We start from the raw sequence: 57,671 nt of genomic DNA on the forward strand, positions 1-57,671 counted from the left end.
AACGGGCGCTTCTTTTTTATCATGAGCTTTTTTATGACTCTCATAATCTTGTTTTGTAAATAGCCTCGTCTCCTCCTCATGTTTTCGTCCTGGTAATGGAATATCAAATTTCACAATCATCCATCTAAATATGACAAAATACAATGCTGTAAATAGACATCCAATCATTGCTTGGATCAGATAAACCCCTCCATGATTTGAAGAGAGCGGAATCCAGTTCAATGCAGCTATTTCAATCAGCCCGGAACCCATCATTCCGACAACACCAAACATATTCATGATTGTCACCATGGTCGCTCCAAGAAGTGCATGTATCACAAATAAATAAGGTGCGAGAAATAGAAATGTAAATTCAAGTGGTTCTGTAATTCCGGCAAATATTGCTGTTAATGTGGCGGGTAACACCAATGCCAAAACCTTTTTTCTATTTTCATTCGGGGTAGAAAAATACATCGCTAGAGCTATCCCTAAACAGCCGAACATCTTAATATTTCCATGCAGTAAAAATCCGTATGGATAAAGATTTTTCAAATCGGAAGTTGAGGTCGCAAATTCATTTAAGTGAGCAATCCAATATGGTTTTAACCCCCCATTTACAGCCGCTGGACCAAACTCAAAAGGTGTATAAATAAAATGGTGAAGTCCTGTTGGAATTAACACCCTTTCCAAGAAATGAAACAGCCAGACACCAATATATCCAGACTGTGACATGAACCCTTGGAGAGATTGAATCCCTTGCTGAACATAAGGCCATACAAAAGCAACGATAAAAGCAATAGGAATCATCACAAAGAATCCGATGATGACAACAAATACAAGCCCCTGGAAAATCCCGAGCATTTCAGGCAGCTTTTGATCATAAAAACGATTATGGATCCAAATCACGATTCCAGATATCATAACCGCACCAATGATACTTGTATCGAGCGTAGGTATACCCGCAATTTCTTTTACACCCGCTACATTCTCGACACCTTGCGATAAATCAACACCAAAAGTGGACGGCCAAAGTGTCAAAATAGCATGAATATAATTGTTAAACACAAGATAAATCATCAAAGCTGCGAGCGTAGCACGTGCTTGCGTTTTTTTTGCAAGAGAGATGGGCAAGCCAATCACAAATGCCAGCTCCATATGATTGAAAATCGTCCATCCCCCGCTTTCAATCAGTGCCCAAACCTTATACCACATCGTATCTTCTGCAGCCATTTCCCCCATAATCGCTGGATTCTTACATAAAGTCGCAAGGCCTACAACAATACCAAAAAACGCGAATAAAAGTACAGGAACTACCATAGCACTACCAAATCGCTTGATTGCATTCATAAGCATAACCCCTTTGTTTGATCCATAAGACCACTGTAAAGGGAGCGCTTTCAAAAACCAATAGGTTTGACGTATTTAGAAATCAAGTTGTAACATTAGATTATATTTTCACAGGAAGAAAATATTTTCATGTTGGAGGGCACATCGCATGATATTGGACAAGTTGGTAAATGAATACTTCGAAGATTTAAATAAGAATGATCTGCACATTATTAAAACGATTCACGATCACCTTGAAGAAATGAAGACAATGAAAATTCAGGATCTTGCTCATTATGCTCATACTTCCATCTCATCCATCCATCGGCTTGCCAAGAAAATAGGCTTCGACGGCTACAGTGACTTAAAGTCTTATGTGAAATTGAATAATCATACTGAAGAAACAACACAAGATTTAATGAAGCTGCTCGATCAAGATATCCAGCAGACAAGGAAATATATGGAACAGTTGGACTTTCATCAATTAAATCAACTGATTGATCGCGCACCGTATATTTATATTTATGGTACAGGAACAGCTCAGCTCGATTTGGCCAATGATGTACAACGACAGTTATGGTCACTGCATAAGAAATCTCAAGTTTTACGAAGTAAGCGAGACTTAACAGATGGAATCGTTGAATTTGGTGAGGATGACCTTTTATTTATCATTTCTTTATCAGGCGAATCGAAGAATTTAGATCAAATCATTCAATTGGTGAAAACGAGACATATCAAATTTATCAGCATGACCACATTGAGGAATAACCTCCTTGCGCAAAATGCCATGTTTAACATCTATGTAAGCAGCACCCCGTTTCCTTTGTATAACAAAGTGGACAACTCCAGCTTTCTGCCATTTTACATTGTGGTAGATATTATCGTCAGAAAATTTAGTGAGTGGAAAAGGAACCAATTGAATAATAGGACTTAAAAATAACAGGTACAGTTTTGGGGTGAAGTGGTGAAATAATTCATTTTGCTTCATAAAAAAGAGAGACACTTTTGTCTCTCTCAAAAAACACCAAAATATTTTTCTGAAATAAGTGATGACTGCTCAATGTTATTCAGCAGTATAATGCCCAGCAAGCAATTCATCAAACGAATCCGCTAATTTGAAATCCGTCTCATATTCTAGATCAAAGTAATGAATTGGCGGATGCTCCTTTGTTACTCTGTAATCCAATGCAATCCACGTATGACCATCCCCACAAAGCAGCACAAGTCCCTCAGGCAATTCCCATTCTTCTATTAAATAATCACTATCCATAATGCCTTCATTTTTAGCAATTCCTCTTAAATGATCAAATGACACATGATCCTCTGCCCATCCATTCGGCTGGTCCGTTGGAAAAGCATTATGCAAGGTATAACCGCCATTTTGTTCAAGAATAAGTTTCTTATATGTATCAGGCAGGATGACGCCTAGCTTCTTTTCCGCTTTTGCAATTCCTTTCTCATTGATTTTCTTAAATGTCTCTTCACTTTCTCTGTCTTTATCCCAAAATGATTTCAAATAAAATACCTCCAATTGTTATTTCTATCTTATCTTACCATTTGAGACGACTAGTTTAATAGTCCTATTCATAGAAAAAAGAGAAGGGCTTCTCCTCCTCTTTTCAATCGTTATTGTTCTTTATTTCTCGCTTCAAATTCATCCAGCATTGCACGCACTTCATCTGTTGATGATGTGTTCATTAATTGATTTCTTAGGAAACTCGCTCCTCTGAATCCTTTCACATAAATCTTAAAGAAACGGTGCAGTGCCTTGAATGGACGCAAGCCTAGTGATGAATATTGATCATGTAGATCAAGATGCAACCTTAAAAGGCCTAGCAGCTCATCACTCGTATGCTCCTTCTGTTCTTTTTCAAAGGCAAATGGATTATGGAAAATCCCGCGCCCAATCATCACTCCGTCCACTCCATACTGCTCAGCGAGCTTTAAGCCCGTTTGACGATCAGGAATATCACCATTGATGGTCAAAAGAGTATCAGGTGCTACTTCATCACGCAGTTTTATAATCTCAGGAATAAGCTCCCAATGCGCATCCACCTGGCTCATTTCCTTTCTAGTACGAAGATGGATCGATAAGTTCACAATGTCTTGCTCCAAAATGTGTCTAAGCCAATCGCGCCATTCATCGATTTCTGTAAAACCAAGTCTTGTTTTCACACTGACAGGCAGTCCCCCAGCTTTTGCCGCTTGAATCAGCTCTGCCGCAACATCTGGGCGTAGAATCAATCCACTGCCCTTCCCATTTTGAGTGACATTCGGGACAGGACAGCCCATATTAATATCAAGCCCCTGAAATCCTAACTCCGCCATTCCAATGCTCATTTGTCTAAAGTTCTCAGGCTTGTCTCCCCAAATATGAGCAACAATCGGCTGTTCATCCTCTGTAAAGGTTAAACGCCCCTTCACACTTTGAATACCATCCGGATGGCAATAGCTCTCGCTGTTCGTGAACTCTGTAAAAAACACATCAGGTCTCGCCGCCTCACTCACAACATGACGAAACACAACATCTGTCACTTCTTCCATTGGTGCTAATATAAAAAATGGCCGTGGTAAATCACGCCAGAAATTTTTACTCATCTTTCATCCAATTCCTCTCATGACATAGCGCCTTAAAGGGCATGTTTCTTCTATAAAATCTTTCAGCAATTTTTATCATTATATACTTTAGTAAGGATTCAATGCAAAAGGAGCATAAAATGAACATTAACAAAATGCTATCAGCACTTTATAAAATATCAAAAATTTGAGAAGACGTAAACGCCGTTCAAAAAGGTACTACTGGAAAACGTGTCATGCGACGGGCAGCAGGTAATGCATCTGGCAAACTAATAAAAAAGATATTCAAATAAAAAAAGCCCTATGCAGGGGCTTTTTAAATTGTAATTGCCTTTTCTGTTACATGATAAGTATTAGAAGTAATGATTTTATCAAGCGACCAACCGGCAGCGAATAACACAGAAAAAATTGTTAAACTGATACTTAACTTTTTCAACTTTAGATATTCTCTATTCAAAATATATCACGTTATATAAAATACAGTACTAAGATACAATTCATTCTTAATATGGTTTTTGTTACAATTTTTGTGTATTGCATAATAAGAGTGATTTTCTTAAAAGACCTATACGAATTTTAGAAATATTTCACTGGTTTTTCTTAAAAGTTGCTGCTTAGATCAGAAAGAATTCTGCCAAATCGCAAAAGTAATGGATAAAGGGGAAAAGTGGACAGAAAAACAGTTCACTAATGCTTAAATAGGCTCTCCTAGAGATGTTACTAAAACTTTGGCAAAATTCATTATTAATCTTGTTTAAATAAACAATAAGTGCTATTAGTTTCTAATAGCGCTTTTTTATGGAGGTATTCATGTCTTTTTCTTACGTGATTTCATTGACTTTTTTAATACTCCTTTTAGTGTCTATCATACTCTATACTTTTTTAAGAAAGAAAAACGTTGTAGATGAAGCCCCTGGCGCTATTGCTGCCGTTCTTCTTATTTTACTAATATTTTTTTCCCTAAGTTTCATTATTGCCCTTCCAACTGTTATGCTTTATCTAGTCTCATTGGGAGTGAATTTTCTTTTCGGTGAATACATCACTTATGATTCATTTTTCTCTTTGATTACCTTTTCATTGTTAGTCAGCATCATCGTGATTTTTTGGTCATTTATAGTTTTATTTATAGGGAAAGGAATCATTTTTTTGTTGAAGGTCCCAATATGGATAACTTATATTTTAGAATTTTTTGCTTCGTGGGCTCTTATTTACTTCACGATTAAATATGTACTAAATTTGGAGAAAATTGAAGTTTCTATATGGGGAAATGGTGTATTGATTTTATCTTTCTTTGTTAGCTTTTTATACATCGGACTTGATATTATATCCTCTGCGCTTGATCAAAAAAATCAGAAAAACATAGAAGAATAGCCCCCCATCCAATAAAGGACAGGGGGCTATTTACTCTTAGATATTATTTTATACCGCTTTTCTAACACTGCTGCTTTAATCTTTGGACCATAGATGCTATCAGCAGAAAGCCTATGCATCATCCTGATATCGATGTTTTTCTCGAAATCGGGATGTCTCTCAATACATTATTGATTAAGCATAAGACTTGCCACACATTCCACATGACTCGTATGCGGGAACATATCCACAGGGTGCACTTCCTCTGTCACATACCCGCCATCTTCAAGAATACGCAAATCACGAGCAAGCGTCCCGGGGTTACAGGAAACATACACAACTCGGTTTGGTTTCATCTTTAAAATGGTGTCAAGCAGTGCTTCGTCACAGCCTTTTCTTGGCGGATCGACGACGAGGGTGTCTGCTTTGATGCCTTCTTTATACCAATTTGGGATGACGGTTTCTGCTTCACCGACTGCGAATTCGACGTTGTTGATTCCGTTTAAGGCAGCGTTGCGTTTTGCATCTTCAATCGCTTCTGGCACAATTTCTACGCCATATACTCTGCCTGCTTTTTGGGCGAGAAATAAGGAAATCGTACCGATTCCGCAATACGCATCAATCACGGTTTCTTCACCTTGCAGCTCTGCATATTCAAGCGCTTTGTCGTAAAGCACTTTTGTTTGAGCTGGGTTCACTTGATAAAACGAGCGGGCTGAAATGGCAAATTTGATGTCGCCAATCGTGTCATAAATGTATTCTTCGCCCCATAAAACGGTCGTTTCATCTCCGAAAATGACATTTGTTTTCTTTGAATTCACGTTTTGCACAATTGACCGAATGTGTGGGAAGCGTGCTATAATCTGCTCAATCACTTGCTGCTTTTGCGGAAAATCAGCCGTTCTAGTAACAAACACAACCATCATTTCACCTGTTGCAATGCCGTAGCGAACCATCACATGACGCAGCCAGCCTTTGTGCCGCTCTTCGTTATATGCTTTGATGCCAAACGCATTGCATATGTCTTTTACTGCCTGTACCACTTCGTCGTTTTCTGACTGTTGAATCAAACATTTTTTCATATCGATGATTTCATGGGTACGCTGCTGATAAAATCCTGCAACAAGTCCGCCTTCCCGTTCGCCAACTGGAACTTGTGCTTTGTTTCGGTAATTCCAAGGGTCTTCCATGCCTAGTACAGGATGAACTTTTACACGTCTCATATCAAGCTTGCCAACCCGCTCTAAAACGTCCTTTACTTGTTTCTGTTTAAATAGCAGCTGGCCTTCATAGCTCATATGCTGAATTTGACAGCCTCCGCACTGCTTGTAGATAGGACATGGCGCATCTTGCCTGTGCTGACTTTCCTTTGTCAGCTCCATGAGTCGTCCAAAAGCAAATCCTTTTTTGACACGTGTGACTTTGATTTTCCCTTGTTCGTCAGGAAGGGCATTCGGTACAAAGACAGGGAACCCTTCAATTTTCGCTACACCTGCACCTTCGTGCGTTAAGTCTTCGAAGGTTACATTGTAGTATTCATTCTTTTCAACAGGCGGTTTCATTTTCACCAATTTTATCACCTCATTTGCAAAGAAAAACTTGGCGCCATAAGGAACCAAGTTCAATCTCTACCCTATTTTTTCAGCTGTTGCTTTTGGCACTATAAATTCTATATGACGATACAGGTTTTCAAATTCACCTGGCAGCATGCCGCCGAATTCGCCATCTAAATTTAATTGCATTTTATCTTTTACATCTACCTTCACGCGATTCGCTTTTGCGTAGATGACATTGTTATCATGAATATGCTCGCCTCGTAGTGCAAGGCTGACTACTCGAATGGCTTCTGCTAAATTGACCTTCTTTAAAATAATCAGGTCAAACATTCCATCATCTAAAATGGAATCTGGCGCTAGCTTTTCAAAGCCGCCTACTGAATTTGTGAGTGAAACAAGAAACAGCATGATTTCTCCATGAAACAATTTGCCGTCATATTCAATTTCGACTTCTGTCGGGCGGATAGAAGGAAGCATCTCCATGCCTTTTAAATAATAAGCAAGCTGTCCAAGCATTGTCTTCAGCTTACTAGGCACTTCATAAGTGAGCTCTGTTAACCGGCCGCCGCCTGCAATATTAATAAAATAATGGCCGTTGACTTTACCGATATCAAGCGGCTTCGCTACACCATCAATAATGGCATCTGTCGCTTTTAAAACACCTTCTCGTGGAATGCCAAGTGCTCTTGCGAAGTCATTTGTTGTTCCAACAGGAATGATTCCTAGTTTTGGTCTTTTTTCAAGCGGTGCTAGTCCGTTGACGACTTCATTGATCGTGCCGTCTCCACCTGCTGCTACAATTAAATCAAAATCTCTCTGTGCAGCTTTTTCAGCTGCTTGTGTCGCATCTCCTGCACATGTGGTTGCATGACAAGATGTTTCATAGCCAGCTTGTTCAAATTTTTGCAAAACCTGCGGCAAATTCTTCTTGAAGAGTTCACGCCCAGATGTCGGATTGTATATAATTCGAGCACGTTTCATTCATCATCATCCTATATTCATTATGCAATCTATTTTCACCACTAACAACCTTTAATTATACTATGAGATTTGAAAATGGCAACAGAACAACCAGCTAATATGAGAAATCTCCTGCCACATTTTCCTCAGCAAGAAAGCATTCTGATAATATAAAAGAAAACGCTGTAAAGGATGGTTTGCGATGAAAAAGCCTGTCTATTTTAATCATGATGGCGGTGTTGATGACCTCGTCTCGTTATTTCTTCTCCTTCAAATGGAACATCTGAAAGTGATCGGGACGTCTGTGATTCCTGCTGATTGTTATTTAGAGCCTGCTCTCAGTGCGTCTCAAAAAATCATTGATCGATTTAGCCCCTATGAAATTGAAATCGCTGCTTCAAATTCTAGAGGCGTCAATCCTTTTCCGAAAGAGTGGCGCATGCATGCTTTTTATGTAGATGCCTTACCTATTCTAAACGAGAAAGGCATTGTAGATACAAAAGTGTCCAAGCTTCCAGCACACCTTCATTTAATCGAAACCGTTAAAAAGGCAGCAGAACCTGTCACGCTGCTCTTTACAGGTCCGCTCACAGACCTTGCTCGCGCCTTAGAAGAAGATCCTTCAATCTCTAATAAAATTGAAAAATTGGTGTGGATGGGCGGTACGTTTCTTGAAAAAGGCAATGTTGAGGAACCCGAGCATGATGGGACAGCAGAATGGAATGCATTTTGGGATCCTTATGCTGTCAGCACTGTCTTCAAGGAACGCTTTCCTATTGAAATGGTCGCACTTGAAAGCACGAATCAAGTTCCGCTTACACTTGATGTGCGTCAGCGCTGGGCTTCCCTTCGTTCTCACATTGGAATTGATTTTATTGGTCAGTGCTACGCCTTTTGTCCACCGCTCATTCATCATGAAACGAATTCGACCTATTACCTATGGGACGTGCTGACAACGATGACACTTGCTTCTTCATCATTTACCCGTTCAAAGGAAGTGGGCGCGATCGTTTATACCGAGACGCCAAAGCAAGGACGTACAGAAGAACATCCAGATGGAAAGTCAATACAAGTGATTGACCATGTCGATCGTGATGCCTTTTTCCAAGCATTTGAAGAGCTCATGAGAAAAGCTGTTTGTCAGATTTCAACATAAAAAATCCCCGCTAATGAGCGGGGATTCCAGATTATTGACAAAGGGCTAAAATGATCTTTATTTTAGTCCTTTGTCTTTTTTCAGCGTGATAGAAAACCTTTGAAGTCTAGGAAGGACGAGCACCGGAGCGGAGCGAATTGAACATTCGTGAGCACCGGAGCACAGGACTGACAAGGAATGAGGGTTTGTCTAGACGCTGAAAGCCCCGCCAATGAGCGGGGCTCCCTCTTATTCTTCTTCAGCGTACTTTTTCTTACGTCTGAACTTGCTTAAAATTTCATACACGATTGGGACGATGACCAATGTGAGAAGTGTAGAACTTGTTAAACCGCCGATCACGGTCACGCCAAGTCCTTTTGATACGATCTGGCTTCCGCCTTCAAATCCTAATGCGAGTGGCAGCAGTGCACCGATCGTCGCAAGTGCAGTCATTAAGATTGGACGTAATCTTATTGTACCTGCTTCAAGTAAAGCTTCTCTTGTTGAAAGACCTTCTTTTTCTTTATGAATGACGCGGTCAATCAGCACAATGGCATTTGTCACAACGATCCCGATCAGCATGAGCAATCCAATCATAGCATTTAAGCTGATGGTTTCTTTTGCTAAAAACAATCCAACGAGTGCGCCAATAATCGTAAATGGAAGTGAGAAGAGAATTGCAAATGGTGCAAGACCTCCGCCAAATGTGATGACGAGAACGAGGTACACAATGGCAATCGCTGCAAGCATTGCAAGTCCAAGCTGTGTAAAGGATTCCTCAATATCCGCACTTACGCCGCCTGTGTCAATCGTTACGCCAGACTTCACATCAAGCTTGTCGACTTTCTTCTGAACATCCTGTGTCACACTTGAGACGTTGTCTGTTGTCATGTCACCAGACACTTCTGCGTAGATTTTTCCATCACGTTTTGTCACCGTATTTGCTGTCGTACCATCTTTTACTTTTACGACATCACCAATCCGGACTTCTTGTCCTGTTGGTGTTGTGATCTTTTTATTTTCTAAATCTTTTTTGCTCTTATATTCGTCTTTTTCGGTTTGAAGCTTCACATCAAGTTCTTTGCCGTCCTCTGTGACTTTCGTCAGTGTTGTTTCACTATTTTGAGGAGCAATCGCTTGAGCGATTTGTGAAGCAGTTAGACCCAGCTTCGCCAGTTTTTCTTGATCTGCATTAAACGTATATTCATCATATTTCTCAGATAAGCTTGTGCTGACATTTTTTAAGTTTTTCTCATCTTTTAAGATGTTCTCGACATCTTTTACTGTGCCTTCAATATCGCTTACTTTGTCACCGTAGACATAGTACGTTACTGTATTGCTTGCGCCAGCAGATGAGAAGTCTTGTGATTTCCATTCCCCTTTAGACGTTTTGTCTTGCAGGGCTTTGACCACTTTATCTTTTTCTTTATCAAAGTTTGGCGTGTCTTCATCATATTGTACGAAGAATAACGCACCGTTCGAGTTGCCGCCTACACTTGCTGTAAGCGCATTTGAAGAACCTAGTGAATATTGAACAGTATTGACATGGTCACGTTTGATCAAGTATTCTTCTGCTTTTTTCGTTTCATCGATTGCTTGTTCTCTCGTTTGTCCAGGTTCAGGTGTATATGTTACCATCGCCGTCTTATCTGCTTGCTGTGGTAAGAAGCTGACACCGACAAGTGGTGCTAAGAATAAGCTTCCGACGAGCATAAGAATGGCAATTCCTGATGTGATCCATTTATGGTTCAGTGTCCAATTGAGTACACGTCTATAACCGCCAGCAAGCTTGCTTGGTTTATGCTCTTTTACCTTTTTCGCTGTGCCGTACAGGTTCTTTTTAAATAGACTGTGTGCCATCATTGGAACAATCGTAATGGCGACAAGCAGTGAAGCAAGTAAAGCAAACACAATCGTTAGGGCAAATGGGATGAATAGTTCACCAATCATTCCACCTACTAATGCTAACGGTAAGAATACCGCAATGGTCACAATTGTCGAAGACATGATCGGGATAAACATTTCTTTAGTGGCTTCTCTGACGAGTGCTTTGCCTTTTAACGGTTCATCCTTTAACGCCATTCGTCGATAGATATTTTCTATGACCACAATCGAGTCATCGACCACACGTCCAATGGCGACGGTCATGGCACCAAGTGTCATGATATTTAATGTAATATCAAGCTGATTTAATAATAAAACAGCAATCAACAGAGATAACGGAATGGAGATGACCGAAATTAATGTTGATTTGATATCTCGAAGGAACAACATAATGATAATGATCGCAAAGATTGCTCCGATGATTGCCTTGTTTAGCATTGTGCTGACAGACTCTTTAATCGGCTCTGCTTGATCATATGTCGTGCTTACTTTGATTCCTTTGTTGTCTTTTTTGAATTTCTCAAGCTCTTTTGTCACTTCTTCTGCCACACTCACGGTATTGGCATCAGAGCCTTTGACAATTTGCAGACCGATGCTGTCTTTTCCATTCGTTCTAGAGATCGATTCTGCATCTTTTACTACTTTAATATCCGCAATTTCAGAAAGCTTGATCGTCGGCAGCTCTACAGATTGACCGCTTGCTGCTCCTCCACCAGTTTGCTGCTGAGCTGCTGCTTGCTGCTGACTAGCATTTCCAGCCTGCTGCTCTGCACCTTGCGCACCTGGGTTTTCAGTGCCGCTGGATGGTGCCCCAGCTCCAGCGCTTCCCGCACCGCCGCTTGCACTTGGTGTGACAGGGATTCGCATGTTTTTCAAATCTTTGACGCTTAAAATATTGCCGTCCACGACAACTGATTTTTGTTTGTTGCCAAATGTGTATAGACCTAATGGTACGTTGACATCAGAGCCTTTGATCATGTTTTGGACGGTTTCTTCATCTAAACCGTATTCTTTCAATTTCTTTTGTTTAAAAGAAAATTCTACTTCTTTGATTTGCTGTCCTGAAGCTTCGACAGAAGAGACACCGTTTAATCCTTCAAGAGAAGGAACAAGGTCGTTTTCTACTTTCTGTGTAAGGTCTTCTAGTGATTCTTTATCACCAGAGACGCTGAGTGCTAAGATTGGAATCGCGTTGATGCTAAAGCGTGCAATTTTTGGTTTTTCTGCATTTTCCGGAAAATTGATATTGCTAATCGCATCTTCAATTTCCTTCTTTGCTTCATCCATGTCTTTGTTATAGTCGTACTCGACTTGAATAGATGAGGCATTTTCAAATGAATTGGATGTGACCACATTGACTCCGTTGAGGTTTTGAATAGACTTCTCAATTGGGTCGGTCACCTTATCTGATACTTCGTCCGGCGTTGCGCCAGGATACGTTGTAGAAACCGTAATGACTGGAGTGTTGATATTCGGGATTGATTCTTGTTTCATATTCAATCCGGCATATAGACCAGCAACTGTTACGATAATCGTCATGAGCCATACAGCGAACTTATTCTTTAATACAAAATTGATGATCGAATTCATTATGTCCTCCATTTTCCTTTATGTATTGACTGACTGGTCATTCTATATCATAATAAACGGTGATATACAATGCCGTCAACCATTTCACTTGCGTTTGACGTAACATTCTAAAGCTGAAGGGGCCTTATTTCATGAACGAAAAAAAAGAAAAAATCATTAAAGCAAGCATCCAGTTGTTTGCGAAAAAGGGTTTTTCTTCTACGACCATTCAGGAAATTGCAGATGAGTGCGGAATATCAAAAGGCGCATTTTATTTACATTTCAAATCAAAAGAACAGCTTTTCAATCGAGCCTTTGAATATTATATCGACACGTCTATGCAAAGTATTGAAACGATTCGAAAAGAGAATCAGCATCTCGCGCCGAGAAAGATCTTCCAGAAACAAATCGCTGAACAGTTTCAGCATTTTGCTGAGAACAAGGATTTTATCATTTTGATCCTCAGCGAGAACATTATTCCAGAAAACCAGCAAATTAAAAAGTATTCAAAAACAGTGAAAAAGCAAATGAATGATGAAATTCAAATTTCCATCTTGACCACTTATGGACAGGAGATCGAACCATATATAACTGACCTGTCAGTCATGATTCAAGGAATCATTCAATCGTATGTGCAGGTCCTGCTTTTACAAGATCAGATGCAATTATCATTTGATGAGCTTTCTTCCTTTATACTCGAACGATTCGATGATTTGGTCCAAGGCTTGCTTCGTTCTCAGACGAAACCGATCCTGAAGCAGACCATTTGGGACGATGAAGCGCCGAGTGCTGCTTCCCTTCAAGAGGAGCTTCGTTTGTTAAAGCTTGAGCATCTGCTTTCTGATGATACCCTTGTATCCATTGAAGTCATTGAAGAAGAACTGGCGAAAGCTGAGCCTCGTAAGCCAGTCATTCAAGGGATGCTGACGAATTTAGAAAAGTGTGAGGACCCTGCTGTCTTAAAAGTAGTGGAACAATTGAAGCTGTTTCTTCAATAATATTACGTGCTGTTTTTCCGATTAATTCACCTTTATCCCCCTTAGAATGTGCACTTTCGCTTATACTTCATTATAAGAAAAGAATCTCCGAATTGATATACGGCGGTGGTCTGAATCTATGATAAGACCCTGTCCTTTCAAGCAAAAAAACCGCCTCTTCTCATGAGGCGGTTTTTGCTATTTAGCGTTTTTTGATTTCTTCTAGGAGAATCTTGTTGACCATCGGCGGGTTTGCTTGTCCCTTCGATGCTTTCATGATTTGTCCGACTAAGAAACCAATCGCGCGGTCTTTTCCATTTTTAAAGTCTTCGATGGATTGCGGGTTGTTATCAAGTGCTTCTGTGACAAGTTTGAGCAGTGCACCTTCATCAGAAATTTGGACAAGTCCCTTTTCTTTGACGATTGTTTCTGCGTCTCCTCCATTTTCAATGAGCTCTTTGAATACCTTTTTGGCAATCTTAGAAGAAATCGTTCCTTTTTCGATGAGATTGATCATACCAGCCAGGCCTTGCGGCGTTAGCTTAGTATCTTCCAGCTCTTTTTGAGCTGAGTTTAAGTAGGCAGATACTTCACCCATCAGCCAGTTTGAAGCTTGCTTCGCTTCTGCACCTTCTGAAATGGTTGCTTCAAAGAAATCAGACATTTCTTTTGTCAGCGTCAGCACCATGGCATCATATGCAGGAAGTCCAAGCTCATCGATGTAGCGTTTGCGGCGCTCGTCTGGAAGCTCTGGAATGGATGCTCTTACGCGTTCTTTCCACTCGTCATCAATGTACAGCTCCACCAAATCTGGTTCTGGGAAGTAGCGGTAATCATCTGAGCCCTCTTTGACACGCATAAGGATCGTCTTTTTAGACGCTTCGTCATAGCGGCGCGTTTCCTGTTCGATCAAGCCGCCAGATAGCAATACTTGCTCTTGGCGTTTCTCTTCGAATTCAAGACCTTTTTGTACGAAAGCAAACGAGTTCAAGTTCTTGAGCTCTGTTTTCGTTCCAAACTCTTCACGGCCGATCGGACGAAGTGAAATATTGGCATCACAGCGAAGTGAGCCTTCTTCCATCTTACAGTCAGAAACGCCTGTATATTGAATAATGGATTTTAGTTTTTCTAAGTACGCATACGCTTCTTCTGGTGTCCGAATGTCTGGCTCAGATACGATTTCAACAAGCGGTGTGCCTTGACGGTTGAAATCGACAAGTGAATAACCGTCGCCTGTGTGCGTCAGTTTACCTGCATCCTCTTCCAAATGGAGACGCGTAATACCGATTCGTTTTGTTTTGCCTTCTACTTCAATTTCAATCCAGCCGTTTTCACCGATCGGTTTATCAAATTGAGAAATTTGATACGCCTTTGGGTTATCAGGATAGAAGTAGTTTTTACGGTCAAATTTTGTATCTGTTGCGATCTCACAGTTCAGCGCCATGGCCGCTTTCATCGCAAAGTTCACCGCTTCTTTGTTCAATACAGGCAGTACGCCAGGATATCCAAGGTCGATGACACTTGTTTGCGTGTTGGCAGCTGCACCAAAAGGTGTCGGCGAGCTGGAGAAAATTTTCGATTGTGTTTTTAGCTCAACGTGGACTTCAAGTCCAATTACCGTTTCAAAGTTCATTCTGATTCACCCCTTACAGTTCAGGTTTTGCTTTATGATGATCTGTTGCTTGCTCGAAAGCGTGAGCCACGCGGTAAACCGTTCCTTCATCAAAGTGCTTGCCAATGATTTGCAGTCCTAACGGAAGACCATTTGCAAATCCACAAGGCACACTGATTCCTGGAACGCCTGCAAGGTTCACAGGGATCGTTAAAATATCGTTCGCGTACATAGTCAGTGGATCGCTTGTCTTTTCTCCAATGTTAAATGCAGGAGTTGGCGTTGTTGGCCCTACAATGACATCATACTTTTCAAAAACATCTTCGAAGTCTTTTTTGATCAATGTACGGACTTTTTGCGCCTTCTTATAGTATGCATCATAATATCCTGAGCTAAGAGCGAATGTCCCAAGCATGATGCGGCGTTTCACTTCGTTACCAAAGCCTTCAGAACGTGTATTTTTATATAAATCAATCAGGTTGTCTGCATTATCTGTACGGTAGCCATAGCGGATGCCGTCAAAGCGCGCAAGGTTCGCGGATGCTTCTGAAGAAGACAGTAAGTAGTAAGTCGCAAGCGCATATTTAGAATGCGGCAGAGACACTTCTTCCCATGTTGCACCAAGTCCTTCTAATACTTTTAACGCTTTGAGAACAGACTCTTTTGCTTCCTCGCCAACACCTTCTCCAAGGTATTCTTTTGGCACTGCAATTTTCATGCCTTTGATGTCTCCAGTTAATGAAGAAAGAAAATCTGGCACGTCGACATTTGCACTCGTTGCGTCCATTTGATCGACACCAGCAATCGCTTGAAGTACGTATGCGTTGTCCTCTACGTTACGCGTAATCGGCCCAATTTGATCTAATGAAGAAGCAAATGCAATTAAACCGTATCTAGATACACGGCCATATGTCGGCTTCAGTCCCACAACGCCGCAGAATGATGCCGGCTGGCGAATCGAACCGCCTGTATCTGATCCAAGTGAGAATGGTACTTCACCTGCTGCAACAGAAGCTGCTGAGCCACCACTTGATCCACCTGGAACAGTGTTTAAATTCCACGGGTTTTTCGTTGCTTTGTAGCCTGAGTTCTCTGTAGAAGATCCCATCGCAAATTCGTCCATATTTAATTTACCGATTGTGACTGCTTCCGCATCTCTCAGACGATTGACAACCGTTGCATCATAAATAGGGTCAAAGTTTTGCAGGATTTTACTAGATGCAGTTGTACGTAAATCCTTTGTGACGATGTTATCTTTCACACCGATTGGCATACCGAACAATAGACCAAGCTCGTCCTTTTCACCAACTGCCTCGTCCAATTCCTTTGCATACGCACGAGCTTTCTCTTCATCCAGTGCAAGGAATGCTTGTACTTTCCCGTCTACTTCATTGATTCGTTTATAAGACTCGTCCACTAAATCAGAAACAGACAGTTCCTTTTTATGTAAAAGCTCTTTTAATTCAGAAATTTTGTGATCAAACAGTGACATGTCTCAGGCCTCCTTTAGTCCAAAATTGATGGCACACGAATATAGCCGTCTTTATGATCAGGCGCGTTTTTGATGACTGCCTCAATGGAAAGACCTTTATTCGGAACATCTTCTCTCATGACGTTTTTCATTTTTAATACGTGTGTTGTTGGTTCAACGTTTTCCGTATCTACCTCGTTTAACTGCTCTGCAAATGAAATGATGCTATCAAGCTGTTCAGTAAACATTTCAGCTTCTTCTTCTGTGATTGCAAGCCGTGCCAAATGCGCCACGTGCTTTACTTCTTCTATTGAAATTCTAGACATGCAGGTTCACCTCCAAAAATGATACGTGTTCGTGGTCATGATCATAAGTCATATACACTTTATCATATCAAATTTTACTGTTCTAAAGCAACTTTACGCAGGCGCGGCAAGAGGCCTTTTCTCTCGAAGCATCATTGTCATCCAACTGATAAAGAAAATATTCATACAGATCACCTTTTATTTTCAGAAAATTTTTACTTTTACTCACCTTTGTAAGCGCATACAAACTGATTCTCATCACCGATCTGTCTATTTTTTCTTCAAAATGTGGAGGTTTAAGAAGGTTGATCACTTGGGAATACTCTGTTAGGTTAAGTAACCATAGCAGTGAGAAGGGCATTCAATCAAAAAAACAGCCCTGACACTTCCGCATATTTTGATTGAGGTGATGTCAAATTAATACGAAAAAGGTGAGAACACAAAATGAGTATTGAAGTTACAATTTCCTTATCTATTTATTTTATCGGGATGCTTGCCATCGGTTGGTATGCATTCAGGAAAACACATGATTTAAATGATTATATGCTTGGTGGACGCGGACTTGGTCCATTCGTTACAGCTCTTTCAGCGGGTGCTGCGGATATGAGCGGCTGGATGCTGATGGGTGTACCAGGTGAAATGTATAAAACAGGTTTATCGACTACCTGGCTTGCGATTGGTCTCATCGTCGGTGCTTACTTGAACTATCTCATTCTTGCACCTCGTTTACGTTCTTATACAGAGATTGCTGATGATGCCATTACGATTCCTGATTTCTTTGATAAACGATTCAAAGGATCATCTTCTTTATTAAAAGCTGTATCAGCTGTCATCATTTTAATTTTCTTTACGCTGTATACATCGTCTGGGATGGTATCAGGCGGACGTTTATTTGAGTCAGCATTCGGTGCACACTACATGTTTGGACTGATTTTGACGTCAAGTATTGTGATTTTGTATACATTGTTTGGTGGATTCCTGGCAGTGAGCTTAACGGACTTTGTCCAAGGAGCTATCATGTTTTTAGCATTAGTGCTCGTGCCGATCGTTGCCTTTACACAATTAGGTGGACCTGTTGCCACATTCCAAGATATTCAACAGATTGACCCTAAATTGCTTGATATTTTTAGAGGAACGAGCGTCATTGGCATTATATCCTTCCTCGCTTGGGGACTAGGTTACTTTGGACAACCGCATATTATCGTGCGCTTTATGGCGATTACGTCCGTCAAAGACTTAAAACCAGCACGCCGCATCGGAATGAGCTGGATGATTATTTCAGTAATTGGTTCACTATCTGTCGGTTTAGTTGGTGTTGCCTATGTTCATGAAACGGGTATGAACCTTGCTGACCCAGAAACCATCTTTATCGTCTTTTCTAAAGTGTTGTTCCATCCATATATCACTGGATTTTTACTTTCTGCCATTTTAGCGGCGATTATGAGTTCAATTTCGTCTCAGCTGCTTGTCACAGCAAGTGCGATGACAGAGGATTTATACAGAACGTTCTTTAGAAAAAAAGCATCTGATAAAGAGCTCGTGATGATTGGCCGTATGTCTGTACTAGTTGTCGCTGTGATTGCCCTTTGTCTTTCACTTAACCCAAGTGATACCATTCTTGATCTTGTCGGTTATGCGTGGGCTGGATTTGGTTCTTCATTCGGTCCAGTCATCTTACTTTGCCTATACTGGAAGCGAATGAATCATCATGGTGCCCTAGTTGGGATGATTGTTGGTGCGGTTGTGGTTCTCACATGGATCACGACAGGCCTTAACCATGCAACCGGTATTTATGAAATGATTCCTGGCTTTACGTTAAGTGGTTTAGCTGCCATTATTGTGAGCTTAATGACCAGTAAGCCGACAAAAGCATCAAAACAGCTGTTTACTAAAATGGAAAATCATCTTGAAGAAGAAACAAAATAAAGAACATGAAGGGTCATCTGCCTTATGCGGATGACTCTCTTTTTAAAAATAAAAAGCTTTTCTTTCTTCCGATTCTGAATAAAATAAGAGTTGTGCAGCCATATGGGCTGTGAGAAGATCATATACATGATGTGAAACGTACATGAAGTGAAGGAGCGATACGCATGTTTTGGACAATTGAATGGGATACGGTCTTAAAATTAGCCGTGGCCACCTTAATCGGTTTGATTATCGGGCTTGAACGAGAGCTGAAGAAAAAGCCCCTCGGCTTAAAAACGTGTATTGTCATTGCTGTCAGCTCCTGCGTATTAACCATCATCAGCATTGATGCAGCCTACAATTTCCCTCGAGTCTCTAAGCTTCAAATGGACCCACTCAGGTTACCGGCGCAAATTATATCTGGTGTTGGTTTTATTGGAGCAGGTGTGATTCTGCGAAAAAGCAATGATGTCATCTCAGGTCTCACGACTTCTGCGATGATCTGGGGAGCAGCAGGACTTGGGGTTGCAACAGGTGCAGGATTTTATAAAGAAGCCTTCCTCAGTCTTTTCTTTATTCTGATCAGTGTCGAATTTCTACCATGGCTCTTCCAGCGGATCGGGCCGATTCGCTTACAGGAAAAAGAAATCCGCATCAGAATGTCTCTTTCTGATCGAAACCGCATGACGGATATTTTAAAAGAAATGAAAGCCCTCAATATTCGCATTCATTCTGTTCGAATTGATGATTTAACAGAAAAGAACTACCCGATTATGGAAGTACGCGTACGCGTGCATAAAGATCGCTATACAACCGATGTGTACTTTGATATTAAAGATCTAGAAGGCGTCGTTGGCGTGAAGTGTGATACGGTATAAAAGGTGGTGAGATAAAAGTCTCATCGCCTTTTTTTATGGGAAAAGGGTTGAACCATCGCCTTCATTCAAATAAAATACAAATTATGAAATAAATGATAAAAGGAGATTTTTCATGGGCTCTATGGATCGTAAAAATCGTATTTTTCTTATGAGTGGGATTCTAGCGGTACTCGTATTAGCTGTTCTATTAACCTCACATGATGTCACTCCCGTATCAACAAATGCGGCAGACAAGAAACAAACGAAAACACCAAAAAATATTATTTTTATCGTTGGCGATGGAATGGGGATGCCCGTGATCAAAGCCTACCGCACATTCAAGCAGGAAAAGCTTGGTTCTACAAAAGCACAAACCGTCTGGGACCCGTATTTAGTCGGGATGCAGACCACACATCCAGATGATCCTCGAGATAATATTACCGACTCAGCAGCCGCAGCCACGGCCATGGCGACTGGGAAAAAGACATACAATGATGCCATCGCCGTCAACCAAGAAAAAGAACCTCTTAGAAGTGTCGTTGAAGCAGCAAAGGAAGCACAAATGAAAACAGCCTTTGTTGTCTCATCTGACATCACCGATGCAACACCTGCCGCTTTTGGCACACATAACGTCTCCCGAAAAAACAAAGAACAAATTGCAGACCACTTTTTTGATGAGAAAATAGGCGGAGAGCACAAAGTTGATATCCTTCTAGGTGGCGGAATGCAATATTTTGACCGAAAAGACCGTAATCTTGTGCAAGAATTTAAGAAGAGCGGGTATTCCATTCTGCGATCAAAAGATGATTTAACCTCTCAATCATCTTCGAAAATGCTCGGCTTATTCCAGGAGGACGAGCTGGATCGAGCCATTGATCGTCCAAAGCATGTGCCTACTTTAAAAGACATGACGCAGGCAGCATTAACCCAATTAAATCAAGACAACCTGCATGGATTTTTTATGCTGCTTGAAGGCAGTACCATTGATTCTGCTGGACATGAAAATGATGTGGTCGGCGCAATGAGTGAGATGGAGGATTTTGAGAAAGCAGTTCATGCGGCTCTTCAATTCGCTAAAAAGGATCAAGAAACCCTCGTCGTCATCACAGCAGATCATGCGACTGGAGGATTTTCCTTTGGCGCAGATGGTATGACAAGTGAGACCGGCTATAAATGGGACCCAGCACCCATTCTAGCTGCTAAGAAAACGCCTGTGTATATGGCAAAGAAAATCGCAGGGGGTCAATCTGTACGTGATGTCCTTCACACCAATATTGATTTCGCGCTCACAAAAGAGGAAATCTCACAGGTAGAGAAAGCGGCACAATCAGGGAAGGCCAGTACGATCCAACTCAGCATTCAACATATCTTTGATCAGCGTTCTTTCTCAGGCTGGACAACCTTTGCCCATACAGGTGAGGATGTCCCTGTCTATGCATATGGACCTGGTAAAGCAGCATTTCAAGGCTGGATCGATAATACAAAGCAAGGAAAGAACCTGTTTCACATTATTGAATCACCGTCCACCTATCGCCCATAAAAAATAACCCCCGCCTCATCATATAGGCGGGGATTTTCATTTTAAGATTGACTTAGTTTTGTAAAGTCAAACGTCGTAATCGGTGCTGCTTGCTCAATGTCGGAGCGGAAGCCAGCGAGCATGGCCTTCTCTTCTTCTCCAATGGTGGCCAAATCAAATGCTTGATGCAGCAAGCCATAGATCAGCATGTGTCGTAAGCGAAGGAAGTCAGGAATGTAGGCAAGCCATTCATCCCCAAGTTCATTCTCTTCACGATAGCCTTTAAGGAATTGCTTCATAAAGTTTCCTGCAAAAGCAGCTTTGTCTTCGTATGGAATGACTGGGTACCACAAGACATTGTATAGCAAAATGCTGATGTCATTTATAAACCAGTTGTACCCGATATCATCGAAATCAAAGGTCGTAATTTTCCCTTGATCCCAGTGGAAGTTTCCGTGATGAAGATCCGCATGAACCAATCCGTACGTATCCTGATTTTTCGGAAGCTTTGCCAGCTTTTCCATCAACCGATCCGCTTGTTCAAACACAAGAGTCTGATCGGCTGGGACATACTTACGCAGTTTAAGCTGCTCCTCTTCATCCCACTCTTGTCTTTTATAACGTGGGTCTGACAGCTGATAGCTTTTTGTCAGTTTATGCATGCGCCCTGTGTACTGTCCAAGGGCATAAAATAATTCATCGTTCCAGTCTGCCTCTTCCACTTTATGGCCTGATGCTTTTTCATAGACTCGAAGCAAAAATGAACCGCCTTGCCCATCGTCTACTTGCTCGATATCACGGCCATTTAATGAAGCAATTGGTTTCGCAACCGAAAGTCCGCCCTTCGCTAAGTGATGGAGCCATTCCATTTCACCTAAAATATAATCAGGTGATCTGCGGATGGTATGGGTAATTTTTAAAATGAAAGACTCTCCGTCTTTTTTAAGTTCATACACATAGTTTTCTGCATCTGCGATAAAGTGGATGTCACTTCGCTGGACCCCGTATAAATGAGTGGCCTCATCTAAAATTTTTGATTCTTCATATATGGCTTTTACATCTTTATGCATGCTGATTCTCCCTCTTCATATATTTTGCTAATTCTCGAATGGTGTGTTTTTCAGCAAAATTCAAATCATCAACATACCAACCCTTCTTTTCAATCTCTACTTCCATTTTGACAGCAAGTAAAGAATTTCCTCCTAAATCGAAAAAGTCGTTGTCAATTCCTACTTTTTCCACATGAAGAATGTCACACCAAATATCAAAAAGCAATGCCTCGCGTTCATTGGTTGGCTGTGCGTAAAGTCCATGATCCTGTGTCAGTTCCGTCTTTAATAATGCACGAAGACCTTCTTGATCATGTACCTTAAGGGCTTTTACATAACCGCTGTGCAGCGTTTGATCTGGTTGAACCGTTTCCCATGTATAACCTTTAGAAGCTGAATGACTTGCTGCCTCCACCCTTTGATCCTCTATTTCTTCAGTCGAGAGCTGACGAGGTGACAGGTGGTCGACGATCTGAATGTGATTGCTCAGTGAATCAATTTCTTCCACTTGTATACGATATGTTTGCTGCTCCTCAACCTCCTGCATCTGGTGCTCTTTCATAAATGACTTGAACAGCTCATTACGTCCAGTCGATGCAAACGTAAATTCAATGGAAGAAAGCTGGTGCAGACGGCTGTATTCAGCAAGCCATGTCAGACATTTTTGCTCAATCCCTTTCCCTAGAGCACGGCAGCTTAGCATCCATGCATCAATTTTCAAGGTGCCGTCTGCATGATGAGCCAAGATAGCCCCTACAATCCCTTCATGACTGAAGCGATCCGCTGCCTCAATGACCCAGCCCTGGACATGCTCATTTTCCATCCGCTCTCTCAGCTGCTGTTCATCAAAGCGCTGCTCATTTAAGCGGAATTGGTTAATACGGCTGCTCATTTGCGCCACGCGGGCAAGGTGCTCTTCTCCCCACTCTGTTACACTCATGTTCAAATTCAAATCTTGTAAAAATTGCTCCATTGACGGCGATTCTGCCTTCTTTTTTTGACGAGCTTTTTCAGCCTTGTAGCTCGTTGTTCGCCCTCTATCTTCATCTGTGACATCATAGCGGTCAAATGCCCAAGCATGCTGGACGAATAATGGAATCGCTTTTTCATTGGCAGGCAACAGCAGTGTCATCACTTCAGGCAGCTCTTCATTCATACGCAAGCACTGAGCTGGATCATCGTCTAAGAAAATAAACTGAGATAATGAAAGGTTCAGAGAATCTGCCATCTCTTTTAGATGTGCCGGTTTACTTTCCCAATTGATCCGCCAGTCGACGATATCGTCTTTTTGCAAGATCATATCTGGGTGGTTTTCAAACACGCGCCACACATCTTCTTCATTGTTCCTGCTGCTCAAGACAAGCAGGAGCCCCTCTTGCTGCTTTTGTTTTAAAAAGCGCTGAAGCATTTGATGTTCTGGCGTAATGTCGATGCCTTCCACACCGTCTTCTGAAACGACACCTCTCCAAAGCGTATGATCACAGTCAATGGCCGCTACCTTAAATGGTGCACCTTGCCATGCAATGATCTCGCGTGCGACTTTTGTACCGATAGCTCCACAAAAGACTTCAGTGAATGGGAGGTGTGCGGCTTGCTCTCCTTTTTCATCAAAGATGTCATCCATCTGATATTGCTGAGCAAGCTGACGACAATCGATCAACTGAACACCGCCTATCTCAGATAACTGAGCAATCCACTCTTGTTCCACGTCTTGCAGGGTGTCTTTAAGAGCAGCACTTATCGGCAGAATCCCAACAAAATATAGGTTATGTTTCGTTTTTGATTTCAGAACGTTAGCAAGTTCTTCAGCATGCTCTGAAGCCAGTTTTTTCTTTTCTTCCAGTGAAAGATGAGCTGGACCAGTGATATCCTCTAAACGAATGAGCAGAAGATTCGCACCGTTTTTCTTCTGTGAAATAAGGCTGCGCTCATTTAGTAATTCCTGATATACCTGCCCATACGGTGCAAATTGAACATCAAGCTGCACATCAAACTGCTTGGTCCAGTACTGAATATAAGGTGCGACTGGATCGGCTGTAAATGTCGAGCTGACTGTCAGTACGAGCGGTGCTTTTTCCTCTGCGCGCTCCCTTTTCTCTTTTGCTGCTTGTTCTTCTTCCTGTGAAAGAACAGCGAAATCCTTGAGCAGTTGATCAGGTGTTTGAACAGCCTGTTCGACCAAGTGCTGGAAGTGGTTGACGAAAGCTTGCATCGTCTCATGTTTAAACAGAGCCAGATTGTATTGAAGGACGCACTTTAACTCCCCCGTTACCTCTCTGACAACATCCATTTTCATATCAAGTTTGGAAATCCCCTTTGCAAACTCATGTGTTTCAAATGTCAGTCCATCGGCTTCAATTTTAATATTCGGATCGTACTCATTATGATAGATGAGCATCGTATCAAAGAATGGATTGCGATGCGGTCTTGTTTTTGGATTCAGATGCTCAACCATTTGGTCAAATGGGTACTCTTGATGGTCATACGCATCCAGCAGTACTTGCTTTGTCTGCGCCAATTGCTCTGTAAAGGTTGCTTCTTGTACCATGTCTAGTTTAATTGGCAGGAAGTTCGTAAACATGCCAATTGTATGCTCGATATCTGCATGACGTCGTCCAGCCACAAGTGAACCGACAATCAATTCCTCCTGATCCGCATAACGTGAGAGCAGCAGCCCATAGAGTTGGAACAAGATGACGTTATTTGTCAGTTGATACCGTTCAGCGAGCTGTTCAATTTTCTCAACGATGTGCGGTTCAATATTAAATTTAATCGCTCTTCCTAAGAAGGATTGTTCCTTCCGTTCAAAATCATATGGCATTGTCAAAGTTGGCACATTTGAGCCAATTTGCTGCTTCCAATAATCCTGCTGCTTTTGAAACATCTCGCTACGGAAATATTTGTCTTGCCATTCTGCATAATCTTTATATTGAACGGTCAGTTCCGGCAAGGTTTCCCCTCGATAGAGCTCAGTAAATTCTTTAATAAAGATGTTCATGCTCGCTCCATCCGCCACAATATTATGCATATCGACTAATAAGAGATGATCATGTGCTGCGATTTTCACAAAACGCACACGGATCAATGGTGCAGCCTTTAAGTCAAATGGACGAATGAATTCATCGATTTGTGCTTCTAATCCTTCTTCATCAGCCTCTGTCATTTCAACAGCAAAGTGGAAATCATCATGGACCCGCTGAACCGGTTCTCCATCTTTTAATTCAAAGGTCGTTCGCAATGTTTCATGACGATCAATTAATTGCTTGAAGGTCTGCTCAAAGCGCTCGACGTCAATTTCACCTTTACATCTTAGTGCCATCGGCATGTTATATGAGGTCACTTGACCAATACGCTGATGAATGAGGAATGTCCGTCTTTGAGCAGCAGATAATGGATACGTGTCTTTCTTTTCCACTGGTTCAATCTTGAAATATTGATGCTTCTCTGCCTTTTCGATGAATGCTTGGAGCTTTTCAATCGTCGGATTGTTGAACATGTCTGTGAGCGTAAGTTCTACACCAAACTCTTTGTGAATTTGAGAAATCAGACCGGTCGCATTTAACGAATGTCCGCCAAGCTCAAAGAAGTGGTCGTCTCTTTCCACCTTTTCAATTCCTAAAATGTCTTTCCACATCCGCTGTAACGTTGCCTCAATATCATTCGCTGCGGCGGAATGGACTTGATTGTTTTTTTCTATTCCCTGTGCCTTGTTTTCCTTCGGCACCACCATTTGCACACCTGAGGATGAAGATAATGCGGATGTATCTACCTTTTCAATCCAATATCTTTGTCGTTCAAAAGGATAGGTCGGCAAGGATACTTTTTGATTTGATGTCTGATTTCGCCATTTTGTCCAGTCAACCGGCACCCCTTGAAGCCAGATGTCACCAAGCCTGCCCAGCAGGTAGCGGTCGTCTGCTGCCTCTTCTTTCGGGTGACGCATCAATGGAATCGGCTGCTGATGGTGTTCCTTTGAGGCTTGGCGAATAAAGGCACTTAACGTATTCCCCGGCCCGACTTCAACGAAAATAGGATCAAGCTCCGTTAATAATGTCTCCGCTCCATCACGGAAACGGACCGCTTGCCGCAAGTGATCAGCCCAATATGCCGGGTCTTGCACTGCTTCATGGTCAATCCACGTACCTGTGACGTTAGAAATATACGGGATAGACGGTGCATTCAATTGATACTCAGCTACCTTTTCTTTGAATGAAGGCAGGATGTCATCCATCATTTTAGAATGGAAGGCATGAGAGGTGTGAAGCTTTCTACACCCATGTCCAGCAGCCTCCAGCTTCTCAGCAAGTGCATCAATGGCTGCGGTCTCCCCTGACACTACACATAACTCAGGACCATTTACTGCTGCAAGTGAAAGATCATCTGTTAAATATGGCAGCACGTTCTGTTCACTCAAAGGAACGCTCAGCATAGAGCCTTTTGAAAGCTTGCTAATGAGCTGTCCGCGATAAGACACAAGATCTACGGCATCTTCAACAGATAGTAAACCAGATACGGCAGCAGCTGTGTATTCTCCAATACTGTGGCCGATCAGTGCCTGCGGTTTGACGCCAAAATGAATCAGCAATTTAGCCAAAGCGTATTCCACACTAAACAGAAGCGGCTGCGTATATTCTGTTTGGTTGATCAGCTGAGGATCATCACTTGCTTCTGTTGAGAATAAAATGCTGAATGGGTCAACTGAGATATGCTGTTTGAATTGATTCAAGCATTGATCCAGCGCTTCCTTAAAGACTGGATATTTGTCATAAAGCTGACGCCCCATGTCTACATACTGAGATCCTTGACCTGGGAAAAGAAAGACGACTGGCCGGCTCGATGTTTGGGAGCTTGCCGTCTTGACCACCTCTTTTGACCTTTGATTCAGCGCCTGTAACATGTCAGCCGTGTTACTTCCAAGAATGACACGTTTATGCGGGAAATGATGGCGCCCTGTTTGCAGCGTATAGGCAACGTCACTTAGACGAACATGCTGCTGATGCTGAAGTAAATAGTCCGCAAGGCGATCGGTCATTTTCTCAAGAGCTGCTGGTGTTTTGGCAGATAATAAAAGGAGTTCACTATCCTCAGGGCTATCTGCGGCGACACGTGTAGCAGGTGCTTCTTCTAAAATGACATGAGCATTTGTTCCACCAATCCCAAATGAGCTTACACCTGCACGGCGAGGAGATTCATGCTTGCTCCATGGCGTCAAGTCTGTGTTTACAACGAAAGGCGAATTGGCAAATTCAATTTTTTCATTCGGCGTTTCAAAATGAATCGTCGGCGGAATCACTTGATGCTTTAAGCTTAAAACGGTTTTAATAAAGCCGGCGACACCTGACGCATCATTCAAATGACCAACATTTGATTTGACAGAACCAATGCGGCAAAAGCCTTTTTTATCTGTATCAAACGCTTGCTTGAGCGCTTCAATTTCGATCGGATCTCCGAGGGTTGTTCCGGTTCCATGTGCTTCAATGTACGAAATGGTTTCAGGTTCCACCTCAGCCATTCGAAGTGCTGTTTTAATCGCTGATACTTGACCTTTCGTACTCGGCGCTGTATATCCTACTTTTCTATTTCCGTCATTATTAATAGATGATCCTTTAATGACAGCATAAATGTGATCGCCGTCTTCAATGGCATCCTCTAAATTTTTTAAAATAACGGCTCCTGCACCATCACCAAAAACGGTTCCATCGGCCTTGTTATCAAAGACGCGGCAATGTCCGTCAGATGAATGGATCATGCCTTCTTGATAAAGATAGCCCGATTTTTGCGGCAGGCGAATGGACACGCCGCCTGCAACAGCCATATGACAGTCGCCGCTTAATAAAGCCTGAACGGCTAAATGAATCGACACCATTGAGGTCGAGCAGGCGGTTTGCACCACCATACTCGGTCCCTTCAGATTTAATTTATATGAAATCATCGTCGCTAAATAATCACGCATATTCAGAACGGCAGCTTCCAGTGTTTTCGAATCCTCACCTTGAGCCGCCCCTTGAAGTGCTCTCATGACCCATTCTGTATTGATTCCTGCACCTGTATAAAGACCAATTTGCCCTTTATATTCAAACGGATCGTACCCAGCGTCTTCAAGCGCCGTCCACACACATTCATGAAACAGTCTGAACTGCGGATCCATCATAGCCGCTTCCTTTGGTGTATAGTCAAAGAAATCCGCATCAAATAAATCAACATCATCTAGCATCCCTTTTGCTTTAACAAAACGGGGGTTTTTCAATAAGGCTTCATCTGTACCTTCACGCCGTAATTCTTCCTCTGTAAAAAAAGAGATGGTTTCTTTTCCCTTTTTCAGATTCTCCCAGTACTCTTCTACATTTTTGGCCCCTGGAAAACGACCTGCAAGACCGATAACAGCAATTTCTGCGCCATGATAGTGATTCGTTGTATCATTCATTCTCGATTCCGCCTCTCAATCTTTTATTCCGTTGCTGTTTAAAACGAGCTCTTCGATCACCTGAAGTGACGACGGCTAGTTCTTCTTCCATCGCTTCTTCCTGCGAGTCCTCAGAAGGCTGGATATATTTCGCAAGCTCAGCAACAGATGGGTACGTAAACAAGGTCACAACCGCTTCATTTGTTTGAAGTGCTTGATTTAACCGATTGGTGACTTGAACAATATCCAGCGAGCTTGCGCCGAGATCAAAGAAATTGTCGTGAATGCCCACTTGTTCCATGCCCATAAAATCCTGCCAAACTTGACAGATCGCTTTTTCAGTTTCATTTCGAGGAGCCACATATGGATTGCCGAGCTCTGGTCTTTCGTGCTTAGACACCTCATATGAATCCTCATTCGCTGCTGCCTTCGGCTCTAGTGACAGCCATTGATCCATTCGTTCTTCAAGATTTCCCGTGGACACGAGCATGTGTCGATTCTGCCGGTTAGACAGAACATACTGGAACAGCTCAGCACCCTCTTCTGGTAATATCGCAAGCTCATTTATCGATTCACCAATTGTGGATTCTAGCTCACCCCAGAAATTCCACGCATCCCAGTTCACACACATCCACGGGGTTTGACTATGTTGATTAAGTCTAGCTGCAAATGCATCCATATATAAGTTAGCCGCTGAGTAAGCGGAGAATCCTAAGCCCCCAAGCAATGCACTAATGGAAGAAAAGAGAAGACAAAAATCTGCTTGTTCTTGTTCCAGCAGCTGCTCTAGCACATCGAGCCCTTTCACCTTTGATTGGAATTGATCCTCTCCCTGCGCCAGTGTAGAAGGGATATCTTTGATTGCACGGAAGGATGTACTTCCTGGTAATCCTGCCGCATGGAATACACCATGAACGCCGCCATGCTTTTTGCGAATGGCATCAAATACACGTTTCATCTGATCCAGATCTCCTGCATTCGCCTGCACCGCTTCTACTGTTGCACCTAATCGTTCGAGCTCAAGCACCTTCTCAATTCTCGTACGCTGCGCTTCATCGGCATTTACTTGGTGAACGTATGACGCCCATTCATCTCTCGGCGGCAATGCCGTTCTTCCAGTTAAATAAAGATGTACATTTCCTTCCTTCGCCAGCATCTTTGATAGAACAAATCCGATGCCGCCTAAACCTCCTGTGATCAGATACACACCATTTGGCCTGATCATCTTCGGAAGTCCATCTTCTTTTTGCAGCGGCAAACGTTTGTAGCTCTGCACCCAGCGTTGACGATTGCGATACGCCACAAGCTGGTCCTTTCCAGGCTGCATGATTTCCTGCACAATAAGATCGACAAGTACTTGTTCCTTCCAAGACATGACTTCTGGCACATCTTCCACATCGATATTCCAGCATTTGATATGATGGTATTCCTGTGAAATCACTTTACACGGTCCAAGCATTGCACTTTTCTCTGCACATATCGTCTCATTGCCTGTGACTGGCTGAATTCCGCTAGTGATCGTAAACAGACGGCATTCTCGAATATTTTTTTGGGCAGCAATCGCTTGAGATAAGAAAATTAAGCTGTAATAGCCTTTTTCAATGTGCGCCTGAAAAGCGGATTGACGATTCGAGTTGTCATTTTCTTTCGCAGCTTCCCATAAATGCAGAATCCGATGGATATTGACACCTCTATTAGACAATGAATCTAGCATGTTACGGTAGTGCTGGCCTTCTGCCGGATTGATCGTAAACGACTGATCTTGCTCTTGATAAGCTTCACCCTTTGTGACAGAAATGACCTTGATACCTTGTTGCTTAAATGAATGGGTAAACAGTTCATGAAAAGCATCCTGTTCCCTGAAAATGAGCCACGTTTGTTCTTCTGTTTCTTTTTCGAAAACAGGTTTTAGCGGCTGCTGCTCCCATGAAGGCAGGTAGAACCATTCTTCCATCTCTTTCTTCTTCGTTTCCTTAGGAGCGGATAGCTGCGGAGAAGCCGGCTTTCCTGCTTCAATCCAATATCGTTTCCGTTCGAATGGATAGGTCGGCAGCGATACGAGCTGACGTTCCTCTTGAGTTGGTTGTTGCTGCGCTTTGACCTCGTAGCCGCCTGCCCATAGCTCTCCTATTCTTTTTAAGAAATATGCATGGTCATCCGCTTGTTCTCTTGCATGCCTCACCATATTCAGAACATCATGATGAGACTCTTTGTTTTCATGACGTTTCGCTAATGCCGTCAAGCTGTTTCCAGGTCCAACTTCAATGAGCGCTCGTACTTCATCGGTTAACAGCTGAGATAGACCTTCATGAAAACGAACGGTTCCACGCAGGTGGTTCGTCCAATAAGATGCTGTCATCACCTCTTCACTTGTCGCCCAAGTGCCTGTCACATTCGATATAAACGGAATCGTCGGCTCATGCAATTCTACTTTCTCTACGAATTGTTGAAACGCCTCAAGCATCGGCTCCATCATATAGGAATGAAAGGCATGAGAAGTATGGAGCTGTCTTGTGACAATTCCTTTGTCTTGCAGTTTCTTTTCAAATGCAGTGATATGCTCTTCTCTTCCAGAAACGACACAAAGGTCTTTTGCATTGACAGCAGCAACAGAAAGCGATTCATCAATCATCGAAGTCAGCTCTACCTCGGGTAATTGCACACTAAGCATGGCGCCTTTTTCCATGTCTTGCATCAATCTTCCTCTTGCCATCACGAGTGTTAATGCAGACTCCAGAGAAAAGACCCCTGACAAGCAAGCGGCAACGTATTCGCCGATACTGTGTCCAATCATTGATTCTGGCTCAACACCGCTATGCTGAAGCAATTTGGCTAATGCATACTCAAATATAAAGAGAAGCGGCTGAGCATTTGACGTTTTTGTGATGTCTTCGTTCGTTTCATTCTTGGAAAAAACAAAGCCCTTTAAATCAACTTGCTCCGTTTCCATTACATATTTAAAGCATCTATCTACTTCCCATTTGAACACTGGCTCTGCATCGTATAATCCGCGCATCATACCAGCATACTGAGCGCCTTGACCTGAAAACATAAAGGTCGCTTTACGCCATTTTTTGCTTCGGAACACACTCGTTTCAAGCTGGTTCTGCTGCATCCATTCATCAGCAGACGCGAGCACGATGGCTTTTCGGTATGGAAATTGCTTTCTGCCATACCGCAATGTATAAGCAATATCTTCAAGCGGAACTTGAGGGTGCTGGATCACATACTGCTTTAATTGCTCTGTCATTTTCGCTAAAGCAGTATCCGTTTTTGCTGATAAGACGAGCAGCTGCTTTTGGTTAGAAGCTGGTTTTTGCTTCGCCTGTATGCCCTCTTCTATGATCATATGGGCGTTCGTTCCACCGATACCGAAAGAGCTAACCCCCGCTCTTCTCGGGCCATCTGCTTCCTTCCAATACAACGCCTTTTGATTCACATAAAACGGTGTATCTTTGAAAGGGATCTCCTGATTGGGTGATTCATAATGAATGGTTGGCGGGATCGTTTTATGCTGGAGGGCCAAAATGGCTTTAAACAGACCTGCAATCCCTGCCGCACTATTTAAGTGGCCGACATTACTTTTCACAGAACCGATCGGAATCGTCAGCGGATCTGTCCCTTTGAACACTTGACTAAGGGCAGATACCTCAATTGGATCTCCCATTTTTGTCCCCGTACCATGTGCTTCTACATAACCAATGGATGCGGGATCGATACCTGATTTTTCATACGTTTCTTTTAAAACCTCTGCCTGTCCTTCCACACTCGGAGCGGTAAAACCAGCTTTTCGGCTGCCATCATTGTTCACACCAACCCCTTTGATGACCGCATGAATCGGGTTGCCGTCTCTCATCGCATCTTCATAACGTTTTAGCAGAACAATCCCTGCTCCATCTCCGAAAATGGTTCCGCTCGCCTCTTGGTCAAACGGACGGCAATGTCCATCTTTTGATTGAATCATCCCATCTTGATAGATGTAGCCGATATTTTCTGGAGAACTGACCGTCACACCGCCAGCCAGTGCTGCATCACATTCTTGATTCAATAATGCTTGACAGGCCATGCCAATGTTGACAAGTGAGGTCGAACAAGCTGTCTGCATGGTCACGCTAGGCCCGTGTAAATTCAATTTATAAGAAAGCTGCGTACTAAAAAATTCACGATCATTTAACAGCATTGCGCTGAATTGCTCGGTTGCTTCCATTTGATGTGCAAAGCGCGTCAGCCACTCATGATTTGGACTCGTTCCTGTATAAACGCCAATTTTCCCTGCCATTCGATCAGGGTCACAGCCAGCATCCTCCAGCGCTTCCCAAGCACATTCATGCAAGAGCCTGAACTGCGGATCCATGAGCTCTGCCTCTCTAGCAGAATAGTTGAAGAAGTCTGCATCAAAGCCTTCGATCTCTTGTAAACGGCCTTTTGCTCCAATGAAATTCGGATGCTGATAAACAGACGCATCCAGCCCTGCTTTCTTGAGTTCTTCTTCTGTGAAAAAGTGAATCATTTCCTCGCCATTCACAAGACGCTGCCAAAAGTCTTCTAGCGACGAAGCCCCTGGGAATCTTCCTGCCATTCCGACAATCGCAATATCCGTATGCTCCTGGGACGTGTTCTTTATTGGGAGAGAAGCAGATGTTTGATCACGTTCCATCTGTTCTTCAAACAAATATTCAGCAAGGCTTGCCACTGTAGCAAACCGATACAATTGAACAGTGTCAATTTGTTGATCCATTCGCTCAGATATTTTCGCTGCAAGCTGAGATATATCAAGTGATGTCGCACCAAATTCAAAAAATGGCGATTCATCATCCATTTGATCAAACCCAAAATGAGTTTGAACAATGTCGTGAATATCTTTTTGTAAAGAAGCGAGCGAAGTAAAAACACGCTTTACATCCTGCGGCTTTTGTGGCTCAATGGCTGCCATCGTATTTGTTTGTGCAGAAAAATCGGTTTTATGAAATGGATACCCAGGTAGCGGAATGCGCTGCCTGTTCTTCTCCTCTGTTAAAGGAAAGGATAAGCCGACCCCCATTTCCCAAAGAACACCGGCGATTTGAAGAATGTCTCCATCAAGTGATTCGGTTGATTTTTCTGCTCCCTTTTCAACCACAATGCTTTGTTTTATTGAAAGATCAATGATCAAGGCTGTTGATTCTTGCTCAATCAAAGGCGGTTTTACAGGCTGATCCATATCAAGAAAACGCTTTGCAGACGATGGATGGAAAGTGGTTAGTTCCTCCCCGGTTTGCTGCAAGTAAACAGGCTGTTGGAGTGTCCTCTGAGACAGGGAAGCCAGCCTTTGATTAACCGTCTCGATGTCATGAAGATGGTACACAATAGATGCCGCATCTTTTAGCTCAAGCCCGCCTGCTGCATATAAAGCTGTCCAGACTCCGCTGCCTTCTCCAATCCAACCATCTGGTTCAATTCCGAGTGACCTTAGCTCGTTGGCAAAAGCCGATGTCATGATCAGCATAGCCACTTCTGATTGTCTGCTTTGTTTGGAATGGAACAGCTCGTCTTTTTTGATAGGTACCGCAGATTGGACGAGGCTCATTAATCGATCCACTTCTGTTTTGAAAGAATGATCTTTCTCATACAGCTTGATGTAATCACGTAAACCTGACTCATGATACCCCGTCAGCCTCATGCTGATCCGTTTATAAAGAAGACTTTCTCTACCTGCTGTATCTTGCACTTGCAGTTGCTCTAATAATTCATCCCGCGACGAACAGACAAACGTTTTTCGATATTTGAAGGCTTTTCTTCCACTTTGTAAGGTGTAAGCTGCTTGGCCAAGTGAGAGTTCATGATGTGAGGAGACATATTCCTTCAAGTTTTTTGTCATGTTCTTCATATCATGCGTTGATCTAGCTGAAAGCACAATTAATTCTTTGGACGAGGCCGTGCCGTTTGCTTTTCTCGGCTTCGCCTCTTCTAAGATGACATGAGCATTTGCTCCCCCTATACCAAAGGCACTGACTCCAGCTCTCCTTGGCAAATGAGACGTCTTCCACTCCTCTTTGTCTGTCCCAACATAAAATGGCGTTTGATCAAACGGAATACGGTGATTCGGCTTGTCAAAATGCGGCATCGGGGCAAATTGACGATGATGCAGCATCATGACTGTTTTGATAAAACCAGCCACGCCGCTTGCGGCATCTAAATGCCCAATATTGGCTTTAACTGATCCAATCCGGCAATAGCCTTGTTGATCTGTTTGAAAAGCACGAGTAAGCGCCTCAATCTCAATCGGATCTCCAACAGGCGTACCCGTTCCATGTGCTTCGATATAAGAAATCGTCTCTGGTTCTGTCTCAGCCATTTCTAACGCAGATTCAATGACACTTGCCTGTCCACTCACACTTGGGGCTGTATAGCCGACTTTATTGCTTCCATCATTGTTCGTTGCAGATCCTTTTACGACGGCATAAATAAAATCTCCGTCTTCTATCGCATCTTTCAATCGTTTTAACGCAACCACGCCTGCACCCTCACCAAAAATGGTTCCTTTTGCTTTTTCATCAAACGGACGGCAATGGCCATCAGGAGAGTAAATCATTCCTTCTTGGTATTGATAGCCTGTGATTTGCGGCTGATGGAGTGTGACACCTCCTGCTAACGCAAGGTCGCATTCACCTCCGATTAATCCTTGACAGGCCATATGAATAGCAACAAGCGACGTGGAGCAAGCCGTTTGTACCGATACGCTTGGACCTTTTAGATTTAATTTATAAGCAATCCGAGAAGCAAAGGACGGGTCATTGAGATGCATGATTTGAAATACATCTTCGTTCTTTTCAAGTGACGACATATGCTGCCCCATCCACGATAGATTGCTAGATGCCCCGGCATAAAGACCAATTAATCCTTCGTATTGCTCAGGCTCATAGCCTGCGTCCTCTAGCGCATGCCATGTGCATTCATGCATCAATCGAATTTGCGGGTCCATAATGGATGCCTCTCGCGGAGAGTAGCCAAAAAAGTCTGCATCAAATGATGATGCATTTTGTAAAAATGGTTTTGCCTTCACATAATCAGAACGCTTTAGCAGCGTCTCATCTACACCCGCTGCCTTTAATTCTTCATCAGTGAAAAACGTAACGGATTCTTTCCCTTGCGATACATTTTCCCAAAACGTTTGCACATTCGGTGCTCCGGGAAACGTACCTGCTAATCCTACGACTGCAATTTCAAGTCCAGATTCGGTCCATTGCTCTTGATCAGACATACGCTGCATTTCTCCCATCTATTTTCGTTTTAATCTCTGTTTACGGCGGTTTTTCCCATCTGCCATCGCCTGTTTACGGAGATTAGATGATTCAGTGACAGCTTGCTTTTCTTCCTTTACCCCATGTATCTTCTTCAGTTCTGCAGCCAATGACGCGATCGTCGGGTGGCTATACATCATGACTACCGGAACCTCTATGCCATAAATTGATTTGATATGACCGCTCATCTGCAGCAAATCAAGGGATGTCGCACCCATTTCAAAGAAGTTCTCATTCACATCCGGTTCATGATGAAAAAAGGAGCTGAGTACATCACTCAATGATGCTTCTAGACGATCATCTATGACCTTCGATATTTGTTGAGACGGCTCTTCTTCCTGCTGCATAGGTGTTAATCGATGTTTCATTCTCTCACCCATGTCTCGAACAGAAACAAGAATTTGCGGATAATCTAGACGCAGCACTTCCTGAAAGGCCTTTATCCCTTGTTCTGGCAAAATTCCCGCCTGCTCCTCAAGTGCCATCATGTCATTGACTTTGGCCGCTAATGCTGAGTCGTGTGCCATACCGACTTTTTCCCACCGATCCCAGTTTAAAGAAATCACTGGCTTTCCTTCCTGCCTCTTCGCATGAGCAAAGCTGTCCATAAAAGCATTGGAAGCCGCATAAGCCACTTGTCCAGCCGCTCCAAGAAAGGACACTAGGGATGAACAAAGTAAAAAGAAGTCGAGCGTTTCATCCTTGAGTGCTTCATCCAGCACATAGGTCCCGTTGATTTTTGCCTGACACATGCGAATTTCATCGTCTGCTGTTCTTGCTTGGATGATCTTCCCATCTGCCTCTCCTGCCGCATGAATGACACCATGTAAATCACCAAATGACGTATGAGCCAGCTGGACCGCTTTCTGCACAGCATCTTGATCTGACACATCACCGTGTACAACTTGTACATCAGCTCCTAACTCTTCAAGAGTCATCAGCTTTTTCACGGTCTCAGCTTCTTTCCCATCTGCATCACGCAGCTCATGCCATGCAGAGCGTTTACGTATTTGTAATCGGCTCATGAACACAAGTTTCGCTTGATACGTTTCTGCTAAATGTTTAGCTAATGTGAAGCCAATGCCCCCCATACCGCCGGTCATGAGGTAAACGCCATGAGTCCTGAAAGGCTGCTTAGACGATTCCTCTTTGTTTAAAGGGGTGCTTGAAGCCTTTCGAACCCACCTGCTGTTCACGCGATACGCCACGACCGCATCTTGATCGTGCATTGCAACCTCGTATGAAAGAAATAGCGGCCAGTCCGCCTTTGTTTCCTGACATAAATCAATGTGCTGACACGCAATATGCTGATATTCTTGAGGAATGGTCAGAGCCAGCCCAGTACATGTTGCTTGAAGAGGATTGACCTTCTCCATCCCGATTACATCATGCGCTTGGTTTGTCACAAGATGAAGACGGATGGCTGTGTTATGATACTGGCTGATCAGCCTGACGAGATCGAGCACAGATAAGTAGTTTGGCTGATCATCGGTATCTTCTGTTAGTTCATCATGCATCCAGATGATCTCTTCCGGTATAAATTCAGATTGCTGCAGTTCAGCCATCACCCACTCTAAATGTGACAGCATATGAACGTCAGCCTTCATCAACTGGTCATTTTCTTTGATCGTATGATCACTTTGACATACGCTGACAACCTCTGCATGCCGTTCTTTCAAATAAGCGCCAATATGACCATTTTTCTCAAAAACCAAGATACGCTTCCCTTGATGATGCTGCTCTTTTAGTACAGGTGCAGAGCGCTCCCATACCGGGATGTAAAACCAGTCTTGAAAATCAGCTGAGAGTTTCTCCCCCTTTTCTGATGGCGCTAAAGCGGTCATCAGCTGATCCGCTTTAAACTGCGGAGAGGGGAATATTTGATGCTCGAATGGATATGTTGGCAGTGACACTCGATATGGGGCCTTTTCTTTTCTGACAGTGCTCCAGTTCGGTTCCACTCCGAAACTCCACAGCTTCCCTATAGCCTTTTTCATATATTCATCATCAGCAGCTTGTTCTTTTGGATGTCTCACCAATGAAACAGCCGCTGCTTTGTTCACATCATAGTCATCATGTCGTCTCACAAATTGAGTTAACGTATGACCTGGCCCCACTTCAATGAAAACCACTTCTCCAAGTCCAAGTAACGTCTCTACTCCTTGACTAAATAAAACAGGCTGCCTGATATGAGATGCCCAGTAATCAGGTGATGCGGCTTGTTCATTTGTTAACCAGCTCCCTGTCACATTCGAAAGGATCGGAACCTCGCCCTGCTGATAGGTGATCTCCGAGAGAACGTTCTTAAACTGTTCGGACGCTTCAGCCATCATACTCGTATGAAAGGCGTGAGAGGTTTTCAGCTTTTGGACAGAAGCTCCTCTTTTTTCAGCTTGTTCGAGATAAATCTGTAACCGTTCTGAAGAACCGGAAACAACGGATAATTGTGAGCTATTCACTGCAGAAAGCTCGACACCTTCTGGAAGATCATGTTCAATCTCATCGGCAGGGAGTGACACACCGGCCATTTCACCTGGAGGCATTTTTTGCATCAAACTGCCTCTTTTTAAAACGATCCGGATGGCATCTTCAAGGTTGATCATACCGGCCACGCAGGCAGCTGTGATTTCTCCAATACTATGACCAATGAAATAATGCGGACGTATGCCTAGTCCCATCAGCTTCGATGCGAGCGCATACTCAAAACTAAACAAGATGATTTGTGTATATGATGTTTGCTGCATAAGTTGTTCTGCTTCTATGAACTCTTCTTCGGTTGTTGGATATAACACGTTCTCGATCTCAACACCTGATAACGATAAAATGATGGCAAAACATTTCTGAAGCGTTTCTTTAAATACAGGGTCTTTCTCATATAAATCCTTGCCCATATTCACATACTGAGCACCTTGACCAGAAAACATCCAAACGATCGCAGGCTGTTGAAAGGCCTTTTGCGGCTGGCCGGCTGACTGGAATGTGCGGCCCGGACCTGCAAGAAAAGCTTGTCGATAAGGAAAATGCTTTCGTCCCTCTTGCAGGGTAAATGCAGCATCGGATAGTGTGACATGCTTATGTTCTTTTAAATAAGAGGTCATTTGTTCAGCAGACTTTTGAACCGCCTGCTTCGATCTTGCCGAAATCACCATTAGTTCATGATCTCTTTCTACTGACGGTTTGTCGGCGGCGGGTGCCTCTTCCATGATCAGATGTACATTCGTTCCGCCGACTCCAAATGAACTGACACCGGCACGCAGCGGCTGCTCTGATTTCGTCCATGGTACGGGTGTTGTATTTACATAAAATGGGCTTGATTCAAAATCAATTTTCGGATTCGGTTTTTTATAATGAAGGCTAGGCGGCAGCATCTGATGGTACAGACTAAGCGTTGTCTTGATAAAACCTGCAATCCCTGCGGCTGAGTCAAGATGACCAATATTGGTTTTCACAGACCCAATCGCACAAAACTGTTTTTTATCCGTTTGAAAAGCTTGCTTTAGTGACTCAATTTCAACTGGATCTCCAAGAGTTGTACCTGTGCCATGTGCTTCAATATAAGATATACTCTCAGCTTCTACACGACTGATGTTGAGTGCCTTTTTAATGACTTCGCTTTGTCCTTCTATACTTGGTGCTGTGTAGCCAACCTTCCGCCCGCCGTCATTGTTATAGGCTGAACCTTTAATCACGCCATAGATATGGTCCTTATCCTTTAGTACCTGCTTTAATGATTTGAGCACAACAACTCCACAGCCCTCGCCGCCAACGGTTCCTTCTGCCTGTTCATCAAAAGCCCGGCAGTGCCCATCTGGCGACATGATCATGCCCTCTTGATACATGTATCCTTTTTTGTGAGGGGTCGTAATGGTGACGCCGCCTGCGAGTGCCATTTTACATTCTCCAGTAATCAGGGCGCGCGCCGCCATATGAATGGCAGTCAAAGAGGAAGAACAAGCTGTATCAACAGCTACGCTCGGTCCCTTCAAATTCAATTTGTAGGATACCTTTGTGTTCATGAAATCTTTATCTGTTAATTGAACAGCCGCAAATTGTTCAGATGAGTGATTCGTTCTCATCAGCATGGAAGCAGCTTGCCAATATAAATTAGCAGAAGCAGCTCCAAATAAACCAATCGGTTCCTGATAGGTTTCAGGGTTATAGCCTGCATCTTCAAGGGATTCCCATGCCACCTCATGAAACATGCGGATTTGCGGGTCCATTACTTCTGCTTCACGCTGTGAATAACCAAAGAAATCTGCATCAAAGTGATCATGCTGATCGACTGCTCCTTTAGCACGTACATATTGCTCATGGTCTAATGCTTTTTTCTCAACCCCTGCCTCCAGCAGCTCTTCCTTCGAAAAGAACGTAATGGACTCTCTTCCATTTGCAAGGTTGTCCCAAAAGTGATGAATATTCTTTGCTCCCGGAAAACGGCAGGCCATCCCAACCACTGCAACCTCTAATCCTGTGAACTTACTCATCTATCATCCCGCCTAACAGTTGAGCGGCACTTTCTAAGTCATCCGCTTCATTTTCTCCATCATTTTCGATCTGTTTCTCTTGCCCTGAGACTTTGTTTCTCAATTGAGCGGCTATTTGCGAAACAGTTGTATATTGGAACAGCTCCATCACTGTCAGCTCCTGCTGAAATTCCTCTTTCACTTTATTGGACAGCTCAACGATATTAAAAGAGTTCCCGCCTAAATCGAAAAACGGTTCATCTATACGAATCTGCGCAGCAGGGACTTGTAAAATAGATGCGAAAATGCGAACAAGCTTCTGCTCTGTTTCATTATGTGCTTGAATGGTCAACGGCTCTTGATTGGCTGCCGCCTGATCTTCTGGATTCGGCAGTGCTTGGATATCCAATTTCCCTGATAGATTCAAAGGAAATTGTTCTATTTGAATGACATGCCTCGGCACCATATAACCTGGTAACCTTTCACTTAAAGACTGACGAAGCGCACGCTGATCTATCGCTTGTTTTGCCATCATATATGCGCAAATGTATTGGTCCTGATCCTTCGTTTCCTTAGGAATGACAATGACATCTTGAATCAGCCCTTGCATATGCGGGTCATCAAGAATCGCTCTGCGAATCTCCTCGAGCTCAATTCGATACCCTCTGATTTTCACTTGGCCATCGTTTCTTTTAGCAAATTCTATCAACCCATCAAACCGCCATCTTGCAAGGTCTCCCGTACCGTATAACATCCCGCTGCTCAGCTCTGGTTTTTTGATAAATTTCTCCTTGCTCAGATCAGGGTGATTGATGTACCCACGACCTACACCATCGCCTGCTATATATAGTTCGCCAAAGACGCCAATCGGAACTGGCTCCCCTTGCGCGTCACATATGAAAATATGCTCATTCGGCATCGGCTGCCCAATAGGAATGACCTGCTCGTCCCAGTCATGGGGAATCAAAAAGGATGATGACTGAACCGTACATTCAGTCGGTCCATACGCATTAATCATGATTGGTTTTTCACCTGATATATGCTGTAAAAATTGATCCATCAGCTCTTTTGTGAACACCTCTCCGCCCACTAGCAGCATGTTCAAAGCAGGCAGGTCTTGTTTTGATTGCGCTGCTGCCTTGTTCATCAGCTTTAAGTGAGAAGGGGTCACATCTGACAGCTGAATGTGGTTTTCTTGGTAAAACGACCATAACGCATGCCCATCCATACGGACTTCATCTTTGGCAATATGCAGCGTATGCCCGAGGAGCAATGCCGGGAACAATGTTTGAACAGACGCATCAAAAATGTGTGAAGCCAGCATCCCTACTTGCAAAGGATCAGGGAGCAGATCAAAAAAGCGCGTTTTCATTCCATATACCAAATTAATGACATGACGATGTTCAATAACGACCCCTTTTGGATGCCCTGTCGTTCCTGATGTATACAGGACATACGCCATATCCGAAGGCGAAATAGACCAAGTCAGATTCTCTTTTATTGGCGATTCTTGAAGCATGTCTTGAATCACATGAACCTCGACATCCAATCCTTCATATCCTTCTGCATCCGAGACAATAGCTGCAGCACCGCTGTTTTTGAGCATATACCGAATTCTTTCGATCGGCAGATGGACATCAATCGGTAAATAAGCATAGCCAGCCTTTAAAATGCCAAGAATGGCAATGACCAGTTCAGCAGACCGATTCATTCTGAGTCCAACAGGAGTCTCACGTGTCATCTCACTTTGAGACAGTCTAAGTGCAATGCGATTCGATAAATCATCAACCTCTTCATATGTATAGGAGGTGGTGCCAAACACAACAGCCGTTCGTGCTGGATGCAATTGGACTTGTTCTTGAAATAACGACACAATATCACGATCCACTGGATAAGCGAGCGACTCTCCTTGAAACGAATCAAACAGCTGACTTTTCTCCATATCAGATAAAAATGAGTGTGTGCTCATCGCTTGTTCAGGCGTTTTGAGACATTGCTCTGTGAGTGTCATGAAATGTCTGGAGAACTGCTCCATCATTTGATCGTCATAAATGGAAGCATCCCAGTGAACTTCAGCATGAAGGTGATCTTGTTCTTTCTTCCAAACAATGAGCACATCTGCATGCAGCTGCTCTCGGTCAGCATGCCCATGCAATGTCTCAAACGCACATGCCAGATTGACACGCCTCTTGTCTTCTCCTACTGAATGCCAAAGCTCATCCATTAAAATATGAACAGGATAGTTTTGATGACGCACTGCCTCCTGAAACGATTGTTTCACTGCCTCTAGCCCTGCGCTAAAGCTCATATGAGGCTCAATCTCTGCCTTAAGCGGCAGCATATGATTAATGGCTGATTGATTGGCAGACTGTTCCATTGTAGGAACAGTCACCATCAACTCAGTTTTTCCGCTATAACGTTGAAGCAAGCCAAAAGCAGCTGTGGTCAGCACGATAAACAGGCGCAAATCAGAATCTCCACATAATTGCTTTAACGAATGGTTCATAGCCACAGGGAAGGACGAATGAAGCGATCGGTTCATTGCAGCAGAATGGGCTTGTGAAACCGTATGAGGGATCCGGCCATCCAGTTGTACACCTGATAAGACAGATGTCCAGTAGACTCTTTCTAACGCCCTTTCCTTCGCCGCTGCTTTCAGTTGAAAATCATCATGTTCAATCACTCTTCCATTCACCTCTTTACTTATATTTTTAAGTCATCTAATTCGAAAAGAGATACGTCGTCTAATTGCTTGAATGAAGAAGTCAGTTCGATCTCTTCTATTCTCATCGCATCTGCTGAAACAGCCCGCATGATGTCTTTCAGCAAGCCTGCAATCCGCTGAATGGTTTCCTCACTGAATAGCTCAGTATTATATTCAATCGTTGAAGAAAGACCGTCTTCCTGCTCATACGCAATCCAGAGTAAATCAAAGCGCGACGTTCCTGTCTCATACGGATAATCACTAAAGGTTAAACCGCCTACCTTCAGTTCTGGCTGATTCATATTTTGCAAAGCGAACACAGCATCAAACAATAGATTCCGGCTGACACTCCGGCTTAACTGGAGGTCTTGAACCATTTGTTCATATTGATATTCTTGATGTCCGAAATCGCCGATGACATGTGCCTTCACATCCTGAAGGAATTGCTGGTACGTCAGCTCTGCTTTAGGATATAAACGAAGTGGCAGCATATTGACAAAGATACCGATGACTTGCTGCAGCTCCTCTTGTTTTCTGCCTGCTACCGGAACCCCGACCGTGATATCTGATTGTCCGCTTAATTTATGAAGCAAAATCTGATACACACTTAACAGACCCATAAACAGAGTGGCGTCTTCTTTTAAAATCATTTGCTTAAACGCGTTCAGCTCCGCTTCTTCTATACGGAATGTATAATGTCCGCCGCGGAATTGTCTCACCTCTGGCCGATCGAAATCTGTTGGCAGATCAAGTAGCGGGGCACCCTCTAACCGGTTTTTCCAGTAATCACTCGATTCTTTCAGTGCTTCAGACGCAAGCATGTCATTTTGCCATTCTGAAAAATCTTTATATTGCAGAGCGAGAGGCTCAAGCGTCCTGCCGTCATATAACTGCATAAAGTCGTTGACCAAAATATCTTGAGAAAGACCGTCTGAGATAATGTGGTGCATGTCCAGCATGAGCACGAATTCCTCTTCTGCCAGCTTCATCACACCGACTCTCATCAATGGAGCCTCACTTAACGTAAAGGCAGTCAAAAATTGTTCAATCACTTGTTTTTGATCTTCCTCAGATCCTTGTGTCGATCCCTTTGTGAGGTCAAACAATGTGACTGCAAATGGTACCTCTTCTTCAATCTTTTGATAAGGGACGCCATTCTCTAGTACAAACGCTGTCCGCAAACTTTCGTGTCTCTTAATGAGCTGCTGAAATGCCCATTCCAACCTGCTGATATCGAGTTTTCCTTTGATTCGTCCCGCTTTAAACTCGTTGTATCCTGTGCTGTTTACATCCATTTGCTGCATGAGATACAACCGTTTTTGCGCAGACGACAGAGGATAATGCTCCTTCACTTCGGCTTTTTCAATCGCATGATAAGCAGCAGTATCTGCTTGGTCGATATATGCTGCCATTAATCGTATCGTAGGTATTTGGAAAAATTGTGGCAGTGTCAGCTCTACACTAAATGCACGATGAATGATGCCAATGAAGGTAATCGCCTTAAGAGAATCTCCACCCATTTCAAAGAAATGATCATCTATGCCAATTTCATCAATCTTAAAGAATGCTTGCCAATGTTGACTTAATTCCTTCTCCAGCTCTGTTTCAGGTGCCGCATAATTCGTTGAAAGCGCTGGCCGAGAATACAAGTTTCCATCTTGTACATGCTCTTCGCCGCTCTCTTCCTCACGGGATAAACGGTCTACATATCTGTGAATACGATCATGTAAAGATGTTGTCGAAATAACCATTTGTTCCACTTGATCCAGTGAAAGCAATCGTTCAAAGATCATTCTTCCTTCTTTTTCTGTAATTAACGTTTCGGTGACATCATCTCCGATTGGAAGATCGAGCTGCTTCCCCTGCTCGAATTCCCAGCCGTCAAAGCTAATGACAGACCACTGTGTTTCTGAACGCAGATTGCGTTCATACACGTACGCATCGATGAAATGATTCACAGCTGTATAGGCTGTAAAACCGAGTCCGCCCAAGATCGGTGACAAAGATGACAGGACAAAACAGAAATCAAGGGATCGATCACCTAAGGCGGCATCAAGATGAAGCACACCATTCATCTTCGCTTCAAAATGCGGCTCTGAAAATGTGACATCTGTTTGCTCCATCACCTGGAAAGATTGGTCGCCTGTCACTCCAGCTGCATAGATCACACCGTCGATCTGTCCATATGACGCATCCACTGTGTTGATCAATTGCTGGATATCTTCCTTGTGACGAACGTCTACTTTCTGAATGAGAACGTCTGCGCCTGTCTCTTCCAGTGCCATTACCTTTTGTATTTTTTTCTTTGTTGGATCCTGATCATCATGCGTAGACAGCCATTCTTGCCACTTGCTTCTATCAGGGAGTCCAGACCTGCTCGTTAAGATTAAGGTTCCCTTCGTTTGCTCAGCCAAAGTCTGGGCGATATTCAATCCAATAAACCCAAGTCCGCCAATTAAAATGTAGACACCATCTTTTTTAGCCAAATGAGCATGTCCTGTTTCGGGAACTGAACCTTTCGCATACTTTTTCACATATCGCTTATTTCGTCGATAGACCGTGAGAAGCTGTCCATACGCTCGATCTAGCTCATCGCTTATTTGCTTCAGCAATCGCTTTTCTTGAACCCCATTTTCCACCGGGCGATCAATATCAAGAATGCGGTAACGGAAGTTCGGTGTTTCTTGTGATATAACCATGGCAGGTCCTAGATGGATCGCTTTTTCAGGATAAAGTACAGGTTCACCGCCAACGGCATATGTCAATGAGGAAAGAACGGTAATCGATACCTTTTGGTCCAAAACATATTTTTTCAGTGCCTGGCCGATATAAAGCAAGGAGTAATAAGCATCTTGCTGCGTTTGCTTCACCCATTCTTCTTCCGTGTGAGATGAGTGTCGTTCTGAAAGCCCCCATAGATGACAAACTTTTGACACGTTGATTTCATCATCTGCCAGATTTGATATGAGCCTTTCGTAATCAGATGGCTCATGTGACCGAATGGTATAGCTTTTTTCGTCATGCTTCGTAAATTCATTTCCTTTACGAACCACTACGAACTCGTTCCGTTTCGTCAGGAGCTCAGCCGCAATCTTCTCTCCGAAAGCAGATGGCTCTGCAAACAAAAGCAAGGCTCCGGCAGACGAATCATCTGATGGCACGCAAGGTAAAAGACCCGCTTCCCAATGAGGGGTATAGAACCATTCATCCATTTGCTGCTTTCGTCCAGACTGCTTTGGTTTTTCGTGCTTTACACGATCTGCTGCATCATACCAATAGGAAGTTTGATCAAACGCATACGTTGGCAGTGGCATTTTCCGCGGCTGACGGTTTAGATGGAACCTGTTCCAATCAATGGATAATCCGTTTGTCCATAGACGTCCGATCTGCCCAAGTAAAAATTCTGTATCCGTCAAATCTTGTTTTGCATGTCTGAGCACATGACATACATGCTGATTCAGGCCGTTCAATGACCTGTTGACCATCACGCTTAAATCTTGTCCTGGTCCAATCTCAATTAATTGAATATTGTCCTCTTGTAAAATATTGGTGATGCCTTCAGCAAAGCGAACTGTATCGGTCATATGCCTTTTCCAATAAGACATATCTTTCGCACTCGTATTTGTCATCCAATCTCCTGACAAATTCGAAATAAATGGAATACGAAGTGTTTTGGCTTTCATATGCTTTAATTTTTCTCCGAATTGCTCCGCTGCCTCCTTCATGACATGTGAGTGGGCAGCAATGGTTCCACCTAACCGCATACACATCAATCTGTTGCTTTTCAGCTCTTGTTCAAATTCACTTATCGCCTCTTCTAGACCTGACACGATACATGAGGAATCATTGACAACCGCGAGAGAAATATCTTTTGGAAGCATCGGTTTTAGCTCTTCCTCAGGTAATGGAACACTCATCATGACGCCAGCTGGTGACGATTGCATCGCATTCGCACGATAGGCGACCATGGACATTGCGTCCTTTAAGCTGAATAGCCCTGATATAGCGGCCGCCGTTAATTCGCCAAAGCTATAGCCGATCATTGCATCAGGACGAATGCCCCATTCAATGAAGAGCATGGATAAGGCATATTCAATGGCAAAAATGGCCGGCTGTGCATATTGAGTACTTGCTAATTTTTCACGCGCCTTTTCTGTTTCAGCCGCTAATGGGTAAAGAATACGGGCAAGACTTCGCCCCGTTGCTTCTTCATATGCTTGAAAACAAGCATCCATTTGCTTCTTAAAGTAAGGCTCTTCCCGGTACAAATCTAATCCCATATTGAGATATTGATTGCCTTGTCCAGAAAACATAAAAATAATCTTTTGTTGCTCCACATGCGAATGCATGAGCTTTCCAATGCCCTTGCCTTGCTTTTCTGTTAATACTCGCAAAGCATCTTCTCTGCTTGCCGCAACAAATGCCTGACGGAAACCAAAGAACTGTCTTCCTGTTTGCAGAGTATAAGCTGCGTCTGCCAAATTGATAGAAGGCGTGTTTTCTATTTGGTTTACGAGTTTGTCTTTCATTCGTTCCAAGCTCCTTTTGCTCTTTGCTGAAAGAACAAGCAGCTCAGCAGAACGAGGCATTTGCTGACGATCTCTTTGTGGTGCTTCTTCTAATATGACATGTGCATTGGTTCCACCCATTCCAAATGAGCTCACCCCAGCCCGCCGCAAATGTGAAGCTGGCTGCTTCCAGTCAGTCAGCTCAGTGTTTACAAAGAAAGGGCTATGCTCAAATGCAATGTTTTCATTGGCTTTTTTGAAGTGAAGACTAGGTACAAATGTGTGATGCTGAAGCGAAAGCACAGCTTTGATCAAGCCAGCTGCTCCTGCCGCTGCATCCAAATGTCCAATATTGGTTTTGACAGACCCAATACGGCAAAATTGTTTTTTCTCTGTGTCGAAAGCCTTTGTGAGCGCCTCTATTTCAATCGGATCACCAAGTGATGTTCCAGTTCCATGTGTTTCTACATATTCAATCGTATCTGGTGAAACATCTGCTTGATGTAAGGCATCCTGAATGACACGTGTCTGTCCTTCAACGCTTGGAGCATTGAAACCAACCTTTTGATCACCATCATTGTTAATAGCAGAGCCCTTAATGACCGCATAAATATGGTCACCATCTTCTATGGCTTCACTCAGTGCTTTTAAAGCAACAAGACCAACACCATCTCCGCCAACCGTTCCATCTGCTTGATCATCAAAGGCGCGGCAATGGCCATCGCTTGATTTCACCATGTTCTGCTGATAAACGTAGCCTGATTTCACTGGGTGCAGGATCGACACACCTCCCGCAAGTGCTACATCTGAATCACCATTTGCAATGGATTGACAGGCCAAATGCAAAGCGACCAAAGAAGTCGAACAAGCGGTTTGCAGCGTGAGCGCCGGTCCTTTCAAATTCAATTTATGGGCAATTCTTGTACTCACGGTATACGTATCATTGAGTGAACCCACTTCAAACAGCTCTGACATGCTGCTATCAAGGGAAGCTGCAAAACGCTGAATCCATTGAAAGTTCGATGTGGACCCAGTAAACAACCCAACTTTACCCGTATAATCTTCTTGCACATACCCCGCATCTTCCAGCGCCTTATAGGCGTACTCATGCAGGAGGCGTATTTGAGGATCCATCATTTCTGCCTGACCTGGCGAATAGCCGAAGAAGGATGCATCAAATAAATCAGGTCCATCAATCACACCTTTTGCCCTCACATAATCGGGTCGTTCGAAGGTCTGACGGTCAATACCAGCTTCAAGCAGTTCTTCATCGGAAAAGAAGGAAATTGATTCTTCTCCATTCTTCAAGTTTCGCCAAAATGCCTCAACATTTTTCGCACCAGGGAATTTACCAGCCATTCCAATAATGGCAATCGGCTCATTGGCTTTTCTTGTCTTTTGTTTCACAGGCTGCGTGCCTGCCGCTACCTGCTCTGAATCGCCGCTTAAATATGCGGCAAGCTCTCTAATCGTTGGACGGCGGAACATTTCGACCATTGGAATGCTTTGTTTCAATTGCTTAGCGAGCTGTTGATTGACGTGGATTAAGTTGAGTGAATGCCCGCCAATGTCAAAGAATTTGTCATGAACACTTACCTCATCTAAGCCAAGGACTTTTTTCCAGATGTCTTGAATGACTTTCTCAGTATCAGAAAGATTGGCAGCGCCCGCCTGCTTATTCGTTAGCTGCGCCTGTTTCAAAGCAGGTAATGCCCGTTTATCTAGTTTGCCATTGGCAGTCAGCGGCATATCGTCCAATTGAACAAAGTGAGTTGGGATCATATAATCCGGCAGCTGATCAGCCAACGCTTGTTTCATTGCAGCTTGATCAAGTCTGGCTGTCGTGACAACATATGCGGCCAAACATGGTGTACCAGAAGCATCTGGCTTTACAACAACAGCTGCTGCTTTCATACCTGGCTGTTCATTCAGCCAAAATTCAATTTCACCTGTTTCAATACGATAGCCTCTCAGCTTCACTTGATCATCATTTCGACCTAAAAATTGAATGAGCCCATTAGGCAGAATGCGGGCTGCATCACCTGTTTTATAAATTTTTTCACCTGGCTGGAAAGGGTGATCGACAAACCTTTCTTCGGTGAGTTCCGGTCGATTCAAATACCCTTTTGCGACACCTTTCCCGCCAATATATAATTCACCGACGGTTCCTTCCGGCATGAGATTCATATGTCTGTCAAAAAGAAGAATATCTGTATGCTGTGCAGGCTTTCCAATCGGTACATACACGTCTTGATCAAAATCCTGGTCATATCGATGAATCATGCAGCCAACCACCGTTTCAGTTGGTCCATATTCATTCACAATTTCAATTGGCTGCGGGAAGGACTGCTGAATGGATTTCGCTAGAGATGTTTCCAGCTGTTCTCCGCCTAAAATGAAACATTTCATTTGGCTGTCTGGGAAAGACAAATGCTTAATAAACTGTAAATGAGATGGTGTCAGTTTCATCACATGTGCGCGATTATCTTTTATGATGTCTTCGACAAGCAGCTGCCGGTTTTCATGGTGGTAAATCATGATGGTATTTCCTGAAATGAGCGGCGTGAAAATAGAAGTAACCGTCAGGTCAAAGGACAGTGAAGTATACAAAGCAAAATGCCTTGTTTCTCCTCGAACATATACTTGCTTCGCCCAATCAATATAGTTGGCTAAGCCAAGATGATGAATGAGTACACCTTTAGGTCTTCCGGTCGTACCTGATGTATAAATGCAGTAGGCTGTTTGGTCTGAGGTGATGGCTTCTGCCAAGTTGTCTGATGGTCCGGTGTATAGATCCGGCTGTGTGATATCAATTTTTTCTCCATGATAAGCATAGGTGAGCCGTTTAATTGGATGAGTTAAGAGCCATTCTACTCCGCTGTCTTCTAATAGATATTCTATTCGTTCCTGCGGGTATTCAGGATCAATCGGTACGTATGCACCGCCAGCTTTTAAGATCGCTAAGCATGCTATCACCATTTCAATGGAATGCTCTGCTAAAATGCCGACACGCTGCTCCTGTTTGACTCCTTTGTTTTGTAAATAATGTGCGAGCTGGTTCACTCTCTTATTGAGTTGTTCATATGTAACCGTCGTATCGCCAAACTCAACTGCGGCTGCCGCTGGCGTTCGTTCCACTTGTGCTTCAAAAAGGTCAATCACCGTTGGTTCATTGCTAGATGTTGCCCCGCCATACTGCCGGAAGACCGCTAATTGCTTTTCTTTCTCTTCTTCTGATAGCAGCTGTAGCTGAGCAGCAGATTTGTGCGGATGAGCACAGGCATCAGACAGGAGATGAAGAAAATGCTGACACCACTTTTCGATTTGTTCAGCTGAAAAGCTGACGGGGTTATACACCAATGAAAAGTGCAGCTGATCATCAAACGCCTGGACACTAAGCGTGAGATCGAATTCTGTCTGCTCAGTCATCTCAAATCCACGAATACGAATAGGCTGATCGTTTTTCGTGAGCATTTGATCTAGTGGATAGTTTTCAATGACGACGATTGAATCAAATAACGATTGCTCTGCCGTCATTCCTGCATATTTCTTTAAATCAGATAGCGGTGTATGTTCATATTCATTTCTTACAGCTATCTCACGACTCACTTCCTGCATCTGTTCAAGAATCGGCCGCTCTTGTTCGAATGAGACCCGCAGCGGTAATGTGTTAATGAACAGCCCTGTCATCTTTTCAATATGAGGGACATCCGCATTTCTCCCTGATACTGTTGTCCCAAAGACAATATCATCTTGGTTGGCATACTTAGATAGCAAAACTCCCCACAGCGTATACATCACAGATGCGAGCGTCACGTCATATTGATTCGTGAATTTGCTCAGGCTCTCCGCAATGGAAGTATCCACTTGATGTTCATATTGATGAAAAACTTCTGAATTTTCATATGCGCCGCTTGACTTCGGAAGCAGTTCTGCATAACTCCAGCCATTGAAAACATTTTTCCAATAGGCGGCTTGTGCTTCTGTCTGTTGAAGGTTTTTTTGCTGCCATTTGACAAATGATTGGTAGGACGGTCTTTGTTCAAGAAGGGGTTTGTCCCCATTCGATAAGCGCTCATATGCACTCATCCAATCGCTTAATACAATCCCAAGGCTCCATCCGTCCAATAAAATGTGATGGAAGCTAATGAGAACCCAGCTGACTTCATCATTCACTTCACATAACGTCAGGCGAAATGGGACTTCCTGCAGATCAAAGCGTTCTTCTCGGTTCTGTGCCGTCACCTCCTCTTTCAGCACATGAAGAGGCTCCTTCGCTTGTGTCAAATCACGATATCGAATGTCTGGCTGGTGCTGCTTCAGCACAATTTGTACTGGTCTTGCGAGTTCCTGCCATCTGAACAATGTTCTAAGCATTTCATGCTGTTTGGTGACATTCGTCCATGATTGTTCAAAAATGTCTCGATCTATCGGTCCGTCTATTTCGATCAGCAGTTGTTCAAAATAAGCCGTTCCGTTCGGTTCCATTAAATGATGAAACAGCAGTCCCTCTTGGATCGTAGTGATACCTAACATATTTTCAATGTTCTGTTTATCCAGCTTCTGCGGCTGTAAAGCCATGGGATCATCTCCTTTCTCTCTAAGAATGTTTCACGAAATAATGGCGTAAACCATAGTTAGCAATAACCTGCTGCTGAATTTGCGAAGTTCCTTCAATAATTTCAAGCACCTTCGCTTCACGATATAGTCTTGAAGCTGAGTTTTCCCGGCTAAATCCACTTCCGCCATGGATTTGGACATTTGTATTTGTAATGTCAACGGCGATTTTAGAGGTGAAATATTTTGCAATGGATGTTTCTGTGATCGCATCAGGGTGATTCGCTTCTCTCATTTCTCCAGCCTTTAGGCATAAGGCTCTCGCTGCATGGAGCTGGGTAACCGCATCTCCGATCATGCCTTTGATCATTTGATGCTTGTACAATTTTTCATTAAACTGTGTTCTTTTACGTGAATACGTGACAAGAGAATCAACGGCTTCTTGTGCGATGGCAAGCCCTGCCCAAGCGACACTGTATCTTCCATGGTCTAATGCGAGTGACACCACGTGGTTAAATCCACCCCCAACAGGTCCTAAGACACAGTCTTCATGCACCTGGACATGATCTAGAGTGATTTCCGCTAAATATGATGCTCGATTGGCCATCATTCCTGTAATTCTCTCAATCTCTACACCCGGCTGATCTCGATCGACAAGGAATGCCGTGACTTGTTCACCGTCTCTTGCAATCACAATAAAGAAATCTGCAATCGCTCCAAAGGAAATCCACTTTTTCTTCCCATTTAATACATAGGATTGTCCTTCTTTTTGATAGCTTGTTTCAACATGATTGGCATCTGAACCAATATTCGGCTCTGACAAAGCAAAGGCACCGATTTTTTCTCCTTTAGCTAATTCAACAAGCCAGCCTTGTTTTTGGTCTTCTGTTCCATAACGAAGAATGGCTTCTCCTACAAGTGAATTCACTGTCAATAATGTCCGTACATTACAGCAAGCTTTTCCCACTTGTTCCGTGAACTGTCCATATGCTATTGGATCAAGCCCCAGCCCTTGATAGGAAGACGGGATACCTGCTGCCAAGTAGCCTCTTTTCGCCATATCTCGAATGAGCGACTCTGGTAAATGTTCCGTCTCATCGAATTCATTGGCAAACGGACGGATATGTTCATTGCAATACTGTCGTATTTCTTCAATGGCATCGATCGTTTGTTCAGCTGTTTTCATGAAGAGCGGCCCCCTGTTGTTTTCTCTCAATTAAAGCGACAATGCGATTGACCGTACTAAAATGAGCAATGTCGAGGTCTTCGTTATCTAATTGGAAGTGAAAATCATGTTCGATATAGTTCACTAGTTTCATCGCAAATAGAGAATTGACAAAGCCTTGTTCAAAAATATGATCATCATTTCCAAGCTCAATTTCCTCATCAAATACCACTAGGTTTTGCTCGATATAGGCTCTTACTTGTTCGTGTAGGTTCATGATTTAATCTCCTCGCTTTTCGCTTTTTTATTGTTTGGCTGGATCTTTCTGATTTAATTCAATATTGACATCTACGTATTCTGGGAAAGGCTGAATCATGCTTAAATCATTTTCAAACAAGATATAGCCATCCTCCCCCTTCTCGATTTCTTTGAAATTAGCAAACTTGTATGTGATATACATCATGCGGTTTCGGTCGGTTTGTTTAAAGTCAGCCACAAGCCGCTTTCCTCGCTTTTTCGCTTCTTGCAAAATCGTTGTGAGTAAAATGGTCCCGACACCACGAGACATGACGCGGCAAGACATAAGCAGCAGTTTGACATGCCAGGTGTCGCCTGTTTCTTCTATTAATGAGAGTCCAATTTTTCCATAGGAACCGAATTTATCTTCAAGTTCACAGACAAGCAGCAAGTGAGAATCTGATTGACGGAAGAAATCAAGTTCTTCATAATCATAGGTTTTCCCGCTCGCATTTAATTGATTGGTACGGACGGTCAGTTCTTCAGCTCGCTGGAGGTCTTGTTCTCCTGCTTCTGAAATCACGAATTTCATATGTAAAGACGCCAAGAATTTCTCAGGCGGCCCTTCATATTTCTCTTCTTCCTGCTGCCTTTGGTCCGCTTCTAAATACATTCTTCTGCGTCGTCTGGCATCTTCTGTGATAAAGACTGGACGCAGCCGATCATCAGTGAGTAATGACATATAATCCACTGCATCCCAGCACGTAATCTCTGGATGAACAGCCTTCACTTCCTCTCGTTCAAATGGCTGATCATCAATAAAGAGAATGGTATCTTTATGAATATTTAGGCGCTCGCTGATTCTCTCTAAAGAACTAGATTTGGCATTCCAATGAATCTCTGGATAGAGAAAGAAATGCTCGATCCCAAAGGCGGAGAGCTTTTCCCTCACGGCTGCTTCATCATTCCGGCTTGCAATAGAAAGAAGGATACCGCGCTCATCTAATTCTGTTAGCACTTCCTTCATCGAAGGCTTTAACATCACTTCATCTGATTCAAGTAAAATTCCATCCCATAATGTATGATCTAAATCCCAGACAACACACTTGATTTGCTTAGCCATTTGTTTTTCTCCTCTCACATGTCATATTGGAAAAAGCCTTTACCTGATTTTTTGCCGTACTCGCCTGCGTCGACCATTTTGACAAGTAGAGGACATGGACGGAACTTCGGATCTTTGTAGCTCTCGTATAAAACAAGCAATGAATTCAAAATCGTATCAAGTCCAATTAAGTCCCCTGTCGCAAGTGGTCCCATTTTATGGCCGAAACCTCCGCGGAAAATTTTATCGACATCCGCTGGTGTGGCGACTTGATCTTGCACCGCCCAAATCGCTTCGTTGATTGTCAGCATAAGCACACGGTTGGAAACAAATCCCGGAAAATCATGCACCACAACAGGTGTTTTATCAAACGATTTCAAGAAACCTTTTGCGGTTTCAACTGTGTCATCAGAAGTTGCTTTTCCTCTAATCACTTCAACCAACGCTTTAAGAGGAACAGGGTTCATAAAGTGCGCCCCAATGACCTTCTCAGGGTGATGCATAAGGGACCCTACCTTTGTAATCGAAATACAGCTCGTGTTTACAAAATAGATGGTTTCTTTCGCACAAATATCTCGCAGCTCTTCATAAATGGGTTTTTTAATCTCCCAATCTTCCGTCACATTTTCAATGACGATATGCGCGTCATGTAAGCCTTCAAGTGAAGTTGACAGCTGGATTTGAGACAATACATCTTCTAAAGACAATGAGATTTTCTTCTTTCTCACAAATTGAACCAGTTGATAGGTCTTCTTGATTTTTTCCAGCGCTTCATTTAGTTTTTCTTCTGTGACATCAACTAATGTGACTTGATAGCCATTTGCTGAAAGGTCTAATGCCATATCAGCCCCCATCACACCTGCTCCAATCACACCTACGTGCTTCGTGTTCATTTCTCCAACACTCCAATTCGCTTTAAAATGACATTGATTTTTTCTACGACTTCATTTGTTAATGAATGAATAAAAAAGTGATCTCCATCGAATTCAAAAAACGCACAATCTTCGCTTGTATATTGATCCCAATCGTCTAAATCGAACAGCACAGAAGGCAAATCACGTGTACCATAAAAAATAGAAATTGGACAAGCAGCTGGAACGACTTCATCACACAGATAGGTCTCCAAAAGCTGAAAGTCTGCTCTTAAAATCGGCAGAAAGAAATCAAGCACTGCATGGTTATCGGCAAGTTCCTCAGGAACGCCTCCCATCGCAATGATCGCCTCTTTTAGTTTGGAATCTGACAGTTGATGATAGACTTTCTTTTCTGGAATATGTGGTGGAAAGCGCCCAGAATAAAAGACATGGACAGGCTCTTTGTTTAACCTTGTTTTCATTCTTTTTTGTAATTCATACGCAAGGACGGCTCCCATGCTATGACCAAAAATGGCATAGGGCTCTCCTTCTTTTAAAGAGGAGGACGCCTGTACATAAAGATCATCTGCGACCTGCTGTAAATCGGTTAGAACAGGCTCTGTCATTCTTGTCCCGTGCCCAGGGAGTTCAAGGGCATGAATTTCTATCGACTGGTCTATATAAGATTTCCACGTACTGAATACGGTACTTGCCCCACCTGCGTACGGTAAGCAAAATAACTTCACGACACGCCACACTCCCTTTTGCATTTGATTGCCAACGCTTCCAGCCAGTGTTTTTCATCAACGATGATTTGTTCTAAAGAAGCTTTGATATTGGCTTGGTACCTACTAGACATCTCACCTGAAAAAAGGAGTTTTGCTGCCTGATGCCTCGCTTTCTCCCATTCTGATACAATACGTTCCATCCATTCCACCAGCTCAGGTAGATCGCCTTTGATGAGATTCAGCCGATACAGCTCCACTTTCTTCGTATTGATGATCTGATTGAAAGACGCCACGAGCTTCTCGATATCATCCAATTGCGGATACTGCTCATAAAATGTTTCAAGAGCTGTGATTCCTTTTTCGATTACGTCTATCTGACCATGCATATTTCTCAGGAAATAAGTCGTTTTTTGATCAAATAATTCAGTCGAGAGCTTGTCCGGTTCAAAGTAGAAGGACGCATAAGAATGAAATTGATCATTCGGCTGAAAATGATCATGAAAGGTGTCATACCCTTTCTGTACATCTTTAAATGACAGCACTTGATGCTCATAAGACAAATTATCTAAATGCCGATTCTCTAATACTTGAAAGGTTTGCTGATTTTCATCGAAACCCGTAATTAAAATTGAATGACGGCTATGGGTTGTCAAATACTCTTTTCTGCCTCTCTGAACGTAAGGGTCTACCCACACAATGACGGGGCGGTCCCGCATCACATCTTGTTTGACCTTTTCAATGAGATTGACACAATACGTCATTTTTTCAACTTGAATGCCTTGTAAATTCATAATCTTTTCTGGATCGTGTGCCGACATCCAGTCAATCTGCAGGAAGCCGTCCTCTGAAAGCCCATAGGCAAATTGATCATTTAATAAGTATGGAGCGACTTCTTGATCATGCAGCTTCACAATTGGAAAAAAGCAATTGAAGAAACAGCTTCGATAAAACAAATCATTATAAGGATGAATGCCCGAAATCTGTTTGACGGTCATCTTTTTTTCCTCTCTTTCCAGCAGTAGATGTCACCATAAATCCTTTGATGAAACCAATCGTACAAAACCAAATGAAAAACAAATAATAAGAAATCGCTAATTCAATGAGAGAGGAAGGTCCCCATACAAAAGTCATTTTCCAAGGCAGCCCATTAAAGGCTAGTTGCGAAAGAATCATTGGCAGGAGCAATATCCCAATTAGCAGCAGCACCCAGCCGATGCTTTTCAGCCAGACGCCAAGTGACATGTCCCTGCGAACTAAAGCGCCGTTTCTTACACGCTTCCTCCACTTGATAAAACGAACGATAGACACCATTTGCAGCAAAATAAAAAGACATGTCGCTGCTAAACTCAATTGATCAATGAGCTGAAATGGATCTATTGATGACTCTGCTTCTTCATTTGTACCCGCGATCGTATTGGCAATAAGACGTGCCGTTTGCTCGGTGTAGCTGCTATTCATATTTGCTAACACTCCGATAGCAATATCTTCTTTTGGCTGGATCAGAAAAAATGATGAATAGTTTGGGTTAGAGCCTGCATGAAAAAGCGAGTCCACCTGCCCATGCGCCTTTTCTATATACCAGCCGGCATTGTAATAGACATGCTTCCCTTCTTCTGGGACATTCACAGTTAAATGATCA

At 43.1% G+C, this 57,671-nt stretch carries 28 protein-coding genes and 1 pseudogene (2 of these 29 only partly in view); 7 read left to right on the plus strand and 22 right to left on the minus strand.

The annotated features are described in order from the left end of the window. Positions 1-1,326, minus strand: the 5' portion of a protein-coding gene (locus C6Y03_RS13425) for an alpha-glucoside-specific PTS transporter subunit IIBC (RefSeq protein WP_106039469.1). The gene continues 261 nt to the left of window position 1, outside the view; only the first 1,326 of its 1,587 coding nucleotides appear in the window; its start codon is at positions 1,324-1,326; its stop codon lies beyond the left edge, outside the window. Between the two features lie 148 nt (positions 1,327-1,474). Between C6Y03_RS13425 and C6Y03_RS13430 the strand changes: the two genes are divergently transcribed. Then, entirely contained in the window at positions 1,475-2,239 is a 765-nt protein-coding gene (locus C6Y03_RS13430; RefSeq protein WP_060595719.1) for a MurR/RpiR family transcriptional regulator, read from the plus strand. Positions 2,240-2,371: 132 nt separating this feature from the next. On the opposite strand, the pseudogene C6Y03_RS13435 reads toward C6Y03_RS13430, so the two are convergent. Both C6Y03_RS13435 and C6Y03_RS13440 read right to left on the minus strand, forming a co-directional pair. Further along, positions 2,372-2,821: pseudogene (locus C6Y03_RS13435) on the minus strand (SMI1/KNR4 family protein); the annotation flags it as partial. Positions 2,822-2,931: 110 nt separating this feature from the next. After that, positions 2,932-3,903, minus strand: coding sequence for a tRNA dihydrouridine synthase (locus C6Y03_RS13440; RefSeq protein ID WP_060595718.1), 972 nt, complete (start codon positions 3,901-3,903; stop codon positions 2,932-2,934). Between the two features lie 789 nt (positions 3,904-4,692). Here C6Y03_RS13440 and C6Y03_RS13445 point away from each other — a divergent pair. After that, positions 4,693-5,253 carry a hypothetical protein gene (locus C6Y03_RS13445; RefSeq protein ID WP_106039470.1) on the plus strand — a complete coding sequence of 187 codons (561 nt, stop codon included), beginning with the start codon at positions 4,693-4,695 and terminating at the stop codon, positions 5,251-5,253. A gap of 167 nt (positions 5,254-5,420) precedes the next feature. On the opposite strand, the gene rlmD is transcribed toward C6Y03_RS13445, so the two are convergent. Further along, a complete protein-coding gene (gene rlmD / locus C6Y03_RS13450; protein WP_106039504.1) occupies positions 5,421-6,800 on the minus strand; it encodes a 23S rRNA (uracil(1939)-C(5))-methyltransferase RlmD in 1,380 nt (459 codons plus the stop codon). 60 nt (positions 6,801-6,860) lie between these two features. After that, positions 6,861-7,769 (minus strand): diacylglycerol kinase, encoded by a 909-nt coding sequence (locus tag C6Y03_RS13455; RefSeq protein ID WP_034664632.1) that lies wholly within the window; start codon positions 7,767-7,769, stop codon positions 6,861-6,863. A gap of 181 nt (positions 7,770-7,950) precedes the next feature. Between C6Y03_RS13455 and C6Y03_RS13460 the strand changes: the two genes are divergently transcribed. Then, the gene (locus C6Y03_RS13460) at positions 7,951-8,904 is read left to right on the plus strand and encodes a nucleoside hydrolase (protein WP_106031374.1); all 954 of its coding nucleotides are present in this window, start codon (positions 7,951-7,953) and stop codon (positions 8,902-8,904) included. Between the two features lie 228 nt (positions 8,905-9,132). Here the strand turns inward: C6Y03_RS13460 and C6Y03_RS13465 are convergent, their stop codons facing one another. Then, the gene (locus C6Y03_RS13465) at positions 9,133-12,357 is read right to left on the minus strand and encodes an efflux RND transporter permease subunit (RefSeq protein ID WP_106037202.1); all 3,225 of its coding nucleotides are present in this window, start codon (positions 12,355-12,357) and stop codon (positions 9,133-9,135) included. A gap of 131 nt (positions 12,358-12,488) precedes the next feature. Between C6Y03_RS13465 and C6Y03_RS13470 the strand changes: the two genes are divergently transcribed. Next, positions 12,489-13,334, plus strand: a complete 846-nt coding sequence (locus C6Y03_RS13470; protein ID WP_106039471.1) for a TetR/AcrR family transcriptional regulator — start codon at positions 12,489-12,491, stop codon at positions 13,332-13,334. Between the two features lie 181 nt (positions 13,335-13,515). Here C6Y03_RS13470 and gatB read toward each other — a convergent pair whose 3' ends face one another. From gatB to gatC, 3 genes are read right to left on the minus strand one after another with little or no spacing between them, the layout of a single operon-like run. Beyond that, positions 13,516-14,946, minus strand: coding sequence for an Asp-tRNA(Asn)/Glu-tRNA(Gln) amidotransferase subunit GatB (gatB, locus tag C6Y03_RS13475; RefSeq protein WP_003214292.1), 1,431 nt, complete (start codon positions 14,944-14,946; stop codon positions 13,516-13,518). 13 nt (positions 14,947-14,959) lie between these two features. Further along, positions 14,960-16,417: an Asp-tRNA(Asn)/Glu-tRNA(Gln) amidotransferase subunit GatA gene (gene gatA / locus C6Y03_RS13480; RefSeq protein WP_034664650.1), complete on the minus strand. Its 1,458-nt coding sequence runs from the start codon at positions 16,415-16,417 to the stop codon at positions 14,960-14,962. Positions 16,418-16,431: 14 nt separating this feature from the next. Next, complete coding sequence (gatC, locus tag C6Y03_RS13485) at positions 16,432-16,722, minus strand: Asp-tRNA(Asn)/Glu-tRNA(Gln) amidotransferase subunit GatC (protein WP_003213898.1); 291 nt, start codon at positions 16,720-16,722, stop codon at positions 16,432-16,434. A 423-nt stretch (positions 16,723-17,145) separates the two neighbouring features. Here gatC and putP point away from each other — a divergent pair, with 423 nt between their 5' ends. The 3 genes from putP to C6Y03_RS13505 all read left to right on the plus strand — a co-directional run bounded on the left by putP (position 17,146) and on the right by C6Y03_RS13505 (position 21,003). Next, positions 17,146-18,627, plus strand: coding sequence for a sodium/proline symporter PutP (putP, locus tag C6Y03_RS13495; RefSeq protein ID WP_106031378.1), 1,482 nt, complete (start codon positions 17,146-17,148; stop codon positions 18,625-18,627). 164 nt (positions 18,628-18,791) lie between these two features. Continuing rightward, positions 18,792-19,484 (plus strand): MgtC/SapB family protein, encoded by a 693-nt coding sequence (locus C6Y03_RS13500; protein WP_034664661.1) that lies wholly within the window; start codon positions 18,792-18,794, stop codon positions 19,482-19,484. Between the two features lie 112 nt (positions 19,485-19,596). Further along, positions 19,597-21,003, plus strand: coding sequence for an alkaline phosphatase (locus tag C6Y03_RS13505; RefSeq protein ID WP_106031380.1), 1,407 nt, complete (start codon positions 19,597-19,599; stop codon positions 21,001-21,003). A 41-nt stretch (positions 21,004-21,044) separates the two neighbouring features. Here the strand turns inward: C6Y03_RS13505 and C6Y03_RS13510 are convergent, their stop codons facing one another. The 13 genes in view from C6Y03_RS13510 to C6Y03_RS13570 are tightly spaced (at most 27 nt apart) and all read right to left on the minus strand, a layout consistent with a single transcriptional unit that may run on beyond the window. Continuing rightward, positions 21,045-22,052, minus strand: a complete 1,008-nt coding sequence (locus tag C6Y03_RS13510; protein WP_060595710.1) for a phosphotransferase enzyme family protein — start codon at positions 22,050-22,052, stop codon at positions 21,045-21,047. Then, on the minus strand, positions 22,045-28,455 hold the full coding sequence (locus C6Y03_RS13515; protein WP_106039473.1) for a type I polyketide synthase: 6,411 nt from the start codon (positions 28,453-28,455) through the stop codon (positions 22,045-22,047). Before C6Y03_RS13515 ends, C6Y03_RS13510 begins: the two co-directional genes overlap by 8 nt. After that, the gene (locus C6Y03_RS13520; RefSeq protein WP_223260759.1) at positions 28,448-35,674 is read right to left on the minus strand and encodes a type I polyketide synthase; all 7,227 of its coding nucleotides are present in this window, start codon (positions 35,672-35,674) and stop codon (positions 28,448-28,450) included. Before C6Y03_RS13520 ends, C6Y03_RS13515 begins: the two co-directional genes overlap by 8 nt. 18 nt (positions 35,675-35,692) lie before the next feature. After that, positions 35,693-40,198, minus strand: coding sequence for a type I polyketide synthase (locus C6Y03_RS13525; RefSeq protein ID WP_106039475.1), 4,506 nt, complete (start codon positions 40,196-40,198; stop codon positions 35,693-35,695). Next, positions 40,191-42,860, minus strand: coding sequence for a non-ribosomal peptide synthetase (locus tag C6Y03_RS13530; RefSeq protein WP_106039476.1), 2,670 nt, complete (start codon positions 42,858-42,860; stop codon positions 40,191-40,193). The genes C6Y03_RS13525 and C6Y03_RS13530 overlap by 8 nt, the downstream gene beginning before the upstream one ends. Before the next feature lie 20 nt (positions 42,861-42,880). Further along, entirely contained in the window at positions 42,881-51,970 is a 9,090-nt protein-coding gene (locus C6Y03_RS13535; protein ID WP_106039477.1) for a hybrid non-ribosomal peptide synthetase/type I polyketide synthase, read from the minus strand. Between the two features lie 19 nt (positions 51,971-51,989). Then, complete coding sequence (locus tag C6Y03_RS13540) at positions 51,990-53,132, minus strand: acyl-CoA dehydrogenase family protein (protein WP_060595704.1); 1,143 nt, start codon at positions 53,130-53,132, stop codon at positions 51,990-51,992. Then, on the minus strand, positions 53,119-53,388 hold the full coding sequence (locus tag C6Y03_RS13545) for an acyl carrier protein (RefSeq protein WP_034664694.1): 270 nt from the start codon (positions 53,386-53,388) through the stop codon (positions 53,119-53,121). The genes C6Y03_RS13540 and C6Y03_RS13545 overlap by 14 nt, the downstream gene beginning before the upstream one ends. Positions 53,389-53,415: 27 nt before the next feature. Further along, positions 53,416-54,471, minus strand: coding sequence for an HAD-IIIC family phosphatase (locus tag C6Y03_RS13550; protein WP_034664698.1), 1,056 nt, complete (start codon positions 54,469-54,471; stop codon positions 53,416-53,418). A gap of 14 nt (positions 54,472-54,485) precedes the next feature. Beyond that, on the minus strand, positions 54,486-55,343 hold the full coding sequence (locus C6Y03_RS13555) for a 3-hydroxyacyl-CoA dehydrogenase family protein (RefSeq protein WP_066031209.1): 858 nt from the start codon (positions 55,341-55,343) through the stop codon (positions 54,486-54,488). Next, positions 55,340-56,050 (minus strand): thioesterase II family protein, encoded by a 711-nt coding sequence (locus C6Y03_RS13560; protein ID WP_034664703.1) that lies wholly within the window; start codon positions 56,048-56,050, stop codon positions 55,340-55,342. Before C6Y03_RS13560 ends, C6Y03_RS13555 begins: the two co-directional genes overlap by 4 nt. After that, entirely contained in the window at positions 56,047-57,027 is a 981-nt protein-coding gene (locus C6Y03_RS13565) for a C39 family peptidase (protein ID WP_066031210.1), read from the minus strand. The genes C6Y03_RS13560 and C6Y03_RS13565 overlap by 4 nt, the downstream gene beginning before the upstream one ends. Next, on the minus strand, positions 56,990-57,671 hold the final stretch of the coding sequence (locus C6Y03_RS13570) for a serine hydrolase domain-containing protein (RefSeq protein WP_223260760.1). It continues 833 nt past the right edge of the window; only the last 682 of its 1,515 coding nucleotides appear in the window; its start codon lies beyond the right edge, outside the window; it ends in the stop codon at positions 56,990-56,992. Before C6Y03_RS13570 ends, C6Y03_RS13565 begins: the two co-directional genes overlap by 38 nt.

Source organism: Bacillus sp. LNXM65 (assembly GCF_002998575.1).
GTDB lineage: Bacteria > Bacillota > Bacilli > Bacillales > Bacillaceae > Bacillus.

Bases quoted from the DNA above. Each gene is read 5' to 3' on its own strand.
- C6Y03_RS13430 (WP_060595719.1), top strand. From the start codon at position 1,475: ATGATATTGGACAAGTTGGTAAATGAATACTTCGAAGATTTAAATAAG.
- C6Y03_RS13440 (WP_060595718.1), bottom strand. From the start codon at position 3,903: ATGAGTAAAAATTTCTGGCGTGATTTACCACGGCCATTTTTTATATTA.
- C6Y03_RS13445 (WP_106039470.1), top strand. From the start codon at position 4,693: ATGTCTTTTTCTTACGTGATTTCATTGACTTTTTTAATACTCCTTTTA.
- C6Y03_RS13455 (WP_034664632.1), bottom strand. From the start codon at position 7,769: ATGAAACGTGCTCGAATTATATACAATCCGACATCTGGGCGTGAACTC.
- C6Y03_RS13460 (WP_106031374.1), top strand. From the start codon at position 7,951: ATGAAAAAGCCTGTCTATTTTAATCATGATGGCGGTGTTGATGACCTC.
- C6Y03_RS13465 (WP_106037202.1), bottom strand. From the start codon at position 12,357: ATGAATTCGATCATCAATTTTGTATTAAAGAATAAGTTCGCTGTATGG.
- C6Y03_RS13470 (WP_106039471.1), top strand. From the start codon at position 12,489: ATGAACGAAAAAAAAGAAAAAATCATTAAAGCAAGCATCCAGTTGTTT.
- gatB (WP_003214292.1), bottom strand. From the start codon at position 14,946: ATGAACTTTGAAACGGTAATTGGACTTGAAGTCCACGTTGAGCTAAAA.
- gatA (WP_034664650.1), bottom strand. From the start codon at position 16,417: ATGTCACTGTTTGATCACAAAATTTCTGAATTAAAAGAGCTTTTACAT.
- gatC (WP_003213898.1), bottom strand. From the start codon at position 16,722: ATGTCTAGAATTTCAATAGAAGAAGTAAAGCACGTGGCGCATTTGGCA.
- putP (WP_106031378.1), top strand. From the start codon at position 17,146: ATGAGTATTGAAGTTACAATTTCCTTATCTATTTATTTTATCGGGATG.
- C6Y03_RS13500 (WP_034664661.1), top strand. From the start codon at position 18,792: ATGTTTTGGACAATTGAATGGGATACGGTCTTAAAATTAGCCGTGGCC.
- C6Y03_RS13505 (WP_106031380.1), top strand. From the start codon at position 19,597: ATGGGCTCTATGGATCGTAAAAATCGTATTTTTCTTATGAGTGGGATT.
- C6Y03_RS13510 (WP_060595710.1), bottom strand. From the start codon at position 22,052: ATGCATAAAGATGTAAAAGCCATATATGAAGAATCAAAAATTTTAGAT.
- C6Y03_RS13515 (WP_106039473.1), bottom strand. From the start codon at position 28,455: ATGAATGATACAACGAATCACTATCATGGCGCAGAAATTGCTGTTATC.
- C6Y03_RS13520 (WP_223260759.1), bottom strand. From the start codon at position 35,674: ATGTCTGATCAAGAGCAATGGACCGAATCTGGACTTGAAATTGCAGTC.
- C6Y03_RS13525 (WP_106039475.1), bottom strand. From the start codon at position 40,198: ATGAGTAAGTTCACAGGATTAGAGGTTGCAGTGGTTGGGATGGCCTGC.
- C6Y03_RS13535 (WP_106039477.1), bottom strand. From the start codon at position 51,970: ATGGCTTTACAGCCGCAGAAGCTGGATAAACAGAACATTGAAAATATG.
- C6Y03_RS13540 (WP_060595704.1), bottom strand. From the start codon at position 53,132: ATGAAAACAGCTGAACAAACGATCGATGCCATTGAAGAAATACGACAG.
- C6Y03_RS13545 (WP_034664694.1), bottom strand. From the start codon at position 53,388: ATGAACCTACACGAACAAGTAAGAGCCTATATCGAGCAAAACCTAGTG.
- C6Y03_RS13550 (WP_034664698.1), bottom strand. From the start codon at position 54,471: ATGGCTAAGCAAATCAAGTGTGTTGTCTGGGATTTAGATCATACATTA.
- C6Y03_RS13555 (WP_066031209.1), bottom strand. From the start codon at position 55,343: ATGAACACGAAGCACGTAGGTGTGATTGGAGCAGGTGTGATGGGGGCT.
- C6Y03_RS13565 (WP_066031210.1), bottom strand. From the start codon at position 57,027: ATGACCGTCAAACAGATTTCGGGCATTCATCCTTATAATGATTTGTTT.